General features: G+C 58.7%; 49 protein-coding genes, 8 tRNA genes and 1 pseudogene (2 of these 58 only partly in view). 27 read left to right on the forward strand and 31 right to left on the reverse strand.

The genetic code is table 11. The annotated features are described in order from the left end of the window. From ACTG2T_RS14745 to mscM, 10 genes and pseudogenes are all read right to left on the reverse strand, one after another. On the reverse strand, positions 1-173 hold the 5' portion of the coding sequence (locus tag ACTG2T_RS14745) for a M20 family metallopeptidase (protein WP_330125231.1). 952 nt of this gene lie to the left of the window's left edge; 173 of the gene's 1125 nt are visible here — the first part of the coding sequence; it begins with the start codon at positions 171-173; the stop codon falls past the left edge of the window. A 25-nt stretch (positions 174-198) separates the two neighbouring features. Beyond that, positions 199-666, reverse strand: coding sequence for a YjiG family protein (locus ACTG2T_RS14750; protein ID WP_005335063.1), 468 nt, complete (start codon positions 664-666; stop codon positions 199-201). After that, positions 663-1391, reverse strand: a complete 729-nt coding sequence (locus tag ACTG2T_RS14755) for a nucleoside recognition domain-containing protein (RefSeq protein WP_005335061.1) — start codon at positions 1389-1391, stop codon at positions 663-665. The genes ACTG2T_RS14750 and ACTG2T_RS14755 overlap by 4 nt, the downstream gene beginning before the upstream one ends. 253 nt (positions 1392-1644) lie before the next feature. Beyond that, positions 1645-2001 carry a fumarate reductase subunit FrdD gene (frdD, locus tag ACTG2T_RS14760; protein WP_040098079.1) on the reverse strand — a complete coding sequence of 119 codons (357 nt, stop codon included), beginning with the start codon at positions 1999-2001 and terminating at the stop codon, positions 1645-1647. Between the two features lie 10 nt (positions 2002-2011). Next, a complete protein-coding gene (locus tag ACTG2T_RS14765; protein ID WP_005335058.1) occupies positions 2012-2410 on the reverse strand; it encodes a hypothetical protein in 399 nt (132 codons plus the stop codon). Positions 2411-2426: 16 nt separating this feature from the next. Next, complete coding sequence (locus ACTG2T_RS14770; RefSeq protein WP_005335057.1) at positions 2427-3161, reverse strand: succinate dehydrogenase/fumarate reductase iron-sulfur subunit; 735 nt, start codon at positions 3159-3161, stop codon at positions 2427-2429. Then, complete coding sequence (gene frdA, locus ACTG2T_RS14775; RefSeq protein WP_047437968.1) at positions 3154-4938, reverse strand: fumarate reductase (quinol) flavoprotein subunit; 1785 nt, start codon at positions 4936-4938, stop codon at positions 3154-3156. The genes ACTG2T_RS14770 and frdA overlap by 8 nt, the downstream gene beginning before the upstream one ends. 509 nt (positions 4939-5447) lie before the next feature. Continuing rightward, positions 5448-7325 (reverse strand): methyl-accepting chemotaxis protein, encoded by a 1878-nt coding sequence (locus ACTG2T_RS14780; protein ID WP_021229777.1) that lies wholly within the window; start codon positions 7323-7325, stop codon positions 5448-5450. Positions 7326-7480: 155 nt separating this feature from the next. Continuing rightward, entirely contained in the window at positions 7481-8164 is a 684-nt protein-coding gene (locus tag ACTG2T_RS14785; protein ID WP_043822291.1) for a glycerophosphodiester phosphodiesterase, read from the reverse strand. A 24-nt stretch (positions 8165-8188) separates the two neighbouring features. Beyond that, positions 8189-11469, reverse strand: a pseudogene (mscM, locus tag ACTG2T_RS14790) (miniconductance mechanosensitive channel MscM). 155 nt (positions 11470-11624) lie between these two features. Here mscM and ACTG2T_RS14795 point away from each other — a divergent pair. Beyond that, on the forward strand, positions 11625-12962 hold the full coding sequence (locus tag ACTG2T_RS14795) for an MATE family efflux transporter (protein ID WP_042082825.1): 1338 nt from the start codon (positions 11625-11627) through the stop codon (positions 12960-12962). 88 nt (positions 12963-13050) lie between these two features. On the opposite strand, the gene ACTG2T_RS14800 is transcribed toward ACTG2T_RS14795, so the two are convergent. Next, positions 13051-13872, reverse strand: a complete 822-nt coding sequence (locus ACTG2T_RS14800) for a peptidoglycan DD-metalloendopeptidase family protein (protein WP_236396647.1) — start codon at positions 13870-13872, stop codon at positions 13051-13053. Positions 13873-14175: 303 nt separating this feature from the next. Here ACTG2T_RS14800 and ACTG2T_RS14805 point away from each other — a divergent pair, with 303 nt between their 5' ends. Further along, positions 14176-14955 (forward strand): BPSS1780 family membrane protein, encoded by a 780-nt coding sequence (locus ACTG2T_RS14805; RefSeq protein WP_101529519.1) that lies wholly within the window; start codon positions 14176-14178, stop codon positions 14953-14955. 66 nt (positions 14956-15021) lie between these two features. Here ACTG2T_RS14805 and ACTG2T_RS14810 read toward each other — a convergent pair whose 3' ends face one another. Next, positions 15022-15921, reverse strand: a complete 900-nt coding sequence (locus tag ACTG2T_RS14810) for a LysR family transcriptional regulator (RefSeq protein ID WP_005362277.1) — start codon at positions 15919-15921, stop codon at positions 15022-15024. Positions 15922-16047: 126 nt separating this feature from the next. On the opposite strand from ACTG2T_RS14810, the gene ACTG2T_RS14815 reads away from it, so the two are divergent. From ACTG2T_RS14815 to oxyR, 4 genes are all read left to right on the forward strand, one after another. Beyond that, positions 16048-16908 carry a Vmh family MBL fold metallo-hydrolase gene (locus ACTG2T_RS14815; protein ID WP_026035063.1) on the forward strand — a complete coding sequence of 287 codons (861 nt, stop codon included), beginning with the start codon at positions 16048-16050 and terminating at the stop codon, positions 16906-16908. Between the two features lie 75 nt (positions 16909-16983). After that, positions 16984-17628, forward strand: coding sequence for a DsbA family protein (locus tag ACTG2T_RS14820; protein WP_330125229.1), 645 nt, complete (start codon positions 16984-16986; stop codon positions 17626-17628). Between the two features lie 172 nt (positions 17629-17800). Then, complete coding sequence (locus ACTG2T_RS14825) at positions 17801-19441, forward strand: methyl-accepting chemotaxis protein (protein WP_019446348.1); 1641 nt, start codon at positions 17801-17803, stop codon at positions 19439-19441. Positions 19442-19597: 156 nt separating this feature from the next. Continuing rightward, the gene (gene oxyR / locus ACTG2T_RS14830) at positions 19598-20497 is read left to right on the forward strand and encodes a DNA-binding transcriptional regulator OxyR (protein WP_330125228.1); all 900 of its coding nucleotides are present in this window, start codon (positions 19598-19600) and stop codon (positions 20495-20497) included. A 49-nt stretch (positions 20498-20546) separates the two neighbouring features. Here oxyR and ACTG2T_RS14835 read toward each other — a convergent pair whose 3' ends face one another. After that, on the reverse strand, positions 20547-23018 hold the full coding sequence (locus ACTG2T_RS14835; RefSeq protein ID WP_279459554.1) for a penicillin-binding protein 1A: 2472 nt from the start codon (positions 23016-23018) through the stop codon (positions 20547-20549). 300 nt (positions 23019-23318) lie between these two features. Here ACTG2T_RS14835 and tapM point away from each other — a divergent pair, with 300 nt between their 5' ends. From tapM to ACTG2T_RS14930, 19 genes are all read left to right on the forward strand, one after another. After that, on the forward strand, positions 23319-24380 hold the full coding sequence (gene tapM, locus ACTG2T_RS14840; protein ID WP_042082638.1) for a PilM family type IVa pilus assembly protein TapM: 1062 nt from the start codon (positions 23319-23321) through the stop codon (positions 24378-24380). Then, positions 24368-24946, forward strand: a complete 579-nt coding sequence (tapN, locus tag ACTG2T_RS14845; RefSeq protein ID WP_005353997.1) for a PilN family type IV pilus biogenesis protein TapN — start codon at positions 24368-24370, stop codon at positions 24944-24946. The genes tapM and tapN overlap by 13 nt, the downstream gene beginning before the upstream one ends. After that, entirely contained in the window at positions 24943-25542 is a 600-nt protein-coding gene (gene tapO, locus ACTG2T_RS14850) for a PilO family type IV pilus biogenesis protein TapO (RefSeq protein ID WP_019446350.1), read from the forward strand. The genes tapN and tapO overlap by 4 nt, the downstream gene beginning before the upstream one ends. After that, complete coding sequence (locus ACTG2T_RS14855; RefSeq protein WP_330125227.1) at positions 25539-26072, forward strand: pilus assembly protein PilP; 534 nt, start codon at positions 25539-25541, stop codon at positions 26070-26072. Before tapO ends, ACTG2T_RS14855 begins: the two co-directional genes overlap by 4 nt. 16 nt (positions 26073-26088) lie before the next feature. Then, positions 26089-28314, forward strand: coding sequence for a type IV pilus secretin PilQ family protein (pilQ, locus tag ACTG2T_RS14860; protein ID WP_323918508.1), 2226 nt, complete (start codon positions 26089-26091; stop codon positions 28312-28314). Between the two features lie 191 nt (positions 28315-28505). Next, positions 28506-29024, forward strand: coding sequence for a shikimate kinase AroK (gene aroK / locus ACTG2T_RS14865; protein ID WP_005335014.1), 519 nt, complete (start codon positions 28506-28508; stop codon positions 29022-29024). A gap of 14 nt (positions 29025-29038) precedes the next feature. After that, entirely contained in the window at positions 29039-30121 is a 1083-nt protein-coding gene (gene aroB, locus ACTG2T_RS14870; protein ID WP_021229792.1) for a 3-dehydroquinate synthase, read from the forward strand. Continuing rightward, the gene (locus ACTG2T_RS14875; RefSeq protein ID WP_330125226.1) at positions 30111-31691 is read left to right on the forward strand and encodes an SPOR domain-containing protein; all 1581 of its coding nucleotides are present in this window, start codon (positions 30111-30113) and stop codon (positions 31689-31691) included. Before aroB ends, ACTG2T_RS14875 begins: the two co-directional genes overlap by 11 nt. Positions 31692-31761: 70 nt before the next feature. Further along, positions 31762-32634: a Dam family site-specific DNA-(adenine-N6)-methyltransferase gene (locus ACTG2T_RS14880; RefSeq protein WP_005335008.1), complete on the forward strand. Its 873-nt coding sequence runs from the start codon at positions 31762-31764 to the stop codon at positions 32632-32634. A gap of 189 nt (positions 32635-32823) precedes the next feature. Beyond that, positions 32824-33498 (forward strand): ribulose-phosphate 3-epimerase, encoded by a 675-nt coding sequence (gene rpe / locus ACTG2T_RS14885; protein WP_110302575.1) that lies wholly within the window; start codon positions 32824-32826, stop codon positions 33496-33498. Next, positions 33485-34153, forward strand: a complete 669-nt coding sequence (locus ACTG2T_RS14890; RefSeq protein ID WP_042082626.1) for a phosphoglycolate phosphatase — start codon at positions 33485-33487, stop codon at positions 34151-34153. Before rpe ends, ACTG2T_RS14890 begins: the two co-directional genes overlap by 14 nt. A gap of 42 nt (positions 34154-34195) precedes the next feature. Beyond that, a complete protein-coding gene (gene trpS, locus ACTG2T_RS14895) occupies positions 34196-35200 on the forward strand; it encodes a tryptophan--tRNA ligase (RefSeq protein WP_005334999.1) in 1005 nt (334 codons plus the stop codon). A 118-nt stretch (positions 35201-35318) separates the two neighbouring features. Next, positions 35319-35534 carry a hypothetical protein gene (locus tag ACTG2T_RS14900; RefSeq protein WP_005334997.1) on the forward strand — a complete coding sequence of 72 codons (216 nt, stop codon included), beginning with the start codon at positions 35319-35321 and terminating at the stop codon, positions 35532-35534. Between the two features lie 21 nt (positions 35535-35555). Further along, positions 35556-36137, forward strand: coding sequence for an aminodeoxychorismate synthase component II (locus ACTG2T_RS14905; RefSeq protein ID WP_330125225.1), 582 nt, complete (start codon positions 35556-35558; stop codon positions 36135-36137). 276 nt (positions 36138-36413) lie between these two features. Continuing rightward, positions 36414-37631: an aspartate aminotransferase family protein gene (locus ACTG2T_RS14910; RefSeq protein WP_041210025.1), complete on the forward strand. Its 1218-nt coding sequence runs from the start codon at positions 36414-36416 to the stop codon at positions 37629-37631. Between the two features lie 75 nt (positions 37632-37706). Beyond that, positions 37707-38726: an arginine N-succinyltransferase gene (gene astA, locus ACTG2T_RS14915; RefSeq protein ID WP_019446361.1), complete on the forward strand. Its 1020-nt coding sequence runs from the start codon at positions 37707-37709 to the stop codon at positions 38724-38726. Between the two features lie 72 nt (positions 38727-38798). Continuing rightward, on the forward strand, positions 38799-40268 hold the full coding sequence (gene astD / locus ACTG2T_RS14920) for a succinylglutamate-semialdehyde dehydrogenase (protein ID WP_330125224.1): 1470 nt from the start codon (positions 38799-38801) through the stop codon (positions 40266-40268). Positions 40269-40327: 59 nt separating this feature from the next. Beyond that, a complete protein-coding gene (locus ACTG2T_RS14925) occupies positions 40328-41125 on the forward strand; it encodes a DUF1338 domain-containing protein (protein ID WP_021229798.1) in 798 nt (265 codons plus the stop codon). A 234-nt stretch (positions 41126-41359) separates the two neighbouring features. Then, entirely contained in the window at positions 41360-41620 is a 261-nt protein-coding gene (locus ACTG2T_RS14930; RefSeq protein ID WP_058055652.1) for a hypothetical protein, read from the forward strand. Positions 41621-41705: 85 nt separating this feature from the next. On the opposite strand, the gene ACTG2T_RS14935 is transcribed toward ACTG2T_RS14930, so the two are convergent. Further along, positions 41706-42308: an HAD family hydrolase gene (locus ACTG2T_RS14935; RefSeq protein WP_139398798.1), complete on the reverse strand. Its 603-nt coding sequence runs from the start codon at positions 42306-42308 to the stop codon at positions 41706-41708. A gap of 173 nt (positions 42309-42481) precedes the next feature. Between ACTG2T_RS14935 and ACTG2T_RS14940 the strand changes: the two genes are divergently transcribed. Continuing rightward, positions 42482-43858 (forward strand): MDR family MFS transporter, encoded by a 1377-nt coding sequence (locus ACTG2T_RS14940; protein WP_330125223.1) that lies wholly within the window; start codon positions 42482-42484, stop codon positions 43856-43858. Between the two features lie 111 nt (positions 43859-43969). Here the strand turns inward: ACTG2T_RS14940 and nifJ are convergent, their stop codons facing one another. From nifJ to pnuC, 8 genes are all read right to left on the reverse strand, one after another. Then, complete coding sequence (gene nifJ, locus ACTG2T_RS14945; protein WP_330125222.1) at positions 43970-47515, reverse strand: pyruvate:ferredoxin (flavodoxin) oxidoreductase; 3546 nt, start codon at positions 47513-47515, stop codon at positions 43970-43972. Positions 47516-47743: 228 nt separating this feature from the next. Beyond that, a complete protein-coding gene (locus ACTG2T_RS14950; protein WP_330125221.1) occupies positions 47744-49384 on the reverse strand; it encodes an alpha-glucosidase in 1641 nt (546 codons plus the stop codon). Between the two features lie 200 nt (positions 49385-49584). Further along, positions 49585-49986: a DUF1622 domain-containing protein gene (locus ACTG2T_RS14955; protein WP_047437940.1), complete on the reverse strand. Its 402-nt coding sequence runs from the start codon at positions 49984-49986 to the stop codon at positions 49585-49587. A 61-nt stretch (positions 49987-50047) separates the two neighbouring features. After that, entirely contained in the window at positions 50048-50968 is a 921-nt protein-coding gene (locus ACTG2T_RS14960; RefSeq protein WP_330125220.1) for an alpha/beta hydrolase, read from the reverse strand. Between the two features lie 87 nt (positions 50969-51055). Then, positions 51056-51382, reverse strand: a complete 327-nt coding sequence (gene yqfB, locus ACTG2T_RS14965) for a N(4)-acetylcytidine aminohydrolase (protein WP_330125219.1) — start codon at positions 51380-51382, stop codon at positions 51056-51058. 43 nt (positions 51383-51425) lie between these two features. After that, positions 51426-52097: a Crp/Fnr family transcriptional regulator gene (locus ACTG2T_RS14970; RefSeq protein WP_330125218.1), complete on the reverse strand. Its 672-nt coding sequence runs from the start codon at positions 52095-52097 to the stop codon at positions 51426-51428. 105 nt (positions 52098-52202) lie between these two features. Then, positions 52203-52928 (reverse strand): nucleoside phosphorylase, encoded by a 726-nt coding sequence (locus tag ACTG2T_RS14975; RefSeq protein ID WP_330125217.1) that lies wholly within the window; start codon positions 52926-52928, stop codon positions 52203-52205. Between the two features lie 3 nt (positions 52929-52931). Beyond that, a complete protein-coding gene (gene pnuC / locus ACTG2T_RS14980; RefSeq protein WP_100645328.1) occupies positions 52932-53648 on the reverse strand; it encodes a nicotinamide riboside transporter PnuC in 717 nt (238 codons plus the stop codon). Between the two features lie 263 nt (positions 53649-53911). Between pnuC and ACTG2T_RS14985 the strand changes: the two genes are divergently transcribed. Then, a complete protein-coding gene (locus ACTG2T_RS14985) occupies positions 53912-55744 on the forward strand; it encodes an SLC13 family permease (RefSeq protein WP_330125216.1) in 1833 nt (610 codons plus the stop codon). 218 nt (positions 55745-55962) lie between these two features. Here ACTG2T_RS14985 and ACTG2T_RS14990 read toward each other — a convergent pair. The 9 genes from ACTG2T_RS14990 to ychF form a co-directional block, all read right to left on the reverse strand. Next, positions 55963-56046 (reverse strand) — tRNA-Leu (locus tag ACTG2T_RS14990). Between the two features lie 8 nt (positions 56047-56054). Continuing rightward, positions 56055-56131, reverse strand: a tRNA-Met gene (locus ACTG2T_RS14995). A gap of 39 nt (positions 56132-56170) precedes the next feature. Next, a tRNA-Gln gene (locus tag ACTG2T_RS15000) sits at positions 56171-56245 on the reverse strand. A gap of 10 nt (positions 56246-56255) precedes the next feature. Next, positions 56256-56332 (reverse strand) — tRNA-Met (locus ACTG2T_RS15005). Positions 56333-56371: 39 nt separating this feature from the next. Beyond that, positions 56372-56446: transfer RNA gene (locus ACTG2T_RS15010), tRNA-Gln, on the reverse strand. A gap of 41 nt (positions 56447-56487) precedes the next feature. Beyond that, a tRNA-Gln gene (locus tag ACTG2T_RS15015) sits at positions 56488-56562 on the reverse strand. Positions 56563-56608: 46 nt separating this feature from the next. Then, positions 56609-56683: transfer RNA gene (locus ACTG2T_RS15020), tRNA-Gln, on the reverse strand. Between the two features lie 8 nt (positions 56684-56691). Then, positions 56692-56768: transfer RNA gene (locus ACTG2T_RS15025), tRNA-Met, on the reverse strand. Between the two features lie 235 nt (positions 56769-57003). Further along, positions 57004-57357, reverse strand: the 3' end of a protein-coding gene (gene ychF / locus ACTG2T_RS15030) for a redox-regulated ATPase YchF (protein ID WP_005334961.1). It continues 738 nt past the right edge of the window; only the last 354 of its 1092 coding nucleotides appear in the window; its start codon lies beyond the right edge, outside the window; it ends in the stop codon at positions 57004-57006.

Below are 57357 nucleotides of genomic sequence, written 5' to 3' on the forward strand. Positions count from 1 at the left end.
CCGACCCCGGCGATGCCGCAGTCGACCCGTTTGATCTGCCAGCCGCCCATCACCTCATATTTGGCGGCCATCAGGTCGGCCACTGCCGCAATGCCCGGCTGGTACAGGGATCCGCAATCCAGATTGATCAGCGGGGCCAGTTCGGTCAGGTATTGATCCAGAGAAAAAGTCATTGCTTACTCCACTATCAGGTTCGGGTCAGAGAAGGATGTTCATCACCAGCATGGCGCCGAAGGCGTTGAGTACCGAGATGGCGACCATGATGGGGATGTAACGCCCTTCGGTGCCGATGCAGCCGAGGATGCGGCCCATGTACTGCACCTGGGAGCCCATCAGGTAGATGGCTGGCGCCAGAATGGCGATGTGAGTGCCGTTGAGGATCCCCTGATCGAACAGGGTGATGACCACACCGACTGCACCGCCCATCGACATCCAGGCGCCGATCAGCACGGCTGCCGCCTCACCGGGCAACCCGAAGATGGCCATGACGGGGGAGAAAATGGCGCCCATGGCATCCAGCGCGCCGGTGATCTGCAGCGCCTTGATGATGACGAAGGCCATCAGTACGTTGGGTACGGTGGAGGTGGTGGCGATGACCCAGCCCTTCTTGGCCCCTTCGACGAAGATATCGGTGACGATGGGTTTCTTGATGTTGGCCTGGCTCATTTGGCTTGCTCCTGAGTGTTGAGGGTCTGCTGGGTGTTGTTATCGGTCTGCTTGCCTTCGCTCATATTGAGGTAGACCCGGAACAGGTTGGCCCCGACAAATTTGAAGGCGAACATCACGATGACAGCCAGACCGATGGAGGAGCTGACCGCCGGGCTGCCATCCGCCAGCGTCAGGGTGAACAGCACGGCGCCGGAGGAGAAGAAGTTGACAATGGTGGCTCCAGCGGAGAACTGGAACATGGTGAACACGTCGGTTTCACGCTTGGTGATGAGCCCTTCATCCTTGAGCTGACGAGTCATGGCGGCACCGGCATCGGTACTCTGCAGGGAGGCGATCAGTGCCAGACCTGTATTGCCCGGGATCCCCATCAGCGGACGCAGCAGCGGGGTCAGCAACTTGCGGGCCGCTTCCAGCGCGCCGTAGTGTTCCAGCACGTTGATCATGCCAAGGGCAAACATCACGGTGGGGATCAGGGTCAGGGCGAACAGAAAGCCGTCTCGTGCCCCATTGCCCCCTTTGCCGCGCATGTCGGTCATGGCGGTCTTGATGCCGTCACCATTCTCGCTGACGCTCTGCACCATGGTGCCGAACGAGCCGTTCAGTGTGGTGAAATCGAATACCCCATACCACTCGCCGGATTGCAGCAGTCCGGAGAAGAAGACCACGGCGAAGGCCAGTGCCAGGTAACTGCCTATGCTCACCGAGCGTGTTTTGTCTGTCATTAGTTAGCTCCATATGAATAATTATTTAATCTGAATAATTATAATTGATATAGATGTCACTAAATTGATGGTGGTCAAAAGGGTTCACTGCAGATGGGGTATGTGTTGGGGTTATGTGACGGTGATCGTCATGTGATTGGACGATAATCTGGTTTTTATCGAATTGTTTGAGTGAATAAATCGCGGGGATAGAAGAGAGGGGCAATAAAAAACCGGGCGCGAGGCCCGGTTTGGTCAATCAGTCACGTGCTGATTACTGGAGTACCAGTACCATCAGCAGGCCAACGGTGATGGCAGATACCAGGAAGGCAAAGCCATAAAACACGTAGTGGTGCAGCTTGGTGGTGTGGATCCCCAGGTCATGCAGACCGTGGTAGATACGGTGCATGCCGTGCCAGATTGGCAGGGCGATGATCACCAGCAGGATGCAGGCACCCCACCAGGAGCTGGCGAAGGCGTGAACGCGATCGTAGCTCATGGTTTCCACGTCCATGATGCCCATGGGCACCAGCAGACCGGTGATGAGGACAATGACCGGCAGCAGCATGGCCACAACCATGCCACCCGCACCAAACAGACCCCAGTAAATTGGTTCGTCAGAACGTCTCATTGTTTTCTCCTCAGGCCACGATGATCAGGACAAGCAGGGACACCACCGCCAGCGCCACATACTGGGCGAGAACGATCGGCTTCTCCGGTACCAGGTCTTCACCACGGAAGATACGCATGGCTTTCGGCGCCAGGGCGAACCAGGTTTTGGCATGGAACAGGCACGCCGCCAGAGCGACGACATGGAACAGGATGGCGATCGGGCTTTGCAGGGATTCCAGCCAGCCGTTGAACGCTTCCTGACCCTGAACCAGGCGCATCAGGCCCCACATCAGCACAACGGCGTAGATGGAGACGAAGATACTGGTGCCTTCACGGATCATGTAACCGGTGTAGAAGGCGTTCTTCAGCCACCAGTCTTTCTTCATTTCGCGGACGTAAGGTTTACGTTTGCTATCAGTGTTGTTCATGGTCTCAATCCTGCTCTCAATCTGGCTTGAACATGGCGATCATGTAGTCCTTGGCGCTTTCGACCTTGCCAAGCTGGATGGCCGCCGCCGGATCGACGCCCTTCGGGCACACTTCGGAGCAGTAGCCCACGAAGGTACAGCCCCAGACGCCTTCGTCCTGGCTGATGATGCGCATACGCTCTTTGGCACCAGCATCACGGTTATCGACGTTGTAGCGATAGGCCAGAGCCAGTGCCGCCGGACCGGTGAACTTCTTGTTGATGCCGTACTGCGGGCAGGCCGCGTAGCAGAGACCACAGTTGATGCACTGGGAGAACTGCTTGTACTGCGCCATCTGGGCCGGAGTCTGGATGTACTCGCCATCACACAGGCTGCGCGGCTCGCTCGGGATGATGTACGGCTTGATGCTCTCCAGCTTCTCGATGAAGTCGGACATGTCGACTACCAGATCGCGCTCGATCGGGAAGTTGTTGAGCGGCTCGACGGTCATCTTGCCCGGCAGATAGTCGCGCAGGAACGCCTTGCAACCCAGCTTGGGCACACCGTTGACCATCATGCCGCAGGAGCCGCAGATCGCCATCCGGCAGGACCAGCGGAAGCTTAGGGTAGAGTCCAGGTGATCCTTGATGTACTGCAGGGCGTCCAGCAGAGACATCTCTCTCTGGTATGGCACCTGGAAGGTTTGCATCCAGGGCTCGTTATCCTGTTCCGGACGGTAGCGCAGGATCTCAATTTCAATCATCTCAGCCATTCTTCTTAGCCTCGTCTTGTTTCTCACCCTCGGAGCCGTACACGCGTTTTGCCGGCTGGGACTTAGTGATCTTCACATCGGAGTAATCGATGGAGGGCGTTTCGCCATTTTTGTAGAACGAGAGCGTGTGCTTGAGGAAGTTCACGTCATCGCGCTCTTCGTAACCATCCAGACGCTGGTGGGAACCGCGGGACTCTTTACGATTGATAGCGGAGTGCGCCATGGCTTCAGCCACGTCCAGCATGTAACCCAGTTCGATGGCGTACAGCAGATCGGTGTTGAAGACAGAGGACTTGTCGTTGATCTTGACCTTCTTGTAACGGGCTTTCAGCTCGTTGATCTTGTCGATGGTGCCCTGCATCAGCTCTTCGGTACGGTAGATACCGACACCGGCTTCCATGGACATGCCCAGCTCGTTGCGGATATCGGCCGGGTTTTCGGTACCGTCTATGTCCATCAGGGAGAGGTGCTGCTTGATGAGCGCCTCGGCCTTGGCGGCCAGCGCTTCGGTATTGCCATGCTTCTGAGTCTTGGCAAATTCACCTGCCTGCTCACCGGCCAGCTTGCCGAATACCACGATCTCGGACAGGGAGTTGGAACCCAGACGGTTGGCACCGTGCAGACCGACGGAGGCACATTCGCCCGCGGCGTAGAGGCCGGGCAGACGGGTGGCACACTTGTTGTCAGTCTCGATACCACCCATGGTGTAGTGGGCAGTCGGACGTACCGGGATAGGCTCTTTGGCCGGATCCACGTTGACGTAGGCTTTGGCCAGTTCGCAGATGAACGGCAGACGCTCTTTCAGGTACTTCTCGCCAAGGTGACGCAGGTCGAGGTGAACCACATCGCCCATCGGGCCCTGAATGACGCGGCCTTTCTGCTGCTCTTGCCAGAATGCCTGGGAAACGCGGTCGCGCGGACCCAGCTCCATGTATTTGCTCTTCGGCTGGCCGATCGGGGTTTCCGGGCCCAAGCCGTAGTCTTGCAGGTAGCGGTAGCCATCCTTGTTCAGCAGGACGCCACCCTCACCACGACAACCTTCGGTCATCAGGATGCCGGTGCCCGGCAGACCGGTCGGGTGATACTGGACGAACTCCATATCACGCAGCGGTACGCCGTGACGGTAGGCCAGTGCCATGCCGTCGCCGGTGACGATGCCACCGTTGGTGTTGTAGCGATAGACACGGCCAGCGCCGCCGGTTGCCACGATCACGGATTTGGCCTGGATGAAGCGGGTGATACCGTTCTGGATGTCGAAGGTCAGTACGCCCTGGACACGGCCGTCGTCCACGATCAGATCAAGGCAGAAATGCTCGTCGAAGCGCTTGATGCTCGGGTATTTGACGGAGGTCTGGAACAGGGTGTGCAGAATATGGAAACCGGACTTGTCTGCGGCGAACCAGGTACGCGGAACCTTCATGCCACCAAACGGACGCACGTTGGCTTTGCCATCCGGCTTGCGGCTCCAGGGGCAACCCCAGTGCTCCAGCTGGATCATCTCTTTGGTCGCGTTGTTGACGAAGTATTCCACTACGTCCTGCTCGCACAGCCAGTCACCACCGGAGACGGTGTCGTTGAAGTGGTTTTCGAGGGAGTCGTCATCACGGACGACACCGGCGGCGCCGCCTTCGGCAGCAACCGTGTGGCTGCGCATCGGGTAAACCTTGGAAATCAGGGCGATGTCCAGGTCTGGCTGTGATTCGGCTATAGCGATAGCGGCGCGTAAGCCGGTACCGCCAGCACCGATGATGGCCACATCGGTCTTGATAATATCCACATCTGCCTCCTTAGGGATAGATTTGCTGGGCACGATTTTGCTCTATGAAAAAAATTCAGGCTTGATGCAAGTCAAACTGCTAGGTTTTATTCCCTTTTTATTGGTTATTTTTCTATAAAACACCCAAATCCCTGGATGAAAATGTCGTTATTATCGTCATTTTTTGGTGTTACTGAGCAGTTGAACACCTAGCTACGAGCACTTTAACTTCTGGATTGTACGTAGTTTTCTTTCAATAAAATGCGAATCACCTCTCTTTTTAGGTACTCGCGAAAAAAATTTTAAGTTTTTTATTGTAATTTTTTAATGAGAATTATTGGCGTTTATCTATTCGGATAGAAATAGGTAATCCGAAATGCTGCGGTGACCACGGCGGTGATCTGATAATTTCAGACGAATTACAAGGATTTCAAGGTGGGGGATTTGGCGGGTAATGTGAGATTACTCACTGAAAATTAAGCGCTATTTAGAAAAATAAAAGGGGCCTGTACAGCCCCTTTTGCTCATGCTCAAATGCGGAACATGCCGACCTGATTGCTCAGTTCACCCGAAATATTTTTAAGTTGTTCAGAGAGATGGCGTGAGCTGTCTGCATCCACTGCCAGTTCGTCCGAGACATCTTTCACCGCCTGAATGTTGCGGCTTACCTCGTCGGTGACGGCCCGCTGCTCTTCAGCCGCGCTGGAGATCTGGGTCGCCATGTCGGAGATCTGGTTGATCGAGGTGGTGATCTGCTCCAGCGCGTGGGTGGCGTTGTTGGCGTCATCCACGCTGTTCTGGGCCAGCAGCTGGCCTTCGTGCATGGTGCTGACCGCTCCCTGGGTATTGCGTTGCAGGGTTTCGATCATATTGCGGATCTCGACGGTGGAGCTGTGGGTACGCTGTGACAGGACGCGCACCTCGTCGGCTACCACCGCAAAGCCGCGACCCTGTTCACCGGCACGTGCCGCTTCGATGGCTGCGTTGAGTGCCAGCAGGTTGGTCTGCTCGGCGATGCCCTGAATAGTGGAGAGGATGGTGTTGATCTCCTGAGCGTTTTTCTCCAGTTCCTGAATGATGTTGGAGGCCTGTTCCACCTGGGTGGCCAGATCGGTGATGGAGCGCTGGTTGCGGGCGATCACCTGTTTGCCATGCTCGCAGCTGCTGGAAGAGCTGCGGGCCGCTTCGGCGGTCTGCTCGGCGTTGCTGGCGACCTCGACCGCGGTGGCCGACATCTCGTGTACCGCAGTGGCGATCTGGGAGATCTCGTTTTGCTGGCGTGCCAGACCCTGATTGGCCTTCTCCGCCATGCTGTGGGAGGACTTGGCCTGCTGGTTGAGCTGGCCGGAAGAGTTGGAGATATCCTGCACCATCACATGGATCCGCTCGATGAAGGTGTTGACGTGTTTGGCAACCGCGCCTACTTCATCCTCACGTTCAATCTTGATCCGGCGGGTCAGATCGCCGTTGCCACGGGAGAGATCGGCAATCGCTTCGCCCAGGGTTTTCAGAGGGGCCAGCGAGCCGTTGATGGCGACATAGGAGAAGCCAGCCACGATCAGTATGGTGATAAGCCCCTGAATGAGGGAGGAGGTAACCATGCGGCGTACCGACTGGTAGGCGATCTCTTCATCCACCATCATGCCGTAATACCAGTTGGTATTGGGAATGGCATTAAAGTCATAGACCTCTTTCTTGCCGCTGATCACCAGCTCGTTGATCATGCCGTCATGGGCGACCTGATTGATATAGGCCGCAGTCAGTTCCGGTGCCAGAGCGGTGGCGGATTTCAGGCTCAGGGAGGCATCGGGGTGCGCGATGATGGTGCCATTGCTGTCCACCAGCATGGCGTAGGTGCCCTCGGTGGTGACCGCCAGAATGTCCGAGATCAGTGAGCTGATGGAGACGTCACCGGCGATGACCCCCTGGGTATTGCCACGCTGGAACGGCTCGGCAATGGTGACAATCAGCTGGCCGGTGGAGATGTCGGCATAGGGGGCTGTGATGACCAGCTTGCCTGCGGCGGCCGCGTCCTTGTACCAGGGGCGTTGACGGGGGTCATAACCGGCGGGCAGGTCGGTCGGTTTGCTCTGGATCATCTTGCCGTCTGCGGTACCGGCATAGACCAGGTCGAAGCCACCGGCATTCATGGACTGGGCCAGATGACTGATGGGCTCGTCTTCTTTGGCGAATGCTTCCTTGGTGGTGCTGACCATGCTGATCCGGGAGTCGACCCAGCGGGAGATCCCCTTGACGTTGGCCATGGAGCTTTCGTCGATGATGTTCCAGACCAGTCGCTGGGTCTCGCTGCGCAGTTGCGAGGTGTTGTACCAGACCTGCAGGCAGGTGATCACCAGAATGATGACCCCGATAGCCAGAACAAGCTTGTTTTTAATGGATAAGTTCATAGTTACATCCTTGTGAGCGTCAGTCTGAAGTGTGTGTGGAATCTAGTTATTGTTATGAGCCTCTGTTTATCGGCTGAAGTTGAACTCTTTGTATCCCGGTCAGCTATTTAAAGTTAGTGCCTAAATCAGTGGTTATCCATGCGCGTATCGCCCCCTCACTGTGTCAGAAAACGATCTGGTCGATTGGTGAAGACTCCATCGACCCCCATGCTAGAGAGCGTTTCATAATCTTCTGGATAATCAACGGTATAAACCAGAACTTTGAGCCCCCGGTGATGGGCATCATCGACCAGCGCGGCATCGATAAAATCAACATCGCAATTGATGGACCAGGCTCCCAGCTTGTCGGCAAACTGCGCCAGTTTGAGCGGCAGGTTAGCGGTCAGGGCACCGAGCCGGATATCGGGCCGCAAGGCGGCAAATCGGGCCAGCTCCGGGTGATGGAAGGAAGAAACCACCCACTGGCCGGGAGTAAAGCCCAGCTCGGCCTCTGCCCGTCGGGTCAGGGCTGCCACCGCATCGGCGGTATGAGTTCCCTTGAGCTCGATATGCAACTCGCAGCGTCCGGCGATGATCTCCATCACCTGCCACAGAGTCGGGATCACCTCTCCCTCACCGGCATCGAGCTGCTCCAGATAGGAGCGCGATTGCTCGGTCAGCACCCCCTTGCCATTGGTGCAGCGCTCCAGCCGCCGGTCGTGGAAGACCCATAACTCGCCATCGGCCGCCTGCACGTCGATCTCGATGGCTGATGCTCCCAGCTCCAGCGCTTTGGCCATCGCCTTGAGGGTGTTTTCCGGTGCTAGACCGCTGGCGCCACGATGGGCAATAATCTGCATGTTCTGCTCCTTCTACCTCGCGGATCAGCCGCGGCTCAGGTGAATGTCGATCTGTTGATGGGGCAGAGTAAGTCCCTGCTGCTGCATCTTCTCCAGCACCAGCGAGTGAACCTCGTGAGTGATGGGCATCCGGTGATCCATGTTGTTGACGTAGAGGCGGATTTCGTAGATCAGTGCCGAGTCGGTGAATTCGATCAGGAAGACCTCTGGCGTCGGCGTCTCCAATACCAGGGTCGATGCCTGGATGGACTCTTCCAGAATGCGCTGCACCAGTTTCGGATCCCGGGTCAGGCCGATCCGGATCCGCAGTTTGACCCGGGTGATGGCATCGGAGAGCGACCAGTTGATGAACTGCTCGGTGATGAAGGCCTTGTTGGGCACGATGATCTCCTTGCGATCCCAATCCACGATAGTCGTCGCCCGGGTTTTGATCTTGGTGACGGTGCCGGTGAGATCGCGGATGGTGACGGTGTCACCGAGCCGGATCGGCTTCTCAAACAGGATGATGAGGCCGGAGACAAAGTTGGCGAAGATCTCCTGCAGACCGAAACCCAGCCCCACCGAGAGGGCGGCGACCAGCCATTGGGTCTTCGACCAGTCGATGCCGAGCATGGAGAAGCCGGTGAGGGCGCCGATCAGGATCACCAGATACTTGCTGGTGGTCGTGAGGGCAAAGCCGGTACCCGGGGAGAGGCTGAGGTGTTGCAGCAGGGTCAGCTCCATCAGCCCCGGCAGGTTGCGGGCTGTCACCACGGTCAGAATGAAGACGAAGGCGGTCAGCATCAGATCCTGCAAGGTGATGGCCGAGAGCTGCTCGATGCCGCCAATCTTGCTGCTCACCTGCCACACCTCGATATTGCTGAGGAAGCTGAAGGCGGAGTTGAGATCCGACCATTGCACCACCACCAGCATAGTGAAGCCCAGCATCAGCAGGGTGCGCACCAGCCCCAGCGACTGTGCGCTGATGGTATCGAGATCCAGTTCAGTCTCTTCCACCACGTCCGGGGTCTCGGAGCTGAGCTCGTCATGCCCCTCTTCCCGGCCGCGCTGGGCCAGGATCTCGGCCCGCTTGCTCTTGGCGCGTTCGAAGGCGAGGCGGCGGCGCTGGATCAGCATCCAGCGTCTGGCCAGATAGTAGACCAGCAGGCAACCCAGCCCCATCAGCAGGCTAAGCTCCAGCTGGCGCAGCAGGGTGCGCGAGGTATAGAAGTAGCCAAAAAGAGCGCCAATCACCGCCAGCAGCGGCGCCAGCATCAGGCTGTTCCAGATGAAGTGGTGCAGCAGATGGGGCTTGGTCATGTCGGTCTGGCCCCAGGTGAGCGGCAATCGCTCCCGGTTGAGGCGGGCAAAGAAGAGCAGTAGCCAGAGTGCACCGATCATGAAGGCCATCCGGCCGAGGGAATCGTAGAAGGCGTGCTCCTGATAGCTGTTGGCCATCCCCTGCACAAAGAAACTCGGGATCAGCACCAGCAGCAGGGTGCGAAACTGCCCCCATACCTTTTGCACCTGTTCCCGGGGCCAGCGGAAGTGGTGAGTCAGGATCCCCCGCTCCAGCGTCAGATGGCGGGCCATCACCAGCGCCAGCAGCAGAAACCAGATCTCGCCAAGACCGCGCGCCACCGCCACCGCAAACGGGTATTGCCAGGCCCCTTCGAGCAGGCCGCGCACCATCAGTACCATGGCGGGCAAGGGGAGGGCGGCAAGCAGGGAGCGCAGCAGCAAGCGGCTGGTGAGGCTGAATTTGTCCTGGGTTACCTTGCCGATCCGTGGCGCAATATGGTCGCAATAGAGGCTCAGGTGACGGGCCAGTTTGAACCAGCTCCAGGCCAGCACCAGCAGCCCAATACCGGCTAGCGTGAGGCTCAGCGGGCTGTTCTCGGCGATGGCGTAGGGCAGTTGCAACCAGTTGTCCGGGTTGAAGGCCAGGGTCAGCGCGGCAGGAATGCCGAGCATGACCTGCGGGGTAAAGGGGCGCACATCCGGCATCCAGAACAGGTGGCTGGCGCTTATTTCGCGGATCTCGTCGATCTTGCTGTTCTGGCGGCTGTATAGCAGCTTGAGACGAGTCTGCTCCTGAATGAGGGTGTCTGAGGCGTCGTTGAGCCGGGTCAGCAGTTGGCGCCGGGCCTTGAGCAGGTTGTCGAGCACCGCTTGCTGTGGCCGATCGAGCGTCACCTCCTCTTCGGCCATCAGTTTGTCGCGCAACTGGCGGGTATCCTTGAGCCCATCCTGCTCGCTCTCGTACTGGTACTTGGCCATGCGGGCGCTGACGATGGCGGACTCCAGCTTGTCGAGGGGGAACTGGGGAGGCAGATCGGAGAGTTTGCTGCGCAGGTTCTCGCCGTAGGCATTACTGATCTGCAGCCACTCCAGCTGTTCGCGTACCGAGTTGACCAGCTCATTCAGTTCAAACAGATTCTTGTCGACGCTGCGCTGCTCATCCTGCACCCGCTCAATCTGATCCTCCAGCGTGCCGAGCTGGATGGAGAGCGCCTGATTCTGCTGTTGCTGCTCCAGCAGCAGCGGCATGTCGGTGGTGAGTTGTTTGCGCAGCCTTTCGCTCTCCTCCAGCGCCTGCTCGGTCTCTCCCGCCGCAGCTGGTTCTGCTGGGTCAGCAGGCTGGCTTGCCACTCATCCTCGTCGGCGATGGCCAGATTGAGCTCCTGCAGTTTCAGCTTGCCGAGATCGTTGCGCTGCTGGGCAGAGAGCTGCTCCAGCTCCAGCATCTGGATCCGGTCGGAGAGGCTCTGCTCTTTCATTCTGGTCAGCAGCAGCTGTGCCTCCTGCTGGCGATCCGATTCGCTGCTGAAGCTCAGTCGCTCCAGCTGGCTGCGGGTCAGTTGCAGCTGTTTGCGCAGATCATCCACCCGCAGGTGATACTCCTGACCGGTGCTCTCCAGCTGGTTGAGGCTATCCATCACCCCCTGCCGCTCCTTGCGCAGGTTGAGCTGGCGGTTGCTGCTCAGGCCTATGGCCTGGCGCAGCGCCTCCTCCTTGAGGCTCGCCAGCGGCGGGCGAGCGGCGGGCTGATAGTTGTGCAGGCTCTCCTTGAGCCGTGCCGACTCCTTGGGGTAATCGATAAGGATCTGCTGATAGGCTTTGCTCTGCTCTCGGTAACGCTCGGCCTCTCTGGCAAATTGCAGCGCCTGCTGGTAGCTCTCCCGCAGCTTCTGGTTTTCCGGGGTATCGCTCTTGGGCACGCTCTGCAACAGGGATTCGGCCTGGGCAATGGCATCGTCGGCGCGCACGGTTGGCGGCAACAAGAGAAGGGAGAGCAGCAAGAAGGTGAGCAGGCATTGCAACATGAGGCTCGTTTCCGTTCAGAAGAGGTGGCCCTAGCCTAAAACAGGGCAGGGAGGCGGGTAAAGCAGTCTATATTAATGATTCATAACACAAATAACAGGAAGTCGTGCTGCCGTTTCGCTATGATCCTAGCCGCTTTCTCTCCACCGAGTCGAATATGTCAGCTGTTGATCTGGGCACAGCCCCGCTATCTCGCCTTTTCTGGCGTTACGTAACCCCGACCGTGGCGGCCATGCTGATCACCGGCATCTATGTCACCATCGATGGCATCTTCGTTGGCCATGTGCTGGGTCAGGATGGCATGGCCGGTCTGATGCTGGCTTATCCCATCTGCGCCGTGCTCTATGCGGTGGGGGCGCTGATCGGCATGGGGGCCTCGTCGCTGGTCTCCTTCTATCTGGGGCAGGGCAACCCGGCCAAAGCCCGCCACATCGTCGGCAATGCGCTGGTGATGGTGTTGCTGGCCTCGGCACTGCTCAGTTTTATCGGGATCCGCTATGGCGAGCCCATGCTGGCCTGGATGGGGGCTGAGGGGGAGATCTTCACCGCCGGGCTCTCCTACCTGCAGGCCTACGCCTGGCTGGGCGTCTTTGCGGTGCTGTCGATGGCGTTCAGCTCGCTGCTGCGCAACGATGGCCGCCCTGGCTTTGTCACCCTCATCATGGTAGTCGGGGGGCTGCTCAACGTGCTGCTCGACTATCTGCTGATGGTGGTGTTTCCGTTCGGACTGGCCGGGGTGGCGACGGCCACTATGCTCTCCCAGGCAGTGACGGGCCTTGCCTGCCTGTGGCACTTCTTCACACCGCGTAGCCAGCTGCGGATAAGCTGGGACACCTTGCGCCCCGATCTGCGGCTGATGGGCGAAACGGTGCGCCTCGGGGTCTCCAGTTTTCTGATGTACCTCTATCTCTCTGTGGTGCTGGCGCTGCACAACAAGGCGTTGCTGGCGGTCGGCACTTCGCTGCATGTGGCGGCCTACGGGGTGATCAGTTACACCGAGGCCTTCTTCTATCTGGTGTTCGAGGGGATCGCCATGGGTATCCAGCCCATTGCCAGCTTCAACGCGGGCGCCGGTCACTGGCGGCGGGTGTTGCGGATCCGCAATCTGGCACTCGGAGTGACGTTGGGGATCGCCCTATCCGCGATGATCCCGCTCTATCTGTGGCCGGAGGCGGCGGTCTATCTGTTTGCCGGCGACAACGCCACCCTGCTGCCGGTGGCGAGCCTCGGGATCTGGCTCTACTTCTGGGGGCTGCCGATGGAGGGCTTGCTGCTGGTGGGGGCCACCTACTTCCAGGCCATCAATCGGGCCCGCATCGCTTCCCTGCTCACTGGCGGCAAGCTGGTGCTGATTGGCGGTTTTTTGTGGGGTTTCTCGACCCTGTGGGGTGTGCCCGGGGTCTGGCTTGCATTGCCAACGTGCAGCTCGCTGCTGGTGTTGGTGATGTGGCGGGCGATGCGTCGGGAGTCCGGCGCCCACGCACTGGCCGGATAGGTAATCAGGTTCGACGTGCAGATAACAGACAGGCAGCTATGGGCTGCCTGTCTTGTTAGAGGATGTTTTGTTAACGGGCTCTGCCTATTCAGGGCTTGAAGGCACCGATAAAGATGGCGGGATCGACCCGGGTGTCGTTGAGGCTGACGTTCCAGTGCATATGGGGGCCGGTGGCGCGACCGGTCGAACCGACTCGCCCGACGATGCCGCCACGCGGCAGGCTCTGGCCGAGCTTCACATCGATCTTCGACATGTGGCAGAACATGCTGATGAGCCCCTGACCGTGGTCGACAAAGACGGTATTGCCATTGAAGAAGTAGTTGCCGATCAGGATCACCTTGCCGGCGGCGGGGGATTTGATCGGGGTGCCGGCGCCCACGGCGAAGTCGAGGCCGGAGTGGGGGTTGCGCTCCTCGCCATTGAAGAAACGACGCAGGCCAAACGGGCTGGAGAGGGGGCCGTTGACCGGCTTGTCGAACATCAGGTTGCTCGGCTGGTTGGGGCTGAAGGTCTGGTAAGCCCGGGTCTGCTCCGCCAGCTCGCGGTTGATGCGGGTCATATCCTCGGCGAGCGGATTGACCTGACGGCTGTTCTTGAGCTTGATGTGCTGTTCGCGGTAGTGCTTGGGGGTCACGGTGAAGCCGAGAGTGCGGCCATCACCTGTGGTCAGTTGTTGGGCGCCGGGCTTGCTTTTCAGAGAGATGCCGACGATGGCGATCCACTGGTTGTCTTCGCGCACTACCAGCACGGGTTTGTCGTGATAGCGGGCCGTGGGGGCAGTGGGTGACGCGCCAAGAGGGATCACCGCAACGCCACCCGGCACCGGATGGTTGAGCAGGCGACTGATAAAACCCTCGGCCAGGGCCGACTGGCTGGCCAGTAACAACAACAGACAACAAACAACTCTCATGACGATACCACTCGATGTTAAAGCGCCCGGGATGGCGGGATGACAACCCCCCTGTCCGGCATTCGTCGATCACTAAAGGATGATCACGGCACGCTGGCCACGACAGGCGCGGCTGGGGAAGGGGACAGATTGTGCCTCGTTATGGTCGGGGCAGCCAGTGGCGGGGCGTGGCTGACGCCCCTTTTGTGCATCGCTGCGTCAGGTTTTATGTCGTGGTCGGGCTGCTTCGCCATTGAGTCGCCCCCGCCCTGGCTCTAGAATCTGCTTCCGGCACTGATGCCACCGACACTCCGAGGAGACGATATGAACGGATTACCCCCTTTGCGCACTACACCGGCCCGGTACACGACAGGTCGTGGCTGGCTCTGGGTTCGCAGCGGGTTCGATATCTTCAACAAGGGGATGGGGATCAGCGTGGCCATGGTGCTGGTCTGGTTTATGGTGGGCATGTTGCTGGAGCAACTGCCGGCGGGTGGCCTTATCTCCCAGCTGCTCTACATGGTGTGGGGCGCGGGTTGGGTAGCGGTCGCCGCTCGGGGTTATCGGGGGGAGCCGCTGCAGTTTGCCGATCTCTTCGCCGGTTTTCGCCACAAGTTGACCCCGCTGATGCTAGGCGGTCTGCTGGTGTTGCTGCTGTTTAGCCTGGTTGGCCTCGTCTGTCTCGGTCTGCTCTCCATGTGGGGGCTGCTCCCGCTGTTGACGCAGGATCCCGAGAGCATGGTGGTCTCAGCCAGCCAGTTGCAACAACTGCTGCTGGTATTGCTGGTGGGGATGCTGCTCATCATTCCCGTGCTGATGGGGGTCACCTTTGCTCCGGCGCTGATCTACCACCACGATATCGGCATCATCCAGGCGGTACGGCTGAGCTTCTTCGGCTGCTGGCGCAATATTTTTCCCTTCTTCTGGTGGGGGCTGCTCTCAGCCATGTTGTTGCTGTTTGGCGCTGTGCTGTTGCTGGTAGGTCTGCTGGTGGTGATCCCGGCGCTCAACTACTCCATCTATGTGGCTTATCGGGATATTTTCCTGGACGAGAGTGCGCAGCCGGAAGCGCCGCACTCAGAACCATTCGGATTTGAAGCCTGATCAAGGGATCAGAGTGAAGAAGGGGCCCGCAGCGGCCCCTTCGTTATGTTTGGGTGTGCGGAGTGCTTACTCCTGCCAGATGGGATCCGCCGCCATGCGGGCCAGCAGAAAATCGAGGAAGCTGCGCAGTAGCGGCGACATCTGCTTGCGGGTGGCATACACCCCGTATACCCCGAGGCGCTTGGGCTGCCAGTCGGTCAGCAGGGGCACCAGTTCTCCGCGCTCCAGATAGGGTTGTGCCGAGTAGCGGGGCTGCAGGCTGATCCCGGCGCCTTCCAGCGTTGCTTCCAGCAGCAGATTGGAGATATTGGCGCTCAGGTTACCGCTGACCGGTACTGACTCGGGACCGTCCGGTCCATTGAACTCCCACAGGCTCTTGCCAAAGTAGGTGTAGGTGAGGCAGTTGTGCAGCGCCAAATCCTGCACCTTGTGTGGCATCGGATGACGGGCCAGATAGGCCGGGCTGGCACAGACTACCGAGTGGCAGGTGCCGAGACGGCGCGCCACCAGATTGGGGTCGAGGTCGTTGGTGATGCGCACCGCCAGATCGATCCGCTCCTCCACCAGATTGACGGTTCTGTCGAGCAGCAGAATGTCGATGGCCGTCCCCGGGTATTGCGCCAGATAGTCGTTGGCAGCCCCGACCAGCAAGGCTTCCGACAGGGAGTAGCTGCTGGTGATCCGCAGTTGCCCCTTGGGGGCGTCATCCCCCTTCACGGCGATCTGCTCCATCTCCTCGCCGAGTGCCAGCATTGCGCGGGCCCGGTTCAGCGCCTCCTCTCCCGGCCCTGTCAGGCTCAGACGACGGGTGGTGCGGTGCAGCAGGCGGGCGCCCATCCAGCTCTCCAGCTCGGCCAGATAGCGCGACACCATGGCGCGCGACATATCCAGTTTCTCTCCGGCGCCGCTCAGGCTCCCTTGTTCGACTACGCTGACAAAGACCCGCAAGGCGGTCAGTCGATCCATGTACGGCTCTCTATATGTTCGATATGTGCAACAGTGATGCGCTTTTTATGCTGTATTTGCACCTTAAGTGATCCAATACACTGTGTCCATCAAATGAACCCCCGAATACTTAATGAGGAATAGATGATGAACAACACCCTGATCCGCAACCTGACTCTGGCGACCACCCTGTTGAGTGGCGCCGCACTGGCCGCCCCCCTGAGCGTGACCGTCTACAACCCTGGCGAGAAGGCGATCTTCCCGGTCTCCTCCTCACTGGTGACCGGTGACAAAGAGGCCATCCTGATCGATGCCCAGTTCGACGTGCAAAATGGTCAGGCGCTGGTCGACATGATCAAGAAGAGCGGCAAGAAGCTGACCACTGTCTATATCAGTGCTGGTGACCCCGACTTCTACTTCGGTCTGGAGCCGGTCATGGCGGCGTTCCCGGATGTCAAAGTGCTGGCCGACCAGCATGTGGTTGACCATATCAACAAGACCAAGGATGCCAAGCTGAGCTACTGGAGCCCGATCCTCGGCAAGGGGGCACCGAAGAGCCTGACCGTGCCGCAAGTGATGACCGCCAGCCACCTGACGCTGGATGGCGAGAAGATTGAAATCAAAGAGATGAATACCCCGAATGCCTACCTCTGGGCCCCTTCCATCAAGACTGCTTTTGGTGGTGTGCCGGTCTACCACGGGGTGCATGTCTGGATGGCCGACAGCCAGACCAAGGCGGCCCGCAGCAATTGGGTCAAGGCGCTGGACAACCTGCTGGCCCTGAAACCCGAGCGCGTGGTACCGGGCCACTTCCTGGGGACTGCTCCCAAAGGCACTGCTGCTGTGACCTTTACCCGTGACTATGTAGAGCGTTTCGAACAGGAGCTGGCCAAGGCGAAAAACTCCGGTGAGCTGATTGAGGCTCTGAAAAAGGCCTATCCGGCACTGCCGGTTGACGATGGTCTGGCCATCGGTGCCAAGGTCAATACCGGCGAGATGAAGTGGTAAGCCACTGAGCCTGCTCTCCCTGTGTTTTTTTACCGGGCCTAAGGGCCCGGTTTTTTATCCGAGATTGAAGTGAGAATGAAGATGAGCGAACAACAAACCACCCTCCATTATGTCTATGACCCGCTCTGTGGCTGGTGCTACGGTGCCGCCCCCCTGTTGCAGGCGGCAGCCACCATTGCTGGGCTCAAGATCGATCTGCATGCGGGCGGTCTCTGGCTGGGTAGTCGCCGTCAGCCGATGGGCGAGGCATTGCGTGATTATGTGCGCCCCCATGATCAGCGGATCGAAGCGCTGACCGGCCAGCATTTTGGCGAACGCTACTTTAACGAACTGCTGCTGCGGGAAGGCTGTCTGCTGGACTCCGAGCCGCCGATCCGTGCGGTTTTGGCCGTCACGGCGTTGGGGGGCGATGGGCTGGTCATGTTGCACCGGATCCAGCAATCCCACTATCGGGACGGGATCTGGATTGGTGAGCCGGCATTTCTCGCCACGCTGGCGGCAGAGCAGGGGATTGCAGCCGAGGCATTCCAGCAATCCTATCTGCAGGCGCCCTTGCTGCAACATCTGGCAGATAGCCAGGGCTGGATGAAACGGCTGGGCGGTCAGGGTTATCCCACCCTTGGGTTGATGCACAACGGTAAGGTGAGTACTGTGCGAGTGGCTGACTTTTTGGGCGATCCTGCCGGGTTGCGTCAGCATCTTCTTGAGTTGATGGAATAGTTATTAGAATGTGGACGGACAAGGTCTCTTTAGAAGTGGAGTGAACGGGCCGATATTCCTGTATGCAGAAGCGATATGAAAGCCTTCGATTTTCTGCTTGCAGACTATGCTCTATGTGACCATTCCCGGCGGATGTTGCGGGAGTGCAGACTCATTTCAAGGAAGCCCCCATATGTTCAAAAACATGTCTATCGGCCAGAAACTGAGTGCCGGATTTGCCATCCTGGCACTGCTGGTACTGGGCTTGGCCTGGTTTTCCATCAGCCAGTTGGCAAAGCTCTATGGTGATACCGAAACCATCACTGACAACCTGCTGCCGTCAACCCGCTATGCCAGCCAGATGCATGTTGCCATTCTGGATGCGCGCCGCTCAGAGCTGGCCCAGGTCATCGGTGGTCTGAACAAGGATGATCAAGAGGTAAGCGATCGCACCCTGACCTTCAATAAGGCCAGGCAGGAATTTGAGCAAGCAGCCCAAAAATACGGTGCTTTAGCTTTCACTACAGGTGAAGAGAAACAGGTTTATGAGCAGGTGGTTGCGGCGGGGGCCAAGTATTTTGCGGTGCATGACCAACTGTTGAGCGCCTTCGCTGCTGGCGATCTGGAGCGAGTCAGAAGTCTGCGCAAAAACGAAACCCGGGTCGCGCTGGAGGAGGTGGGAGCAAAATCCTTCCGCCTGCGGGAAATCAATAACGAGATTGCGGCCCAGATGACAAAAGATGTGGAGGCGCTCTACAGCAGTGCCAGAACCATGAGCGTCATTGTCAGTCTGGTGACGCTGGGTTTTGTTGTGGCAATTGCCTGGCTGCTGACCGGTCAGATCCGCAATCCGGTGATGGCGTTGCTGGAACAGACCCGGCGGGTCTCCTCTGGTGATCTCACCTCCCGCATCGATATGCAGCAGTTCAACAATGATGAACTGGGAACCCTTGCCAAAGGGTTTGGTGAAATGCAGACCAATCTGCGCACTCTGGTGAGTGAAGTGTCGGGCTCTGTGGTGCAACTGAGTTCCGCAGCGGAGGAGATCAGCTCTGTTGCCAGCCAGTCAGCCAACAATATGAATGCTCAGCAACATGAGCTGAACCAGCTGGCGACGGCGATGAACGAGATGCAAGCTACGGTGCAGGAGGTCTCGCGCAACACCAGCGATGCGGCCAGTGCCGCCACCTCGGCCAGTGAAACGGCCGAACTTGGTGCGCAAACGGTGAATGACTCCATTCAACGTATTGAACGGGTCGCAGGTGCCATCGAGAGTACCGCGGTGGTGATACGCCAACTGGGCGATGACAGCCGCAATATCGGCATGGTGCTGGAGGTGATCCGCGGCATTGCCGAACAGACCAACCTGCTGGCATTGAACGCCGCCATTGAAGCGGCACGTGCCGGTGAGCAGGGACGGGGGTTTGCGGTGGTGGCCGATGAGGTGCGTACTCTGGCCAAGCGCACTCAGGACTCCACCTCCCAGATCAATACCATCATTGCCGAGTTGCAGCAGCGTGCCGAACAGGCCGGAAGTACCATGCAACAGAGTCAGGAGCTGATGAACACCACGGTTGCTACCGCACGGGAAGCGGGCGAGTCCATCTCCCAGATCAGTGGCTCGGTCAGCAGCATCTCCCACATGAACATCCAGATTGCAACGGCCACCGAAGAGCAGGGGGCGGTGAGCGAGGAGCTCAACCGTAACGTGGTCAATATCAGCCACGCTTCCGAAGAGGTGGCCGCCGGTGCCACCCAGATGGCTCAGGCGTGCAATGAGCTGAACCATTTGGCTACCCAGTTGCAGGATATGGTGCGCCGTTTCAGGGTGTAATCCCTCGGCGAGCCAAACAGCCCGATTACCGCAAGGTGATCGGGCTTTTCTGTTTTGGAGGAACAGCCAGAGAGGTTCACCGTGAGCGGATGACTTGTCCAGCCGGACGATATTGTGCATGCTGATGGCCCATTTTCCAGGCAGGACTCTTGCTGTATGAATCTTCGCGATCTCGAATATCTGGTGGCGCTGGATGAGGAAAAACATTTTCGCAAAGCTGCTGAACGCTGCTTTGTCAGTCAACCCACCCTGAGCGGCCAGCTGCGCAAGCTGGAAGATGAACTCGGGGTCATTCTGATCGAACGTACCTCGCGCAAAGTGCTGTTTACGCCTGCTGGCGATGCCATGGCCCATCAGGCGCGTCGGGTGCTCAAGGAGGTGCACGAGCTCAAGAGCATCGGTCAGCACTTCTCCGAGCCGATGTCCGGGGAGATCCATATCGGTTTTATTCCGACCGTGGGCCCCTACCTGTTGCCCCGCATTATCCAGACCCTGCGTGAGCGTTTTCCCCAGCTGGAGTTCTACCTCTACGAGGAGCAGACCCAAACCCTGCTCAAACGGCTGGAAGAGGGGGAGCTGGATTGTGTCATTCTGGCCGAGATGCCGGGGATGGAGGGGTTTGGTTCAATCCAGCTCTACCACGAGCCGATGTGGTTGGCGGTGCCTTGCCATCACCCCGAAGCACAGGCCAGACAGGTACCGCTTGGCAATCTCAAGGGCAAGAAATTGCTGATGCTGGCTGATGGCCACTGTTTGCGGGATCAGGCGATGGGATTCTGTTTCGCCGGCGGGATAGGTGAGGATCAACGCTTCAAGGGGACCAGTCTCGAGACCCTGCGCAACATGGTGGCCGCCGGTAGCGGCATGACCCTGGTGCCAAAGTTGGCCGTACCTGCCGATCATGATGAGGGTGGGGTGAGCTATCGGCCCGTGGTTGACCCTGTGCCGGGGCGTACCATCTCGCTGCTCTATCGCCACTACTCGGTGCGTCGCCCCTGCTTCAATGAGTTAGCCGCCTCGATCGCCACACTGATGAGCAAGCAGTTGGCCCAATAAAAAAACCGGCAGCCAAGGCTGCCGGTTTTGCTTCTGCCGCAAGAGCAGCTTAGAAGATATCGTCGGTTGAGACAGGCCCTTCCACATCGGGGTTGTCACCACCGTAGACCTGATTGCCATCCGAGCTCGGTGCTGCGTAGCGGGTCGGCTCGGTCCCTTCCTTGAAGTATTCGTCGGTGCCGCCACTGGTTGCCAGCAGGCCGGTTTCGCTATCAATCTTCACCGTCATGATCCCTTCGGGAACCGGCATCTTGTGCTCCGGCAGCTTTTTGAGGGCGACTTTCATGAAGTCGATCCAGATAGGCTGCGCGGCACCACCACCAAATTCGGCACGGCCAAGACCACGCTGGTGGTTGTCAAAACCGATCCAGGAGGTGGCAACGATGTCCGGGGTGTAGCCGGAGAACCAGGCATCCCGCGATTCGTTGGTGGTACCGGTTTTGCCTGAGATATCGTGACGTTTCAGGTCGCGGGCTGCACGCCAGCCTGTACCACGCCAGCCGTTGCCACCCCAGATGGCTGTGCTCAGGGTGTCGGTGATCAGGAACGCACTCTGGGCACTGATGGTATGTGGGGCGATGATTGGCGCGAGAGGGGTCTGCGTGCCATCTTGTGCGGCTCCATCAACAGTTGGCTCCGGCAGTGTGCTCTGCTCGGGCGCGGCCTGCTGTTCGCAGGTGGTGCAAGCAATAGCAGGATTGGCCTGATAGAGGGTGTTCTCCAGACTGTCGGTCACTTTGTCGATGAAGTATGGGGTCACCAGGAAGCCACCGTTGGCGAGAACCGAGTAACCACGCACTACCTCGAGGGGGGTGAATTCGGCAGCGCCCAGCGCCAGCGACTCATGGGGAGAGATGAAGTCGCGGGGGAAGCCAAAGCGGGTCAGACCGTCGATATAGGTATCCAGACCGATGGCGCGCATCAGTCGAACCGACATCACGTTTTTGGACTTTGCCAGTCCCAGACGCAGCGGAGTGGGACCATCATAAACGGCCGGGGAGTTCTTGGGCTGCCACATGGGCCCTTTGGATGGATCCCACTGGTTGATCGGCGCATCGTTGATGAGCGATGCCAGGGTATAGCCATGCTCCAGCGCGGTCGCATAGAGGAAAGGCTTGATATTGGAACCAATCTGGCGACGCGCCTGATCGACCCGGTTGAATTTGGAGAGTTCGAAGCTGAAACCACCGACCAGCGCTTCCAGTGCCCCATTTTTCGGGTTCATGGCAACCAGCGCGGCGTTGACGTCCGGGATTTGGGCCAGTAGCAACTCTTCGCCCTCTTCCCGTACCCAGATCTGGGCGCCGACTTTCAGCACATCGCGCGCCGATTTCGGGGCATAGCTCTGACGGTCGTCGGTAATAAAGGAGCGGGCCCATTTAATGCCGTTCCAGCCGAGCTCTGCTTCCTTGCCATTTTTCAGTACCAGCGTGGCGCTGCGATCACCGAGCTTGGTCACGACCGCCGCCATCAGCGGATCGTAAGTGGGCTGTTTGCCAAGGTGAGCGACAATCTGCTCGTAATCCCAGGCTGGCTCGCCAGCCTTCCACAACTGAGCCGTCGGGCCGCGATAGCCATGGCGCATGTCATAGGCAAAAACGCCATCCAGCAGCGCCTGTCTGGCTGCCCGTTGACGTTCGGCAGAGACGGTAGTGTAGACGTGCAGGCCCATGGTGTAAGCATCTTCACCGAACTGCTCGACCATCTTCTGGCGCACCATTTCACCGAGATAAGGGGCGTGCAGGGTCACTTCGGCGCCGTGAAAACGGGCCTTGATCGGCATTTTGGACGCTTCGTCAAACTGGGCCTGGGTGATCTTGCCGGTTTCCAGCATCCGGCCCAGCACAACGTTGCGGCGCGCAAAGGCCCGCTCGGGGGAGCGGATGGGGTTGAGCATGGAGGGAGCTTTCGGCAGACCGGCAATGATGGCGATCTCGTCCAGTCCCAGATCCTTGACCTCTTTACCAAAGTAAACCTGTGCCGCAGCACCGATCCCGAAGGAGCGATAACCGAGGGGGATCTTGTTGAGGTAGAGTTCGAGGATCTCGTCTTTTGAGAGATTCTGCTCGATCCGCCAGGCCAGGAAGACCTCCTTGATCTTGCGGATGATGGTCTTCTCATTGCTCAGGAAGAAGTTGCGGGCAACCTGCTGGGTGATGGTACTGGCCCCCTGACGGGCATGGCCGGAAACAGCCCAGACGGATGCGGCTCGAATGATACCTATCGGGTCAATGCCCGGGTGCTCATAGAAACGTGCATCTTCGGTCGCCAGTACGGCATCGATCATGGGTTGCGGAATTTCGTCCAGACGCAGCGGAATGCGACGAATTTCGCCATATTGGGCGATCAACTCCCCATCCCGGCTGTAAACCCGCATCGGGGTTGCCAGCTTGACGTCACGCAGTGCGGTGACATCGGGCAGTTGGGGTTTGATATAGAAGTAGATACCGATGAGGCTGGCAACACCCAGCACAGCACCCAGCATCATGACAATAAACAGGCGAACGAGCCATTTCAGCATGGAAGAACTACCAATCGTCTTAAAATTAGCCAACGGGCGCAGAGTATAGCCCTTTTGCCATCGGGAATTCGAGGTTTTCCTGTGGCGAGCCACCCACCTCAAAAGGATGCGAGAGGTTAGCACTACAGGGAGCAATAACCAAGGAGGGCCACTTGCCATGAAGAAAGCGAGATGGGTCACTTTTCGGCATAAACTTTATGACATTGATAGTTAGAGCATTTAGGATGAGTGAAGCACTCCTCTGATCGGGTGTCCTACACTCTGTTCAGGAATAAAACCAAATAACGCATGGATGTGTATATGTTTGGGCTTTTTAACAAGGGATCCCTCCTCCCTCTGGTGGGCATTGATTTTGGCAGCCAGACCATCAAGGCCGTTACCCTCAGTGGCCGACCTGGCAAGCTTCATCTCGAATCTGTCGCCGATATTGCCACCCCGAAAGGGACGCTGGTTGACTATCAATTGCAGGATATCGAGCGCGTCAGCCAATCTCTCAAGACTCTCAAGCGCCTGATCCCAGCTCACAGCGACTATGCCGCCACTGCGGTGACCGGCTCCAACGTGATAACCAAGGTGATCCAGATTGATGCCCGCCTCAGCGACAAGGAGCTGGAGAGTCAGGTGCAGCTGGAGGCCGAGCAGATCATTCCCTTCCCCCTCGATGAAGTGAGTCTCGATTTTGAGGTGCTGAGCACCAACAATAGCGAAGATCGTCAAGATGTGCTGCTGAGCGCAGCCCGCACCGAGAGTGTCAACGGCCGGGTCAGCGCCCTTGCCGAAGCCGGTATTGCCGTCAAGGTGGTGGATGTGGGCGCCCATGCGCTGGGCCGTGCCGTGGTGGCCTGTCTGCCCGAATTGCAGGAGAGTGAACGGCCGATCGGGGTGATAGATATCGGTGCCAGTGCCATGACCTTTGCGGCGCTGGTCAAGGGAGAGGTGATCTACTCCCGCCTGCAAAACTTCGGCGGCGATCAGTACAGCCAGGCGCTCTCCTCCTTTTATGGCATGACGCTGGATGAGGCTGAGCAGGCTAAAACCAAAGGTACCTTGCCTGTTGACCATGAGCTGGATGTGTTGATGCCCCACATCAACTCGCTGCTGCAGCAAGTGCGGCGCAACATCCAGCTCTTTTGCAGTTCGTCCGGCTATCGCGACATCGCAAAACTGGTGCTGACGGGGGGAGGCAGTCTGCTACCCGGTTTGTTGGTGCAGGTAAAAGAAGAGGTCAATTGCGAGGTGTTGCACCCGGATCTGTTCGCTCTGTTTGGCAAACCGAAAGGGGAGGCCGAGCTGGTACATGGTGCTAAATATATGACGGCATTCGGGTTGGCTCTGAGGAGTTTCACACCATGTCAAATATAAACCTTCTCCCCTGGCGTGAAGCCCGGGCCCAGCGCCAAAAGAAACAGTTTGGGGCCTTGCTGGGGATTTTTGTGCTGGCCACGGTCGCGCTGGGATTTTTTGCCAACTGGCTGGTTGATCGCCAGATCGTCGCCCAGCAGCAGCGCAACCAGCGGCTGGTTCAGGAGATGACTATTCTCGATGCCCAGCTGGGGGAGATCCGTCTGCTCAAAGAGCGTCGCAAGGAGCTGATCGATCGGATGCAGCTCATCGAACAGTTGCAGATGCGCCGCAATGTGCCCGTCCGCCTCTTCAATCAGCTGCCTTCACTGGTGCCCAACGGGGTTTACCTGAACACCCTCTCAATGCAGAACAATATTATTGATGTAAATGGCAAGACCGAAGCCTATGGTCGGGTGGCCAGCATGATGCGGCGGATTGATGGTTCCGGCTGGCTGGGTCAGGCAAAGATAAGCACTATTTTTGCGGCTGATGTTGCGCCAGTGTCATTGAGCCAGTTTTCCATGATGTTCCTGATCGCCAACAATGCTGCGGCTGCAGGGAATGTGGCCAAGGAGCAACAATGAACCTTCAGCAACTCAACGAGTTGGATATCAATGACATAGCAAGCTGGCCAAAATGGGCAAAAGGGGTCTTCATCTTTTTCTGCTGCGTGTTGACCGGCGGCGCCATCTACTACTACGTGATTGCCAACTCACTGACCAGTTTGACCCAGGAAGCGGGGAAAGAGACCGAACTGAAAGCCCAGTTTGAAAGCAAGGCGATGCTGGCTGCCAACCTGGGGGCATACAAGGCGCAAATGGTTCAGCTTGAGCAACTGGTCGATACCCAGCTCAAGCAGTTGCCCAATACCCATGAGGTCGCCGGTCTGCTGGACGATATCAGCTTTATTGCTACCGACAACGGCTTGAAATTGAACCGGATCAACTGGGAACCCGAGGTAAAGCACGAGTTTTCAACCGAGCTACCAATGCGTATCGAAGTCGTGGGCACTTACCATGAAATTGGCAAGTTTACCGCTGACATGGCCGCTTTGCCCCGTATCGTCATCCTTGACTCCTTCACTCTGGGTCAGAGCAAGGATGAAGGGGAGCTGATTTCGATGTCGATGCTGGCCAAGACCTACAAGTACAACGGTAAAACAGTGGAGCCGAAACAATGAGACGCATCTGCTGGTTATTGCCTGCCCTCTTGCTGGCGGCGTGTGGTGGTCAGGAGGACATGGATAGCTATGTCGCCCAGACCAAAGCAAGGCCACCCATACCTATCGAGACCTTGCCCGAGCTGAAGCCTTTTGCCCCTATGAACTACCAGCAACGCGAGTTGCGCAGCCCCTTCATGGTTCCCCAGCCTGAGGCGACGGTCGGAAGCACAAGCACTACCAAGGCCCAGCCGGATTGTGCTCAGACCCTGATGGATCGTGAGAAAGAGGTGCTGGAAAATTATTCGCTGGCCAGTCTGTCGATGCATGGCTCTTTGGGTAAGGCGGGTCAGTTGTGGGCCTTGATCAGCACCCCGGATGGCAAATCGATGCGGGTCGGACTCAACCAGTATATGGGGCTTGATCAGGGCCGAGTCATCAAGATCACTGACACTGCCGTGGATTTGCTGGAAACCATTCCGGACGGGAAGGGGTGCTGGGTAACAAGAGAAACCCAGTTGGCGATGGCCAATGTGCAAGAAAAACAATAATCAGGGACGAACAGCAATGAGAACAACAATAGAGAGTGTATCCAAAGTAGCTTTGCTGTTTTGCGCCAGCGCCCTCAGTCAGGCGTGGGCAGTGGCAACCCTGCAGGAGATCAAGGTCAATCCGCTGCTGGCCGATCAATTGCTGGTGGAGCTCAGTTTCAGTGAGCCGGTCACGGGCTTTACCGATCGTCTCTCTTATCAGCCCAATCAGCTGTTGTTGCATGTTCCCGGTGCGGTAGGGGCGCTGAAAGTGAACCCGCTGCCGATCCAGCGCCTGGGGGTAGATAATATCAAGGTTGAGGGTAAGGGCGCAGGTCTGGATATCAAGATCGCACTCGATCAGCTTGCTCCCTATCAGGTGCAGCAACAGGGGAACAAATTACTGGTGTCATTGGGCGAGGGGGCCTCTTCCGGGCTCATCAATGGTGAGAGCGCCCTGATTGCACCCGCAACCTCGGCTACTCCTGTGCCAGCGCCCTCTTCGATGGCGGCCACACCCTCTCCCTCGGCGCTGCTCAATCCTCAGGTTGTCGCTCGGTCGATGCCTGTTGCGCCCGTGACAACGCCGGTAGCAACACAGCCTGCCAGCAAGCCGGTGCTCAACAACTATCAAAGCAGTGGGGGCGGCGCCTATTTCAACACGGTTACCGGCGTGGATTTTCGTCGTGGTAAAGATGGCCAGGGGGAGTTTCTGGTCACGCTGGATAACAGCTCGGCCGCCGTCGATGTGAGCAGCCGAGGCCAGACTGTACTGGCCAAGTTTCATGGCACTCGGGTGCCGGATGGTTTGCTTAATCTGATCAATGTGCAGGATTTTGCAACGCCGGTCTCTCAGGTTGAAGTCTCCCGGCAGGGGAGCGATACCCTGTTTGAACTGTCGATCAATGGTCAGTTTGATTACCGTTACGATCAGGCAGACAAGCTCTTCATTATCGAGGTGAAAAAGCGGACGACGGCCACGGCATCCAAGCAGTATCAGGGCAAGCCCATCTCATTGAACTTCCAGGATATTCCAGTCCGTACCGTGTTGCAGCTGATCGCAGATTTCAACAATCTTAACTTGGTAACTACTGATTCGGTGGCGGGCAATATTACCCTGCGTCTGGATGGGGTGCCGTGGGAGCAGGCGCTCGACATTATTTTGAAGGTGCGGGGTCTGGATAAGCGGTTGGATAACAACATTTTGCTGGTAGCGCCTGCAGAAGAGATCGCAACGCGCGAGAAGCAGCAACTTGAGAGCCGCAATCAGGTCGCAGATTTGGCGCAGCTCTATACCGAATATCTGCAGATAAACTATGCCAAGGCCTCGGAAGTGGCGGCCCTGCTATCTTCCGAAAGTACCAAGTTGCTGTCACCCCGTGGTGCAGTGAGCGTGGACGAGCGAACCAACGTGCTGGTGGTCAAGGATACCGCTGATGTCATCAGCAGCATCAAACGGATGCTCGATATTCTCGATATTCCGGTCAAGCAGGTGGTTATCGAGGCGCGGATGGTGACCATTGATGACGGCTTTGATGAAGCGCTCGGGGTGCGGTGGGGAGTGACCAAAAACGATGGTCATGGCAACAGTACGTCCGGTTCCATAGCGGGGAATGATGGCTCTGGTAACAACAATGGTGGCTCGACAATTACCAGACCGACAGCAGACGATCGGTTGAACGTCAACCTGCCGGTGACCAATGCGGCCGGTACTTTGGCCTTCCAGGTTGCCCGTTTGGCTGATGGCACCTTGCTGGATCTCGAGTTGTCGGCGCTGGAAAAAGAGAGCAAGGCCGAGATTATCGCCAGTCCGCGCGTGACCACTGCGAACCAGAAACCGGCGCTGATCGAGCAGGGTACCGAGATCCCCTATGTGGAGTCCTCTTCCAGTGGCGCTACCTCGGTTACCTTCAAGAAGGCGGTATTGAGCCTGAAGGTTACCCCGCAGATCACCCCTGACAATCGGGTGATTCTCGACCTGACCGTGACCCAAGATACCAAGGGTGAAACGGTACCGACCGGTACCGGTGATGCGGTTTCCATCAACGCCCAGTCCATCACCACTCAGGTGCTGGTGAACAATGGCGAGACCTTGGTGTTGGGCGGCATCTATCAGCAGACCATCAAGAGCGATGTGACCAAGGTGCCGTTGCTCGGTGACATTCCCGGATTGGGGGCCTTGTTCCGCAAGACCACCAGCGAGAACAAAAAGCGGGAGTTGCTGATTTTTGTGACGCCCAAGATAGTCACCGACGCCTTCTGAATGCTTTACATGTGATGGTAAAACACATATAACCTTACGCCCCAATGAGGCTGGGGCGTAAGGGCTGCGGTTGCCAGTCCCGATATCTATTGAGATAATCCCCCTCCTGATCCATCGCAAGATAAGGTTCATAGGTACCCCGATCCAGTATTCATCGGGGTCGTACAGTTTGTAATTACTAACGAAAAGACATGGCTGAGAAACGCAATATTTTCCTGATAGGTCCCATGGGTGCGGGCAAGAGCACCATAGGTAGACATCTGGCAGAACAACTGCATATGGAGTTTTTCGACTCAGATCATGAGATTGAGCGCCGCAGTGGTGCTGATATCGGCTGGGTGTTCGATGTTGAAGGCGAAGAAGGTTTCCGGATTCGCGAAGAGAAGGTGATCGGCGAATTGTCAGAGCAGCAGGGTATCGTGCTGGCGACGGGTGGCGGTGCCATCAAGAGTCGCGAAACCCGCAACAAGTTGTCTGCTCGCGGCATCGTGGTCTACCTCGAAACCACTATCGAAAAGCAGCTGGCGCGCACACAGCGAGACAAACGCCGCCCTCTGCTACAGACCGAAGAACCGGCACGCGAAGTGCTGGAACGTCTGGCACAAGAGCGCAATGCCCTGTATGAAGAGGTTGCCGACTTTGTTGTGCACACCGATGACCAGAGCGCAAAAATCGTTGCCAATCAAATTGTAAAGCTGATCGGTATGTAATCTAGAGGACGTCCATGGAACGGTTGAAGGTCGAACTGGGTGAACGCAGCTATCCCATCGAGATAGCTGCCGGGTTGTTGCAGCGCCCCGAGGCGCTGGTATCGACCATCAAGGGCAAGCGGGTGATGATAGTGACCAACACTGTTGTTGCTCCGCTTTATCTTGAACGGGTAACCGCTCTGCTGTCGGGTTTTCAGGTTGAACACTTGATCCTGCCTGACGGTGAGGCATATAAGAACCTGGCGACCTTTGAGCAGATCATGTCTGCTCTGCTTGAAACCAACCATGGGCGCGATACGACACTGATCGCTCTGGGGGGCGGCGTGATCGGGGATGTGGTGGGCTTTGCGGCAGCAAGCTATCAACGTGGCATTCCTTTTATCCAGATCCCGACCACTCTGCTCTCCCAGGTTGACTCCTCTGTCGGCGGTAAAACCGCGGTCAACCACCCCCTCGGCAAGAACATGATTGGGGCTTTTTATCAGCCCAAACAAGTTGTTATCGATACCGAATGTCTGAGTACCTTGCCCGCCCGCGAATTTGCCGCAGGGATGGCCGAGGTGATCAAGTACGGCATCATTTGGGATGCTGATTTCTTCAGCTGGCTGGAGCAGAACATGGTGCGTCTGCAACAGCTGGAACCTGCCGCGCTGGCCTACGCCATCAAACGCTGCTGCGAGATCAAAGCCGATGTGGTCGGTCAAGATGAGACCGAGCACGGCGTCCGTGCGCTGCTCAATCTGGGTCACACCTTTGGTCATGCCATCGAGGCCGAGCAGGGGTATGGCAACTGGCTGCATGGTGAAGCGGTATCCGCTGGCACCATGCTGGCAGCCTGGACTGCGCAGGCCCGTGGCGATATGAGTGAAGCGGACGTTGCGCGAGTGCGCGCTCTGCTGCTGGCCGCCAATTTGCCCATTCATGCGCCTGCCGAGATGGATTTCGCCGCCTTTATTCGCCATATGCGCCGTGACAAGAAGGTGCTGGAAGGCAAGCTGCGTCTGGTGTTGCCGGTTGGCATCGGCCATGCGCAGGTGGTGGGGGATGTGTCCGATGCCGAGTTGCTGGCGGTGATCGAGTCTGGTCGTGACGAATAAACTGCTAAAACTTCCTTCCCAGCGGCAGCTGGTTGACCGGCTGCTGCATCTGATTGAATTCAATCACCCTTTCATTTTTCTCTCCGGTAAACCCGGTTGTGGTCGCGGTACCCTGTGCGAATCCCTGCTCGGCGTGTTGCCGGAAAAAGTGCGGGTGGTAAGCCTGATTGGTACGCCTGCCATGAAGATGGTGGATGTACGCCAGCTGTTGCTGCCACAGGTGGTGGCGCGCCCGCTGTTCAATCCACAGGATGCGCTGGCGGAGAGCTTCTTTCGCATGCTGGAGGGGAGCAAGCCTGCCACCCTGCTGCTGCTGATAGAGCGGGCCGATCAGTTGCCAGCCGAATTGCTGGGAGAGTTGTGGGCGATCATCCGTCATAACGATACCCTGGCGGCGCCCCATCAGCTGGCCATTATCGTCTCGGGCAGTGACGTCTGGTGTCGTACCCAACGGCCGCAGCTCAAAGGGCGTGCCATGCCAGCCCTTGAGCTGGAAGTGCCGCCACTGAGCCCGCCCGAACAGCGCATCTTCTTGTATGAAAAAGCCAAAGAGCTCAAGATCCCGGCGACCCTCTTGCCCAAGCCGCAAGTGGAGGAGATCCTGAAAACGGCGAACGGACATCCGTCCACCATCATGCAGTTACTGGAGGATATCATGACCGACAGAAGGCCCAAGAAGCGTCAGGCGGAGTTGCCTGTCAAGAAGATTGCCACCGTTATCGCGCTGGTCGCTGGCGGCCTGTTGGCGTTGAGCTACCTGCTGCCTGCGCTGTTTGACAATGAAAGCAAACCGGCGCTGCAGGATCCGGCGCAGAACACGGCATTGCCGATCCCGGTAGCGGGAGGCGATCCCCTCACCGCTGGCGGTTCGAATACAGATTCCGCTGCACAAGGCACGCAAAACAGCGATGCAGCCAGCAATCCCAATGGGGTTGTGAAAGATTGGCAGCCGGAGGCGAAAGTGCTGCCCAAATCGGTGGAGAGCGAAACCGTGACCACCGAATCAACCAATTACGAAGGGCGTCGGGTGGTGATCTCTGACGAGGTCGTGCAAAAGCTGATGACCGAACCCAAGGTGAGCGGCGCTCTGCCTACTGACGTGGTGGACGAGCTGACCGGCAAGAACCCGAGTGGCACAGCCCCCAGTGGTGCAATCGCAACCACGGCGCCAGCCAGTACCTCCAAAGCACTGAATCCGGCGACAACCGCAACGCCTGCTTCTACCACCAAAACAGCCAGCAACGAGCCGGTTGCCGCGCCAGCACCCAAAGTGGCCCTGACACCGGTCGCCACCTTGAACAAGAAGCCGCGCAACCACTACAGTGTTCAGTTGATGGGGGCGAGCAATACCAAGGCGGTGGATCAATTTGTCGCCGAGCATGGTCTGGCGGGCAAGGTCTGGGTCTATCAGACCAAATTCCGTGGCAGCCCCTGGTATGTGGTGCTGCAAGGGGATTATGCCGGTCTGACCCAGGCCAAGAGTGCCATTCGCAAGCTTCCGCCAGCCTTGCTGAAAGGCCAGCCCTGGCCCAAGTCGTTTGCACAGGTACAAAAAGAGCTGAAGCAATAGCCTTGATACCGGATAAGGGGGTAGAATCGTCCCCCTTTTTGGGTCTTGCCTTCTTACACACCGGATTTCCATGAAAAAAACACGCGCTTTTTTAAAATGGGCCGGGGGAAAATACTCCCTGGTTGAAGAGATTGCCGAGCGCCTGCCGGCCGGGCGTGTGTTGCTGGAGCCCTTCGTCGGGGCCGGGTCAGTGTTTCTCAACACCGACTACGACGCGTATGTGCTCAACGACATCAATCCGGATCTGATCTGCCTGTACAACCACCTCAAGCTGACGCCGGACAGTTTCATTGCCGAGGCGCGCAAGCTGTTTGTGGCAGAGCACAACCACAAGGCGGCCTATTACCGGCTGCGTACCCAGTTCAATCAGACCGAGACCACCTTCGAGCGGGCACTCTTGTTCCTGTTCCTCAACCGTCACGGTTTCAACGGACTGTGCCGCTACAACAAGAAGGGCGGCTTCAACGTGCCGTTCGGTTCCTACAAGAAACCCTATTTCCCGGAAAAAGAGCTGTGGGCCTTTGCCGAAAAGGCGCAGAAGGCGACCTTTATCTGCGAGAGCTACGCCGATGCCATCAAGCGTGCCGAAGAGGATTGGGTTATCTATTGTGATCCACCCTACGCGCCGCTCTCCACTACGGCGAGCTTCACCACCTATGCCTCCGGTGGGTTTACCCTGGATGATCAGGCGATCCTGGCGCGATTGGCCCGCCACACCGCCGCTCACAAAGGGGTGCCGGTACTGATCAGCAACCACGATATCGAGCTGACTCGTGAGCTTTATCGCGGTGCTCGCCTCGACGAGATCCTGGTCAAGCGTACCATCAGTCGCAACGGCGGCACCCGTAACAAGGTTGCCGAATTGTTGGCGCTCTATCCGCCCGGAATCGAACCGGAGCAGGGCTACTATCCCAGCGACAGTGAACTGCTGCCACTGACGTAACAGACCATGCGGCGCCCAGGGGCGCCGTTTTTTATGGGCGAGTCCGCGCCCGTGCCGATGTCCTATAACCCGGGTTGCTGGGGGAGGGGAGGTGATTGCCCCATTTACCCCGCATTCGAGTCGTTTTCGCCCGCCTTTTACGTTAAAATTGCGCCGCTTTTTCTCCCTGGCTGCCAATGGATGATGCTGATGAAAGACTTTCTGATTGCCCCCTCGATCCTCTCTGCCGATTTTGCCCGTCTGGGTGAAGATGTAGCCAAGGTACTGGCTGCCGGTGCCGACGTGGTTCACTTCGACGTGATGGACAACCACTATGTCCCCAACCTGACCATTGGCCCCATGGTCTGTCAGGCGCTGCGTGACTACGGTATCGAGGCCCCCATCGACGTGCACCTGATGGTCAAGCCGGTGGATCGCATCATTCCTGATTTTGCCAAGGCGGGTGCTTCCCTCATCACCTTTCATCCGGAAGCGTCCGATCACGTTGATCGTTCTCTGGGCCTGATCAAGGAGATGGGCTGCCAGGCCGGTCTGGTGCTGAATCCTGCTACCTCGCTCTCCTGCCTCGAGTATGTGATGGACAAGCTGGACGTGATCCTGCTGATGTCGGTCAACCCGGGCTTCGGTGGCCAGAGTTTCATCCCCGGCACCCTCGACAAGCTGCGTCAGGTGCGTCGTCTGATCGACGAGAGCGGCCGCGATATCCGCCTCGAGATCGATGGCGGGGTGAAGGTCGACAACATTCGCGAGATCGCCGAAGCGGGCGCCGACATGTTTGTCGCCGGCTCTGCCATTTTCAGTCAGCCTGACTACAAGGCGGTGATCGACAAGATGCGTGCGGAGCTGGCTCATGTCACACGCTGAGCGCGCATTTGATTTGGTGCTGTTCGATCTGGACGGCACCCTGATCGACAGCGCCGCCCAACTGGCGCTGGCGGTCAATCTGACTCTGGCAGACCTCGGTCTGGCGCAGGCCGATGAAGCGGTGATCCGTACCTGGGTTGGCAACGGCGCCGACAAGCTGATCCAGCGTGCGCTCGCCTATCGTGAGGCCGATCCCGAGCTGTTTGCCAAGGCCAGACCGATCTTTTTCCAGCACTACAACGCTTGCCTGCTGCAAGGGCTGGCGATGTATGACGGGGTGGCGCAGAGTCTGCGTCGCTTGCAAAGCCTGGGCTACAAGCAGGCGATCGTGACCAACAAGCCGAGCGATTTCGTGGCACCCATCCTCGATGCCCTTGGCATCAGCGATTGTTTCGAACTCTGGCTTGGCGGCAACTGCGTGCCGGTCAAGAAGCCGAGCCCGGAGCCCTTGCTGCACGCCTGCCAGGAGTTGGGGGTTAGCCCCGCTCGCACCCTGATGGTGGGCGACTCCGAAAATGACGTGCTGGCGGCCAAGGCGGCTGGCATGAAGGTGGTGGGTCTTACATACGGCTACAACTATGGTCGTCCCATCGCCGACTCCCATCCAGACTGGGTATTCGAACAGTTTGCCCAGCTCGATGCACTTTTGGTCTAATAGCGCAGCTGGGCTGGCTGAATAACAAGGATTAACACTCTCATGACTAAACCAATCGTATTGAGCGGAGCGCAACCCTCCGGTCAACTGACCATCGGCAACTACATGGGGGCCCTGCGTCAGTGGGTCAACATGCAGGATGAGTTCGACTGCCTCTACTGCATCGTCGACCTGCATGCCATCACCACTCGTCAGGACCCGGCAGCCCTGCGCAAAGCTTGTCTGGACGCAGCCGCCCTCTATCTGGCGGTCGGTATCGATCCCAAGAAGAGCACCGTCTTCATCCAGTCTCACGTGCCGCAGCACGCTGAGCTGGGCTGGATCCTCAACTGCTATACCCAGATGGGTGAGTTGTCGCGCATGACCCAGTTCAAGGACAAGTCCGCCCGTTTCGAGAACAACGTCAACGTCGGCCTGTTCGGTTATCCGGTGCTGATGGCGGCCGACATCCTGCTCTATCAGGCCAATCAGGTGCCGGTCGGCAACGACCAGAAGCAGCATCTGGAGCTGACCCGCGACATCTGCACCCGTTTCAACAACCTCTATGGTGATGTATTCACCATGCCGGAGCCCTTCATTCCGACCGAAGGGGCGCGGGTGATGAGTCTTCAGGATCCGACCAAGAAGATGTCCAAGTCTGATGACAACGAGGCCAACTTCATCGGCCTGCTGGAAGATCCCAAGCAGATCGTCAAGAAGATCAAGCGTGCGGTGACCGATTCCGACGAGCCGGCGGTGGTGCGTTTCGACCCGGAAAACAAACCGGGTGTCTCCAACCTGCTGACCCTGATGTCCGGTGTGACCGGCCGCTCCATCCCCGAGCTGGAGCAGCACTTCGAAGGCAAGATGTACGGTCACCTCAAGACCGAAACCGCCGAAGCCGTGGTTGCGCTGCTGGAACCGATCCAGGCCCGTTTCCACGAGTTGCGTCAGGATGAGGCCCATCTGATCGCGATTCTGGCAGAAGGCGCACAAAAGGCGCGCGAAAGAGCTGAAAAAACCCTGACCAGCGTATATGATGTAGTCGGCTTCGTTCCTCGAGCCTGACATACTGGGAAGGTGTAGTAGAAGAGAGCTGGGTATTTGCCTGGCTTTCTTTATTTTCTGCCCGGCTATTTTGTTTAATTTCTTTATTTCAACCTGGGTAATATCCCCAAGAGAAAGCATGCCTGTTCAACCAACTATTTCTGCTGAAGAGCTGAGTGACAAAGGTCACTGGCTACGTAAATTTCGCAAGGCGAAAAACCTCAATACCCTGCAGTTGATGGTCTCCAATGCCATCGACAAGCACCATAAAACCCCTGCCGTTGCTGCCGCCATCTATCTGGCCGAGTGTCAGCGTGAACGGGAAATGGAACAGGGTCGTTATCTCGATCGTTAATTCTCTGCTGTTGGTTATCTCATGCTGTTGTTGATCGATAACTACGACTCTTTTACCTGGAACCTGGTGCAATATTTCGGCGCCCTGGGACAAGAGGTTGTGGTCAAGCGCAATGATGAACTGACGCTCGATGCCATAGCGCAGCTCTCCCCCCGTTTTCTGGTGATCTCTCCCGGTCCCTGTACGCCCAATGAGGCGGGGATCTCTCTCGATGCCATCAGCCACTTCGCTGGCAAGCTGCCCATTCTCGGCGTCTGTCTCGGTCATCAGTCGCTGGCGCAGGCCTTCGGCGCCCGCGTAGTGCGTGCCCGTCAGGTAATGCACGGCAAAACCTCGCTCATCCGCCATCGCAATGAGGGGGTGTTCAAGGGGCTCAACAACCCTCTGCGGGTGACCCGTTACCACTCGCTGGTGGTGGAGCGCGATACGCTGCCCGACTGCTTCGACATCACCGCCTGGAGCGAGCATGCCGATGGCTCGTTTGACGAGATCATGGGGCTGCGCCACAAGACGCTCAACATCGAGGGTGTACAGTTCCATCCGGAGAGTATTTTGAGTGAACAGGGCCATTTGCTACTGGCCAATTTTCTGACCCGTTCATAAAAAGTTGTGACCGCCTTCTCAATATCGAGAGAAGGCAAAAAAAATTTCTCTGACACTTTATTCACCCCCTCTCCTGCCCAAATTATCTCTTGCCAAGCCCCCCTGAGTCGTTATGCAATGCGGTTGCCTAAAATATCAGGGGCAGTCGAACATTGTTCCTTACAGGCCCTCTTGTTACAGACTTTTTACTTTATTTCTGTGATAATCCCGTCACGTTTACACGGATTTAACTTTTGGGCGGTGGATTATTCTGTCGCCGAATCGAAGGAGAGCTATATGTCAGAGTTGTTGGCAGTGACACGTGAAGTGTTTGATGAAGTGATGGTTCCCAACTATGCACCGGCCAAGATCATCCCGGTTCGTGGCGAAGGATCACGTGTCTGGGATCAGGATGGTCGCGAGTATGTCGACTTTGCCGGGGGCATCGCCGTAAACGGCCTTGGCCACTGCCATCCCAAGCTGGTCGAGGCCCTGAAAAGCCAGGGCGAGAAGCTGTGGCACCTCTCCAACGTGATGACCAACGAGCCGGCCCTGCGTCTGGCCAAGAAGCTGGTCGCCGCCACCTTTGCCGACAAGGTCTACTTCTGCAACTCCGGCGCCGAGGCCAACGAGGCCGCCCTCAAGCTGGCTCGTCGCTACGCCATTGAAAAGTTCGGTGAGCAGAAGACCCAGATCATCGCCTTCAATCAGGGCTTCCACGGTCGCACCTTCTTTACCGTCAGCGTCGGCGGTCAGGCTGCCTACTCCGATGGTTTCGGGCCCAAGCCCGGTGACATCACCCACGTCCCCTACAACGATCTGGCCGCGCTGGCTGATGTGATCTCCGACAACACCTGCGCCGTGGTGATGGAGCCGCTGCAGGGGGAGGGTGGCATCATTCGTCCCACCGACGAGTTTGCCAAAGGGGTGCGCGAGCTGTGCGACAAGCACAATGCCCTGCTCATCTATGACGAAGTACAGTCCGGTGTCGGTCGTACCGGCGAGCTCTACGCCTACATGGGGCTTGGCGTCACGCCGGACATCCTCACCAGCGCCAAGGCACTGGGTGGCGGTTTCCCCATCGGCGCCATGCTGACTACCAACGAAATAGCCTCTTACCTGAAAGTGGGCACTCACGGCTCTACTTACGGTGGCAACCCGCTGGCCTGTGCGGTGGCGGAAGCGGTGATCGATGTGATCAACACCCCGGAGGTGCTGGCGGGTATCAAGCAACGCGAGCAGCTGTTCCGTGATGGGCTTGAAGCCATCAATGCCAAGTACCACTGCTTCAGCGAAATCCGCGGCAAGGGGCTGCTGCTGGGCGCCGCTCTGAGCGAAGAGTACAAGGGGCGCTCGCGCGACTTCCTGCTGGCCTCCATCGATCAGGGGCTGATGGCGCTGGTTGCCGGCACCAACGTGGTTCGTTTTGCTCCTTCGCTGGTGATCCCGGAAGCGGACATCAAGGAGGGGTTGGCCCGCTTCGAGAAGGCGGTCGCCCAGGTGGTTAACGCCTGATCCAAATTGAGGTGGGGAGCCCTCCCGGCAGGAGCCGGGACCCCACCTGACGTCAATGAAAGGGAGTTGTCATTTATGTTGGTTATCCGTCCCATCGAGCAAAAAGATTTTGCCGGGCTCAAGACCTGCGCCATCGAGTCCGGCACCGGCATGACCTCGTTGCCCGTCAACGATGAGCTGCTGCAGCGCAAGATCGATGCTTCCACCCAGACTTTTTCCGACAAGCCGGCCGGCAAGGGGGACTGCCTCTACTTCTTCGTAGCCGAGGATCTCGAGACCGGCGAGATGGTAGGGACCTGCGCCATAGATGCGGCAGTCGGTCTCTCCCAGCCGTTTTACAACTACCACATCGGCAAGGTGGTGCACTCTTCGCCCAAACTCGGCATCTACAACGTGGTCGAGACGCTGACTCTCTCCAATGACTACACCGGCAATACCGAGCTTTGCACCCTGTTCCTGCGCGAATGTGCCCGCGAGGGGCTCAACGGCCGCCTGCTCTCCAAGCACCGTTTTCTCTTTATGGCCGAGCACCCGGAGCTGTTTGACGAAACCGTCTTTGCCGAGATGCGCGGCGTCTCCGATGGCAATGGCCACAGCCCCTTCTACGAGTGGCTGCAGACCCATTTCTTCTCGATGGATTTTCCCACCGTCGACTACCTTACCGGGATCGGCAAGAAGCGCTTTATCGCCGAGCTGATGCCCAAGTACCCCATCTACGTCAACTTGCTGAGCAAGGAGGCGCGCGCCGTCATCGGCCAGACCCACGAGAAGACCCGTCCGGCCATCAAGATGCTGCAGGACGAGGGATTCGTGAATCGCGGCTATGTCGATATCTTCGATGCGGGGCCGGCGGTCGAGTGCGAGTTGAAGAACATCCGCAGCGTGCGTCGCAGCCAGAAACTGCGGGTGCTGATCGGCGAGCCCATCGGCGGCCGCACCCACCTGCTCTGCAACAGCCGTTTCGAACAGTACCGTGCCTGCTACGGCAATATCCGGGTCGATCTCGACAAGCATGAGGCCATCATCCCGCCCAAGATGGCGGCAGCACTCAAGGTGCAGGATGGTGACATGGTGCGGGTAGTCGACCTCGACTGAGGCAGACAGGACCAGCAAACCGATTATCAAGCAGGCAGCCGAGGCTGCCTGTCAGCGACAGGGAGTGAATGGATGAGCCAGTTAGTGCAATTTATCGACGGTCAGTGGCTTGCCGGTGAAGGCAAGCCGTTCGAGTCACGGGATCCGGCCAAAAACGAGGTGATCTGGCAGGGCGCTGCCGCCAGTGCGGCTCAGGTCGATGCGGCCGTCAAGGCTGCCCGCGCCGCCTTCTACCACTGGTCTGATATGGATCTCGAGGATCGCCTGACCATAGTGCGTCGCTATGCCGACCTGCTGGGTGAGCACAAGGAGGCGTTGGCGCTGACTATCGCCCGCGAAACCGGCAAACCGTTGTGGGAGACCCGCACCGAAGTGGCCGCCATGCAGGGCAAGATAGCTATCTCCATCCGCGCCCATGACGAGCGCACCGGGACGGTGGAAAACCCCATGCCGGGCGCCAAGGCGTTTGTCCGTCACAAGCCCCACGGTGTGGTGGCGGTCTTTGGCCCCTACAACTTCCCGGGCCATCTTCCCAACGGTCATATCGTACCGGCGCTGATCGCGGGTAATGCCGTGGTGTTCAAACCCTCCGAACTGACCCCCATGGTGGCGGAAGCCATGCTCAAGGTGTGGCAGGAGGCGGGGCTGCCCAAAGGGGTCATCAATTTGGTGCAGGGCGAAGTCGAGACCGGCAAGGCGCTGGCGGGCAACCCCGATATCGATGGCCTCTTCTTTACCGGTTCCTCCCGTACCGGTCATTTCCTCCATCAGCAGTTTGCCGGTCAGCCGGGCAAAATTCTGGCCCTCGAGATGGGCGGCAACAACCCGCTGATCGTGAAAGACGTGAGCGACATCGACGGTGCCGTCCATGCCATCGTCCAGTCGGCATTTATCACCTCGGGTCAACGTTGCACCTGTTCCCGCCGTCTGTTTGTCGAGCGCGGCGAGCGGGGCGATGCCCTGGTCAAGCGACTGGTCGAGGTGGTGGGCAAGATCAAGGTCGGCCTCTATGATGCAGCCGAGCAGCCGTTCATGGGCTCGATGATAAGCGAACGTGCTGCACTGGGAATGGTCGAGGCGCAAGCCAACCTGCAGCGCCTCGGTGGCGAGAGCCTGCTTACCCTCAAGCACCTGGAAGCGGGTACCGGCTTTGTCTCCCCGGGCATTATCGACGTGACTGCAGTCAAGGCACTGCCGGACGAAGAGTACTTTGGCCCGCTGCTGCAACTCATTCGCTATGACGATTTCGATGCCGCCATCGATCAGGGCAATGCTACCCGTTATGGTCTCTCGGCCGGTCTGCTGGGGGACAAGGAGGCGGACTGGCACCACTTCTTCAAGCGGATCCGCGCCGGTATCGTCAACTGGAACAAGCCCATCACCGGCGCCTCCAGTGCCGCGCCGTTTGGTGGTATCGGTGCTTCTGGCAACCACAGGGCGAGCGCCTACTACGCCGCTGACTATTGTGCGTATCCGGTTGCCTCTGTCGAAGACAGCAAAGCCGCCATGCCGGATCAACTGTCGCCCGGCCTGCGCTTCTGATAACGACACGGGGCATCCAGCGGTGCCCCCATCTGTACCCGCAATCAAAGGAAAGAGAGATGCAAAAGGATATCGACACCCTGTTCAGCCATCTGTGGGACAACTACATCAAGGTGACGCCGAGCGCCCTCAAGGTGCACACCCTGCTGGGTGGCGGCGAGCCCATCGTCAACGATCACGTGGCGTTTCGTACCTACAACCTGCCCAAGCTGGGGCTGGAGAAGCTGGCCGCCCACTTTCTTGCGCTCGGTTACGAGCAGAAGGGCGAGTACGTCTTCAAGGCCAAGAAGCTCTATGCCAAGCACTTTGAGCATCAGGATCCGGACGCTCCCAAGGTGTTTATCAGTGAGCTGAAGGTGGAAGAGCTCTCCCCGGCTGCCCAAGCCATCATCCACAAGCTGGCCGATCAGGTGCCCGATCATCTGACCGATACCCCGGCATTTCTCTACACCGGTGCCCCCTGGCAGGTCTCCTATGCCGATTATCAGACTCTGCTGGCGGAGAGCGAGTACGCGGCATGGATGGCAGCATGGGGCTATCGTGCCAACCACTTCACGGTCAATATCAACAAGTTGAAGGATTTCGACACCATCCATCAGGTCAATGCTGCGCTCAAGGCGGCGGGTTTCGTGCTCAACAGTGTGGGTGGCGAGGTGAAGGGGGATCCGCAGGTGATGCTGGAGCAATCCTCCACCATGGCGGACAAAGCCGAGGTGCCGTTCAGCGATGGGGTGCGTACCATCCCGAGCTGCTTCTACGAGTTTGCCCTGCGCTATCCGCAGGCCGATGGTGTGCTCTATCCGGGCTTTGTCGAGGCTTCGGCGGACAAGATCTTCGAATCGACGAATGCCATGTAACGGGAGCCACCCTGTTTCAGTCGCAACGCCTCCTTTGTGGAGGCGTTTTGTTTGGCGCAGAGTGAGGGTATCGGGTGTTGTCTGACGCCGCGTGAAGAGGGGATTTGGATGGCGCCTAATAGGTGAAAATTTGTTGATAAAAATGTGAACGAGATCACTTGAGACGACACAGATTGACGCTGGTGGCGGAGCAAAAAGGAGTAGAATGGCGCTTTATTTTTGCGGGGCCAATCGATGCCTAACTATCACTTTTTCAAGCAAGGTCAGGCGCTTACCTATCTAGATGCCAATGCGCCCAGCTATAGCGATGAGCGTCGTCAACTGGTCGAACAGGGATTTGCCGCCATCGCCGCCCCCACCTTTGCAGATACCCCGGCCGAAGCTCTTGAGCTGCTTCGCACTCATCAGGCACTACAGGATGAGGCGCAGGCCAACGCCCTTTGTCTGACGGTCGCCGCTATTCCGGCGGTGATCGCAACTCTGTCCGGGCACTGACGCTGCCGCCAAGCTCACGTAAACAAAAAATGGTGCCACTGTCATGACACCATTTTATCGGTTTGACTGCTTGCCCCTGAGTCGTTTAGCGCTGGTGCAGGTCACCTTCGATAACCAGCACGGTATCCATCCCTGCCGCCTTGCCTGCCTCAAGCCCGATCCGGGTATCTTCAAACACCAGACAGTTGGCTGGATTGGCGCCGAGCAGTTCGGCCACCTGCAAGAAGGTGTCGGGATGCGGTTTGTGGTTGGTGACATCATCGGCACTGACCACCACCGAGATATAGGCATCGAGCCCAGAGTTTTTCAGGATGGAGTCCGCCTGACTGCGCGGTGAGCCGGTGCCAATCCCCATCTTCACCTTGCCGTGATAGTGCCTGACCAGCTCCCACATCTTGGGAAAGACGCTGACCTTGTCGATATGTTCCATATAGAGGGCAATCTTGCGACGGGTAAAGGCCTCGACATCCACCGTCAGCCCCTGCTGCTCGGCCAGCATGGCGATGATCTTGCGGGTGGGAATGCCGCCGTACTGATAGAGCTGATCCCGCTCGAAGGGGATGCCGAACTCGGCGCAGGTGAGCTCCCAGGCATCCAGATGGAGGGGCATGGAATCTACCAAAGTGCCATCCATATCGAAAATCAGGGCATCGTAGTGATCAAACCCGTACTGCTCACGCTCGCTCATGGGGGCTCCTTGAATCAAATAGGGCAGGCTAGCAGAAACGGTCGGCGTTTTGTGGGATCGGCCTCATGTTTGGGCAGATTGTGGCCGCCGTTTTTTCTATCTCTTGCTGATTTGTGAGACAATAATCCGTTCATTGCCGGATACTTTGGCATATCAGATCAGCGAGTCCGCTTATGACCTCGAAAATATCCCCCAAAACCATTTTCTCCAGTGTGGCGCTGGTGATCGCGCTCGGTTCACTGGAAAAGAGCATAGTCACCACCCCGCTGCCCATGATTGGCGCCGAGCTGCACGCTGGGGCCGCCCTCACCTGGGTGGTCACCGCCTACCTGCTGGCGGCCACCGCCGTGCTGCCCCTCTACGGCAAGCTGAGCGATCTCTTTGGCCGGGTGCGGATGCTCAATATCGGCATCGGCCTGTTTCTGGCGGGCTCGGTGGCCTGCGCCCTCTCCCAGGATCTGCAGACCCTGCTGGCAGCGCGGGTGCTGCAAGGGCTGGGGGGCGGCGGTCTGATTGCCCTCGCGTTTACCGTGATTGCCGACACCATTCCGCCGCGGGAGGTGGGCAAGTATCAGGGCTACATTTCGGCGGTCTATGCGGTCTCCAGCATCGCCGGCCCCTTGCTCGGCGGCTATTTCACCGAGCAACTCAGCTGGCGCTGGATCTTCTGGATCAATCTGCCGCTCGGGGCACTGGCGGTCTTTCTCATCAACCGCAACCTCAAGCAGCTCAACGTGCGTCGTCACAGTCGCTTCGACTGGAAGGGGGCTGGTCTGCTGATTACCGTCACCACGCTCACCCTGTTGCTGCTCTCGCCGGAGGCGGCGTTGCCCGCAGTCTGGCTTTCGGCGGCGCTGGGCGTTGCATTGCTGCTGCTCATTCTGATTGAGCGACGGGCTCACGATCCCATATTGCCTGCCCATCTGGCCCTGCTGCCCGGCTATCTGGTGAGCGTGCTGCTGGTGATGCTCTCCCAGCTGCTGATGTTTGCCGTGCTGGTATATCTGCCGTTGCAGATGCAGTGGCAGAAGGGGATGAGTGCCAGCGAGAGCGGTGCCATCATGGTCATCTTCATGATCTGCATCACCGCTGGCGCTTTTGTCGGTGGCAAGCTGATTGGCCGTACCGGTCACTACAAGAGCTTTGTCGCGGTGGGCTTTGGCCTCGCGGCAGTGGCGCTGTGGCAGATCCACTTCGATGCCTGGGTCAAGCTGGCCCTCGGGTTTGCCGGTATTGGTCTGGGTCTGGTGCTGCCCGCCCTCTCGGTGGTGGTGCAAAATGCCCTGCCACGGCAGGATCGCGGCATCGGCATGTCGCTGTTCAACTTCGGGCGGGAGCTTGGCGGTGCCGTCGGCGTGGCTATCTGCTCCATGCTGTTTCATTTCCGCCTGCCAGCCGGCAGCGGTGGCGATCTGAGCCGACTTGCCCCCGATCTGCTGGCCCCGGGCTTCAGCGCGACCTATATCGGCATGGCATTGATCGCCACGCTGGCGCTGCTTATCACATTGCTGGCGTTGAAGCGCCATGAGCTGGCCTCCATCAGCGCCTGATTTGGCCTGCGCCGACATTGGCTCACCATAGCTAGCATCAGGGCTCCCCGCGGGGAGCCCTGATTGTTATTTGGCGAATAGCGTGGCTGTTGCCATCAAGCCATGCACGGCTTACTCCTGCGCCGGACTCTCCTTGCCTGCCAGCTGGCTCAGCCAGGCGAACCGGCGGTTGGCCTCCTGCTCTGCCTCTTGATAGAGCTGGCTGGCCACCTCCGGCAGCTGGCGTTCCAGCCGCTGGAAGCGGGGCTCGTGGCGCAAGGTCTCGGCCAGCGAGGCATTGGGTGCCCGTGAGTCGAGCGCCAGCGGCAGTTTGCCCTCGTTAGCGCGGCGCGGGTCGAAGCGGTAGAGCGGCCAGAAGCCGGTGGCGGTCAGCTGTTTCATCTGCTCATGGCTCTCGGCCATGTCGTAGCCATGCTCCTCGCAGGGGCTGTAGGCGATGATGAGCGACGGCCCCGGATAGGCTTCCGCCTCCTGAATCGCCTTCACCGTCTGGTTCATCTGGGCGCCGAGGGAGATCTGCGCCACATAGACGTGGCCATACATCATCACGCTGGCCCCGAGATCCTTGCGTGCCTTGCGTTTGCCCTGCTCGCCAAACTTGGTAATGGCACCAAGCGGGGTTGCCTTCGACTGCTGGCCGCCGGTGTTGGAGTAGCACTGGGTGTCGAGCACCAGCACATTGATGTTCTCCCCCAGACTCAGCACATGGTCGAGCCCGCCAAAGCCGATGTCGTAGGCCCAGCCGTCACCACCGATGAGCCAGACCGACTTCTCCACCAGATAGTCCGCATCGCGAGCCAGCTCTTGGGCTGCCGGGATCTGGCTCTCCTGCAGCAGCGCTCGCAACTGCTGGATATGGGCCCGCTGTTCGGAAACCGGCAGGGTGGCATCGCCGAACGCCTCGCGCAGCGCTACCGGTATAGTGTCGCCCAGGCTCGCCAGCAGACGGCGCACCCGCTCCCTGTGCTGATCGACGGTAAGACGGAAGCCCAGTCCGAACTCGGCGTTGTCTTCAAACAGCGAGTTGGCCCAGGCTGGCCCGCGCCCGTCGGCGTTGGTGGTGTAGGGGGTGGTAGGCAGGTTGCCGCCATAAATGGACGAGCAGCCGGTGGCGTTGGCAATCAGCAGCCGATCGCCATAGAGCTGGGTCAGCAGCTTGATGTAGGGAGTCTCGCCACAGCCGGAGCAGGCGCCCGAGTATTCAAACAGCGGCGAGATGAGCTGGGAGGTGCGGATGTCGATGCGTTCCAGCTGCTCGGCGCTGCGCTCTGGCAGGTCGAGGAAGAAGTCGTAGTTGGCCTTCTGCTCGTCGAGGTGATCGAGGCGTGAAGCCATATTGATCGCCTTGCGATCCGGGTTGCTGCGATCCTTGGCCGGGCACACCTCGACGCAGAGATTGCAGCCGGTGCAATCCTCCGGCGCCACCTGCAGCACATACTGCTGGCCGCGCATGTCACGGGATTTCACATCCAGCGCATCCAGAGTGGCGGGAGCAGCGGCCAGTGCATCCGGTTCCACCACCTTGGCGCGAATGGCCGAGTGGGGACAGGCGGCGACGCAGTAGTTGCACTGGGTACAGAGCTCCGCCTCCCAGATGGGGATCTCCTTGGCGATGTTGCGCTTCTCCCAGCGGGTGGTGCCAACCGGCCAGGTGCCATCCGGCGGGAAGGCGGAGACCGGCAGGCTGTCACCCAGCCCCGCCAGCATGGCGGCGGTGACGGTCTGGACAAAATCGGGGGCCTTGGCCGAGATCACCGGCGGGCGGGGGCGGCAGGCGGGATCCAGCTCACCCAGAGGCACTCGGGTCAGAGCGGCGCAGGTTGCCTCCAGTGCCATCCAGTTGCGCTCAACCAGCGTCTGCCCCTTGCTGCCATAGCTGGTGGCGATGGCTTGTTTCAGCAGGCTGGTAGCCTCCTCGGGGGGAATGATGGCGCTGAGCTGGAAGAAGGCCATCTGCATCACGGTATTGATGCGATTGCCGAGCTGGCAGTCGCGGGCAATCTTGGCGGCATTGATGATGTAGAAGCGCGCCTCTTTCTCGCGCAGGGCATGCTGCACCTCGCTGGGGAGGCGCTGCCAGATATCCGCTTCGCTGTAGGGGGTGTTGAGCAGGAAGATGCCGCCTGCTTTCAAGCGCTCCGCCATCCGGTACTTGTCGACAAACTGCCACTGATGGCAGCCGATAAAGTCTGCCTCTTCCACCAGATAGGCCGATTGCAGCGGCCGCTCGCCCACTCGCAGGTGAGAGACGGTGAGGCCGCCCGCCTTCTTGGAGTCGTAGACGAAATAGCCCTGCGGATAGAGGTCGGTGTGGTTGCCGAGGATCTTGATGCTGTTCTTGGCCGCCGAGACGGTGCCATCGCTGCCAAGACCGTAAAAGAGCGCCTCCAGCTTGTGTTGCTGGCCGTGAATGAGGCTTTGTGAATCCAGCGCGGGCAGCGGTAGCGAGAGACCTGTGATGTCATCGAAGATGCCGACGGTAAAGCGCGGACGCGGGTTCTCTTGCGCCAGTTCGGCAAACACCGCCAGCGCGCAGGCGGGGCCAAACTCCTTGGAAGAGAGGCCGTATCGACCGCCGATGACCCGTGGCAGGCTTGCCCGCTCGCCCCGGCTGACCGCTTCGGCCAGCGCCGTCATCACGTCGAGATAGAGGGGCTCGGCCTGTGCGCCCGGCTCCTTGGTGCGATCCAGTACGGCGATGGAGCGGGCACTCTCGGGAATCGCGGCCAACAGGTGATCGGCCGAGAAGGGGCGGAACAGCCGCACTTTCACCAGACCTACCTTCTCCCCTTGGGCCAGCAGGCGCTCGATCACCTCTTCACAGGTGCCGATGGCTGAGCCCATCAGCACCACAATCCGCTCCGCCTGCGGGTGGCCGACATATTCAAACGGCCGGTAGTGGCGGCCGGTCTGCTTGCCAAAAGCTTGCATCGCCTCGCTCACATGGCCATAGGCAGCGTCATACCAGGGGTTGCTCGCTTCCCGGCACTGGAAGTAGGTGTCCGGGTTGGCGGCAGTGCCGCGAATGACCGGTTTGTCGGGGGTGAGCGCCCGGTCACGATGGGCACGGATGGCATCTGCGGGCAGCAGGGCACGCAGGGTGTCGTCAGCGAGCGGCGCTATCTTGGCGATCTCGTGAGAGGTACGAAAGCCGTCGAAGAAGTGGATAAAGGGGAGGCGGCTGTTGAGGCTCGCTATCTGGGAGATCAGGGCAAAGTCCTGCGCCTCCTGCACATTGCTGGCACAGAGCATGGCGCAGCCGGTCTGGCGTACCGCCATCACGTCAGAATGATCGCCAAAGATAGATAGCGCGTGGGTCGCCACGGTGCGCGCCGCCACATGCAGCACAAAGGGGATAAGCTGACCCGCCAGCTTGTAGAGGTTGGGGATCATCAGCAGCAACCCCTGCGATGAGGTAAACGAGGTCGCCAGCGCGCCGGTCTGCAGGGCGCCGTGGACGGCGGCGATGGCGCCCCCTTCCGACTGCATCTCGACAACCCGGGGCACATCCCCCCACAGGTTCTTGCCCCGCTCGCTCGACCAGGCCGACGACTGTTCAGCCATGGCCGAGCTGGGGGTTATGGGGTAGATGGCGATGACTTCGCTGGTGCGGTACGCCACCGAGGCGACTGCGTTATTCCCGTCTGTGGTGATCATCTGTTTTCCACTTTGCTATGCCAGTTTGAAGGCCGATAGTTGCATCGGCAATGGATAGGTCGCAGGCATAGTAAGAGGGGCAATAAGAGCGTATCAAACGGGATAAATAATCAATTAATAAGTCAGTAATAGTGGTTAATTTAATCCCGCTGCGTGGGTGCGTGATTTTCTGCTGACAGCCGACGGGAGGTGGCTGACGGGCCATTGGTATGGCCCGTCAACACGGGGTTAACCCTGCTCCACTTGCAGCCAGATGGCGCACTGATAAGGGGCGAAGAGTGGCAGTGGTTCGCCTGGGTAATTGGCCAGCAGCAACCGCATCTTGTCTGTCACCTTGTCGAAGTGGGGCATCGGCAAGGGGTTCGCAGTGAGATTGGCGAGCAGCAGCAGGGTGTGCCGCTCTCCGCTAGCCGGATCCTGCCAGTGGCGGCGATAGCTGATGCGCTCGGGATCATCCCCATCCAGCAGCTCGAAATTGCCGTGGCGGACGACCGGGTGGGCCTTGCGCAGGGCGATAAGCTGGCGATAGCAGTGAAACGGCGAGTCGGGGCGGGCCAACTGCTCGGCGGCATTAATCTCGATGTGATTGGCATTGAGGGCAATCCAGGGTGTGGTGGCGCTGAAACCGGCGTGGGGGCCGGCGTCCCACTGCATCGGGGTGCGGGCGTTGTCGCGGCCGATGGCATCGAGCCGCCGACTCAGCTCGGCAGGATCCAGCCCTGAGTGGCTGGCGCGGTAGTTGATGGCCTCCACATCGCGCAGCTCGCCCGGCTGCCAGTGACGGTTGGTCATGGCGAGCTCCTCCCCCTGATAGATGAAGGGAGTGCCCTGCATCATGTGCAGCACCATGGCCCACAGCCTGGCGCTGGTTTCCCGCCACTCTGGCCTGTCATCGCCAAAGCGGGAGACGGCGCGAGGCAAGTCGTGGTTATTCAGAAACAGGCTGTTCCAGCCACGCCCGTGTAGCCCTTGCTGGTGGCGGGTCATGGCTCGCTTGAAGGCGAGGGGATCAAAGCGGGATGACCACTTGTCACTGCCCAGCCCCAGATGCTCGAAGTTGAACACCATGCTGAACTCGCTGCCATCGTGGTTCGAATAGTTCTGCATATGGGCGAGATCGGCTCCCCAGGTCTCCCCCACCGTAATGATCCCCTTGCCGCCGAAGCTCGCGGCATTGAGCTCGCGGATATAGTCGTGCAGGTGCGGGCCGTTGCTCATGGCCAGTCGGTCCCACTCTTTGCTCACCATATCGATCACATCGAAGCGAAACCCCTCGATCCCTTTGCCCAGCCAGAAGTTGATCACCGCCGCCATTTCGGCCCGCACCGCCGGGTTGTCCCAGTCCAGATCGGCCTGACTCGCATCAAAGTTGTGCAGGTAGTAGCGATCAAGCGCTGGCACATACTGCCAGCCGCTGCCGCCAAAAATCGAGGTAATGGGGTGAGCATCGACAAAGGCTTGATCCCGGAATACGTAATAACCCTGATAACGGGGATCGCCAGCCAGTGCCTTCATAAACCACTCGTGCTCGGTGGAGGTGTGGTTGGCGACGATATCCATCATGATGCCGATGCCGTGAGCGGCCGCTTCGGCTATCAGCTGCTCCATCTCGGTCAGGGTGCCGAAGGCGGGGTCGATGGCACGGTAGTCCGCCACGTCATAGCCGTTGTCCCGTTTGGGGGAGCGATAGATGGGGGTGAGCCAGAGCATATCGACCCCGAGGGTGGCCAGATAGTCGAGGCGCTGACGGATGCCGTTGATATCGCCCATGCCGTCACCATCGCTGTCCTGAAAACTCATGGGGTAGATCTGGTAGATGACGCAGCTATCGAGGTCGATATCGGGCGTGTGGATGGGTTGCGGGTTCATCAGCGTGGCCGGTTGGGGGAGGATATTTTCTATCTTACGCAGATGAGCTGCTACTCGACAGGGCAGAGAAAACCTTGAAAAGGGTTCCATTGTTAGCTGATTGCCAAAAGTGCGGAAAGGGTCACAAAGGTGCCATCCCAAGCCACGGCTGTGGTCGGGATGACACGGCACTTAGCACTGATACTCTGCAGGAATACAGGCTATTGAGCAGCCTTGGCCTGTTCGCTGCGCTGCTCCTGCTGGCGTTCTGCCTTCTCTTGTTGGCGCTCCGCTTGTGCTTCCAGCTCCTTGCCGAGGAAGTAGTTCAGGAAGGTGCGGATCACCGCGATGATGGCAAGGCGGATCAGCTCCTCCTTGCTCGGCGCGACCGTGGTGGCCAGGATGTCGGCGGCCAGCTGGAACTCCAGCGCCAAGATGAGCCAACTGCCGAAACAGAGGCGAATGCGCGGAAAGCCAGGCTGGTGATCCCGCACTCTTGCCGCCAGCCAGAGGGTCTTGCCAAGGCCAATGACCACACAGGCGATGGAGATGATCTCCAGCAGCAGCTGGAACAGCTCGACCCCGTGCATCATCCCCTCTTTCAGACTCGCTATCTCAAACACTCGGGTCACCTCCCTGATTCAAAAGAGGACACTATTAACACATCGCTCGGCAAAGGCCAAATCAGAGTCTCCTAATAAGCAGTGAGAGCTGTTCAATGAGCTGACGCGCCGCGGGGCTGACTCCGGCCAGTTGGAAGAAGCCGTGTATAACACCCAGTTGCCGCTGACAGGTAGCCGTGACACCGGCTTGCAGCAGTTTGCGATAGAGGGCTTCCCCCTCATCGCGCAGCGGATCATATTCCGCCGTTACGATATGGGTCGGCGGCAATCCTGACAGGGCGGGATGGTGGAGCGGGCTGGCTTCGGGGTGAGTGAAGGGCTGCTCCCCCAGATAGGCGTGAAAACCGCTTAACAGCATGTCGCGGGTGATGAGGTAGTCATCCCCTAGCTGCCGATAGCTGTCACTGTCGCCAGCAGCATCGAGCATCGGATAGATGAGCAGTTGGGCTGCAGGCAAGGGGGCGCCTCGCTCCTTGAGTCGCAAGGTGGTGATCAGGGCGAGGTGCCCACCGGCACTGTCGCCCGCAAGGACAATCCGTGCCGGATCCCCATGCCATTTCTCCACATCGGCCATGATGGCGAGCGTAGCAGCCAGTGCGTCGTCGTGTGCTGCAGGATAGGTGTGTTCAGGGGCAAGGCGGGTATGTACCGCGAACACCAGTGCTTCGGCGCGATTACACAGCATGCGCATCTGGCGGTCGTGGGTGTCGAACTCGCCGCTGACAAAACAGCCGCCATGAAAGTAGATCAGGGCCGGACGGCTTGCGCTTGAGGTTGGCGCTGGCTGATAGAGGCGAACGGAATAATGGCAGTTTTGCCACTCTTCGACAGCGCCAACCTCCTCCCGTTCACCACCCAATATGGCAGAAGCAAGATAGCCTTCACGCCGCTCCTGCCAGCTCAGGTTGCTCGCCTTGGGGCGGCCTGCGGCAATGAATTCTGCCACCATGGCCGCAATGGCCAGTTCAAGTTGTGTATCCATAGCGCACCAATGACTGTATATAAAAACAGTTATTTTGCGCTTTTAGCCAAAGAGCGCAACCGGTGTTAGCTGAGGCAGATCACAAAATCAGGCTTCAATCAGCTGGAATTCAATCACATAGAGCGGCGGCAGATCGGGGTAGATGTCGCGGATCACCTGTTTGAGCTCGGGGAGGGTCATGTTCTCCTGACGGGCGTGCTCGTCGTTCAGTTCATCGAAGGCGACCGCCTTGACCGAGAGTACCTCTATGGTGCCAAAGGGCTGGTGCTCCGGGTTGGTGAACAGCGCCAGCCGCTGGCCGGGTTGCCAGTTGGCCTCGCTTTCGTCGCGGATGGTGATGGTCTTGCGGCCCGCCTGAATATCGGCAACGAAGCGGCTGAAGAAGGTGAATTCGGGATAGGGATGGGTAGACATGGCACTCTCCTGACAGGGTGAATCGAAATGAGGTGAATGGAAATCAAAGATCGAGATAGGCGCGCAGCCTGGCCAGATCGGCGATAACGGGGCCATTGCTGCCGTCGGCAACTATGCCCTGTTCGACCAGCTCCTTGAGGGCGCGGCGGTAGACCCGCTCGGTGGTGCCGAAGCGCGCCGCCTCATGGGCCCGCTTGCGTGACCCCAGCATGGGGGTGCGCTGGCGTTCTCGCCACAGCTCATAGGCGATGTTGTAGGCAATGGGGTGGAGCAGCCGGCTGGTGGTGATCTCCAGGGTATCGAGATAGTCGCTGGCAAGTGCGGCGGCGAAAAAGAGGGTCAACTCAGGTTCTGCCAGCAGCCGCTGGGCCAGCTTGTGGGCGCAGATGACCCGGGCGTCCAGCTCGGTCTCGGCCACCACGTTCCACTGCACCGGGGTGGCGCTGAAGAACTCCATCTCGCCGAAGATCTGGCTGTGACACTCAATCTCGCCAAGCTGGAAGCGACGGCCAGAGTGCACCGTACTGTTGAGGGATACCCGGCCACGTTCGACCAGATAGAGCTGCTCGCTCTGCTCTCCCTGCCGCATGATCGATTCGCCCGGCAGGTAACGGCGCAGAAACAGGGTGCAGGTGTCGAGCGCCGCGGCAAAGCGGGGTTCAAGCTGCTTGAGTTCGGCGTGAAAACGGCCGAGGGGGTAGGGCTGTTGCTGCATGACGTACCTGTCGCACCGGATGACGAGGGCCATGAGGCTAGCAAGAGTGCGGGCCGGATACCAGCCCGCCTCCTGTCGAATGTGCCGTGATTAACGGTTTGCGGGTTATTGCACCAGGGCGTGGAGGGCGGCGGCGATGGCGTTTCGCTCGCCGTTCATCATGGCCTGCTCGGCGTTGACGTACTCATTGACCCCATCCTGCACATCCTGCTCGAACAGCACCACGTTGCAGAGCACGGCGGCAACCCGCACCTTGCGCAGGCGCCCCACGGTCAGCAGGGAGGCGGTCTCCATGTCAGCACCCAGTACGCCACGGGCATGCCAGTAGCGGCACACCTCCTGCTCGTCATCCCGATAGAAGCTGTCGTGGGAGCGCACCAGCCCGTGCCAATGAGGCTGGCTGCCAGTGGCCACATGGTTGAGCAGGGCCGCTTGCAGCCAGATATCGGCGCAGGCAGGGTACTCGGCGGGCAGATAGGCCTGTGAGGCCCCCTCATTGCGCACAGCGCCTTCCACCACGATAAGGTCGCCAAGGCCGATGTCGTGCTGCAGGGCACCGGCGGAGCCGACCCGAATGAGCGAGTGGGCACCGGCTTGCACCAGCTCCTCCAGCGCTATGATGGCCGAGGCGCCGCCGATGCCGGTGCTGCAAACCGTGATGGGCAGCCCCTGATAGCGGCCGTTGATGAGGCGAAACTCCCGGTTTTGCCCCAGCACTTCACACTGTTCGAGCTGGCTGGCGATGCGATCGACCCGAGCCGGGTCGCCGCACAGCACCACCCGCTCGGCAATCTGGTCGGGGTGGCACTGGAGATGGGGTAACAGACTCATGGCTTACAGACCTTGTGGCTGGCGCTTGGCGGCAATCACCCAGAGGCGAGTGCCGTTGGCGGCGATAAACAGCAGGATCAGGTACTCCAGCGACATGGCGTAGACGCCCTGCGCCGCATAGACACCGATGCTGATGATGTTGATGACGACCCAGAGGATCCAGTTCTCCACGTATTTGCGGGTCATCAGGATCTGGGCGACGACCGAGAGCACCGTCATGCTGGCATCCCAGAACGGGAAGGCATCGGGGGATGGCTCGGGGGTAGCAAGGTTGGCACCAAACAGGTTGAGCAGGGAGACCGAGGTGCGTGCCAGGGTGGCGAAGACCGGGTCGATATAGCGGGTCAGCAGAGCGATGGCCAGCACGCTCACGGCGGCGGTCACCATCAGTTTGGATCTGCTGAGCCAGCGGATCTGCAGGGTATCCCCCTGATCGTTGGCCGGGCGGGTCCAGGCGTACCAGCCGTAGACGTTGGCGCAGAAGAAGAACAGCTGCAGCATCAACAGTCCGTAGAGCTGGATCTGGAAGAAGATGATGGCAAACAGGCTGACGTTGATCAGACCGAACAGGTAGTTGATGGTCTTCTCCTGACTGGCGAACCAGATACAGGCCAGCCCGAACAGGGTGCCGATGGCTTCAATCCATGACATGGCATAGCCGCCACCCAGCGGTATGGTCACTAGCGTGTTATTGATGCTGAACAGCTCGAATATGCTCATTTTCTGATCCTTGGGCATGAGGGTTAGTATGCGAGGGCGCCATTCTAAGGGGTGAGGGGGAGGAGGGGCAGGACTTTTGTCCGCCCCGTACTTGGCCCATATCAAAGAAATCGCCGCTGCTGCCCGGTTATTCCAGCAGTGATGGGTTATGGTGCCCCCGCTGGCCGGACTTTATTGATATGTAGCAAGATGATAGCGCCGTGGCTGTGGTCTGATAGAGTCCACTCTCCGGGAGGAGAATCACGTGATAAAAGGAGGTTGCATTGAATTCCGAGCTTGTCTGGGTGCTCTGTCTGCTGGCTGGCGCCATCTATCTCTTCATGACCAACAAGGTGCGCATGGACGTGGTCGCCCTGGGCGTGGTCATCTTGTTTGTGCTGAGCGGCACCCTCACCCTGTCGGAGGCGCTGGCGGGCTTTAGCGATCCCAACGTCATTCTGATTGCCGCCCTGTTCGTGGTCGGGGAGGGGCTGGTGCGCACCGGCATCGCCTATCAGGTGGGGGATGCGCTGGTGAAGGTGGCGGGCAGCAGCGAGACCAAGCTGTTGGTGTTGCTGATGGTAGCGGTGGCGAGTCTGGGGGCGGTGATGAGCAGCACCGGAGTGGTGGCCATCTTTATCCCGGTGGTGCTGAGCGTGGCGAACCGGATGGGGATCCCGGCCGGTCGCCTGATGATGCCCCTCGGTTTTGCCGGGCTGATCAGCGGCATGATGACGCTGGTGGCGACGCCCCCCAACATGGTGGTCAACAGCGAGCTGATGCGCCACGGCATACATGGTTTCGGGTTCTTCGATTTCACCCCCATGGGCGTGCTGATCCTGGGGCTGGGCATCCTCTACATGCTGCTGGTGCGCGGCTCCTTGATGGGTGAAGGGGAAGAGGGCAAGGGCAAGCCGACCGGGCGCCGCACCCTGCGCGATCTGATCCGAGACTACCGATTGGCCGGTCGGGCCCGTCGTCTGGCGCTGCGGCCGGACTCCCCGCTGATTGGCCATACCCTGGATGAGCTGCAACTGCGTGCCCGTTATGGTGCCCACGTCATCGGGGTGGAGCGCTGGCGCAAGTTTCGCCGGGTGATGGTGCCGGTGTCGGGGATCAGTGAGTTCCAGGCCAAGGATGTGCTGCTGATCGACATGTCAGACCCCGAGGTGGATGTGCGGGCGTTTTGCAGCGAGGCGCGGCTCGAACCCATGATCCTGCGCGGGGAGTACTTCTCCGATCAGGCGCGGGAGGTGGGGATGGCCGAGGTGTCGCTGATCCCCGAGTCCAAGCTGCTGGGTAAAAGCGTGCGTGAGGTGACCTTCCGCTCCAGCTATGGCCTGAGCGTGGTGGGGCTGCGCCGCGACGGTGAAGCGCTGGCAGGCAAGCTGGTGGACGAGCCGCTGCAGATGGGGGATACACTGCTGGTGGTAGGAAACTGGAGCCACATCAGACAGTTGCAGACCCATAGCCGCGACTTTCTGCTGATGGGGTTGCCCGCTGAAGTGGACGAGATGGCCCCCGCCCGCAGCCAGGCGATCCATGCCCTCTTCTGTCTTGGAGTGATGATCCTGCTGATGGTGACCGATCCGGTGCCCAACGTGATTGCCGCGCTGATCGCCTGTCTGCTGATGGGCAAGTTTCGCTGCATCGATATGGAGAGTGCCTACAAGTCGATCCACTGGCCGACCCTGATCCTCATCGTCGGCATGCTCCCCTTTGCGCTGGCGCTGCAAAAAACCGGCGGGGTGGATCTGATCGTCGGTGGTCTGATCAATGCGGTAGGGGAGATGGGGCCGCGGGTCATGCTGGCCAGCCTGTTTGCCCTCTGCGCGGTGATCGGGCTCTTTATCTCCAACACCGCGACTGCTGTGCTGATGGCACCCATTGCGCTGGGCACGGCGCAACAGATGGGGGTATCACCCTATCCGTTTGCCATGACCATTGCCATCGCCGCCTCGGCCGCTTTTATGACGCCGGTCTCGTCACCGGTGAATACCCTGGTACTGGGGCCGGGTAACTACAAGTTTGCCGATTTTATCCGTATCGGGGTGCCATTCACCCTGTTGGTGATGGCGGTGAGCGTGGTAGCGATCCCCTGGTTCTTCCCGTTCTGATAACCGGGATGATGAATGTGTGCACCAGCGGCCTGCGGGCCGCTTTTTTATGGCCGGGAGACAAGAGTGGCAAGGCGTGCTCGGAATCAGTGAAGAGTGACGTGAACGGGAATATACGTGGAGCTGGGTTAATAGAGGAGCGAGAGAAAAACTGGGGAGAGGCAAATTTCAGATACAAAAAAACCAGCGTGAACTGGTCTGTTTGGTACTGCTATTAATGGTGCGGAAGGAGAGACTCGAACTCTCACGCCTAGGGCGCCAGAACCTAAATCTGGTGCGTCTACCAATTTCGCCACTTCCGCAATATTAATGGTGGCTATGACGGGATTCGAACCTGTGACCCCCGCATTATGAGTGCGATGCTCTAACCAACTGAGCTACATAGCCGTTTGTTATCTACCACTGATGTGGAAGAGAACAGAAAAATGGCTGGGGTACTAGGATTCGAACCTAGGGATGGCGAGATCAAAACCCGCTGCCTTACCGCTTGGCGATACCCCAACAGAAATAATGGTGGCTATGACGGGATTCGAACCTGTGACCCCCGCATTATGAGTGCGATGCTCTAACCAACTGAGCTACATAGCCGTTTGTTATCTACCACTGATGTGGAAGAGAACAGAAAAATGGCTGGGGTACTAGGATTCGAACCTAGGGATGGCGAGATCAAAACCCGCTGCCTTACCGCTTGGCGATACCCCAACAGTGATGCCTGACAGAAACTATCAAACACCTTTCAAAAATGGCTGGGGTACTAGGATTCGAACCTAGGGATGGCGAGATCAAAACCCGCTGCCTTACCGCTTGGCGATACCCCAACAGCGCTCCTCAACAGTCATGAGACTGGCAAAGAACTTTTAAAAATGGCTGGGGTACTAGGATTCGAACCTAGGGATGGCGAGATCAAAACCCGCTGCCTTACCGCTTGGCGATACCCCAACTAGAGATGGTGGCTATGACGGGATTCGAACCTGTGACCCCCGCATTATGAGTGCGATGCTCTAACCAACTGAGCTACATAGCCAACCTTGCTTCCGGTGAGTCGTTACCTCGTCACCGTGCGGGCCGAATTATGCGTATCTGGCTCTGGGGCGTCAACCCTTTTTTTGCCAGAAAAACGCAATTTGAGTGCGTTTGACCAGTTATTGGTCTCTGTTGCGCAAAAGCCCAACAATCTGCTTTTTTTTAAGACATCGCCATGATTGCCCGGGCAATGGCAGATAAAAAAACAGGCCAGCAAATGCTGGCCTGTCATGGGATTAGACGTTGAACAGGAAGTTCATGATATCGCCATCTTTGACGATGTAATCTTTCCCTTCAGCGCGCATCTTGCCCGCTTCCTTGGCGCCTTGCTCACCCTTGTAGTTGATAAAGTCTTCAAAGGCGATGGTTTGGGCGCGAATAAAGCCTTTTTCAAAGTCAGTGTGGATCTTGCCTGCCGCTTGCGGGGCAGTGGCACCGACCGGAATAGTCCAGGCGCGTACCTCTTTCACTCCGGCGGTGAAGTAGGTCTGCAGGTTGAGCAGCTGGTAGCCGGAGCGGATAACGCGGTTCAGGCCCGGCTCTTCGATGCCAAGGTCAGCCATGAACTCGGCGCGATCTTCATCGTCCAG

The sequence above is a fragment of the Aeromonas sp. 75A genome (genome assembly GCF_051919425.1).
GTDB lineage: Bacteria > Pseudomonadota > Gammaproteobacteria > Enterobacterales > Aeromonadaceae > Aeromonas > Aeromonas veronii.

What these genes read in the sequence shown, in the direction of transcription:
- tapN (WP_005353997.1), top strand. Translation starts at nt 24,368, where the DNA reads ATGTCAAATATAAACCTTCTCCCCTGGCGTGAAGCCCGGGCCCAGCGC.
- ACTG2T_RS14975 (WP_330125217.1), bottom strand. Translation starts at nt 52,928, where the DNA reads ATGAGTCTGTTACCCCATCTCCAGTGCCACCCCGACCAGATTGCCGAG.
- ACTG2T_RS14890 (WP_042082626.1), top strand. Translation starts at nt 33,485, where the DNA reads ATGTCACACGCTGAGCGCGCATTTGATTTGGTGCTGTTCGATCTGGAC.
- ACTG2T_RS14805 (WP_101529519.1), top strand. Translation starts at nt 14,176, where the DNA reads ATGAACGGATTACCCCCTTTGCGCACTACACCGGCCCGGTACACGACA.
- aroK (WP_005335014.1), top strand. Translation starts at nt 28,506, where the DNA reads ATGGCTGAGAAACGCAATATTTTCCTGATAGGTCCCATGGGTGCGGGC.
- ACTG2T_RS14825 (WP_019446348.1), top strand. Translation starts at nt 17,801, where the DNA reads ATGTTCAAAAACATGTCTATCGGCCAGAAACTGAGTGCCGGATTTGCC.
- ACTG2T_RS14880 (WP_005335008.1), top strand. Translation starts at nt 31,762, where the DNA reads ATGAAAAAAACACGCGCTTTTTTAAAATGGGCCGGGGGAAAATACTCC.
- nifJ (WP_330125222.1), bottom strand. Translation starts at nt 47,515, where the DNA reads ATGATCACCACAGACGGGAATAACGCAGTCGCCTCGGTGGCGTACCGC.
- oxyR (WP_330125228.1), top strand. Translation starts at nt 19,598, where the DNA reads ATGAATCTTCGCGATCTCGAATATCTGGTGGCGCTGGATGAGGAAAAA.
- ACTG2T_RS14930 (WP_058055652.1), top strand. Translation starts at nt 41,360, where the DNA reads ATGCCTAACTATCACTTTTTCAAGCAAGGTCAGGCGCTTACCTATCTA.
- pnuC (WP_100645328.1), bottom strand. Translation starts at nt 53,648, where the DNA reads ATGAGCATATTCGAGCTGTTCAGCATCAATAACACGCTAGTGACCATA.
- ACTG2T_RS14785 (WP_043822291.1), bottom strand. Translation starts at nt 8,164, where the DNA reads ATGCAGATTATTGCCCATCGTGGCGCCAGCGGTCTAGCACCGGAAAAC.
- ACTG2T_RS14750 (WP_005335063.1), bottom strand. Translation starts at nt 666, where the DNA reads ATGAGCCAGGCCAACATCAAGAAACCCATCGTCACCGATATCTTCGTC.
- ACTG2T_RS14765 (WP_005335058.1), bottom strand. Translation starts at nt 2,410, where the DNA reads ATGAACAACACTGATAGCAAACGTAAACCTTACGTCCGCGAAATGAAG.
- ACTG2T_RS14795 (WP_042082825.1), top strand. Translation starts at nt 11,625, where the DNA reads ATGTCAGCTGTTGATCTGGGCACAGCCCCGCTATCTCGCCTTTTCTGG.
- ACTG2T_RS14800 (WP_236396647.1), bottom strand. Translation starts at nt 13,872, where the DNA reads ATGAGAGTTGTTTGTTGTCTGTTGTTGTTACTGGCCAGCCAGTCGGCC.
- rpe (WP_110302575.1), top strand. Translation starts at nt 32,824, where the DNA reads ATGAAAGACTTTCTGATTGCCCCCTCGATCCTCTCTGCCGATTTTGCC.
- astA (WP_019446361.1), top strand. Translation starts at nt 37,707, where the DNA reads ATGTTGGTTATCCGTCCCATCGAGCAAAAAGATTTTGCCGGGCTCAAG.
- ACTG2T_RS14910 (WP_041210025.1), top strand. Translation starts at nt 36,414, where the DNA reads ATGTCAGAGTTGTTGGCAGTGACACGTGAAGTGTTTGATGAAGTGATG.
- ACTG2T_RS14835 (WP_279459554.1), bottom strand. Translation starts at nt 23,018, where the DNA reads ATGCTGAAATGGCTCGTTCGCCTGTTTATTGTCATGATGCTGGGTGCT.
- astD (WP_330125224.1), top strand. Translation starts at nt 38,799, where the DNA reads ATGAGCCAGTTAGTGCAATTTATCGACGGTCAGTGGCTTGCCGGTGAA.
- ACTG2T_RS14815 (WP_026035063.1), top strand. Translation starts at nt 16,048, where the DNA reads ATGAACAACACCCTGATCCGCAACCTGACTCTGGCGACCACCCTGTTG.
- ACTG2T_RS14810 (WP_005362277.1), bottom strand. Translation starts at nt 15,921, where the DNA reads ATGGATCGACTGACCGCCTTGCGGGTCTTTGTCAGCGTAGTCGAACAA.
- ACTG2T_RS14935 (WP_139398798.1), bottom strand. Translation starts at nt 42,308, where the DNA reads ATGAGCGAGCGTGAGCAGTACGGGTTTGATCACTACGATGCCCTGATT.
- pilQ (WP_323918508.1), top strand. Translation starts at nt 26,089, where the DNA reads ATGAGAACAACAATAGAGAGTGTATCCAAAGTAGCTTTGCTGTTTTGC.
- ACTG2T_RS14940 (WP_330125223.1), top strand. Translation starts at nt 42,482, where the DNA reads ATGACCTCGAAAATATCCCCCAAAACCATTTTCTCCAGTGTGGCGCTG.
- ACTG2T_RS14950 (WP_330125221.1), bottom strand. Translation starts at nt 49,384, where the DNA reads ATGAACCCGCAACCCATCCACACGCCCGATATCGACCTCGATAGCTGC.
- tapM (WP_042082638.1), top strand. Translation starts at nt 23,319, where the DNA reads ATGTTTGGGCTTTTTAACAAGGGATCCCTCCTCCCTCTGGTGGGCATT.
- ACTG2T_RS14905 (WP_330125225.1), top strand. Translation starts at nt 35,556, where the DNA reads ATGCTGTTGTTGATCGATAACTACGACTCTTTTACCTGGAACCTGGTG.
- trpS (WP_005334999.1), top strand. Translation starts at nt 34,196, where the DNA reads ATGACTAAACCAATCGTATTGAGCGGAGCGCAACCCTCCGGTCAACTG.
- ACTG2T_RS14770 (WP_005335057.1), bottom strand. Translation starts at nt 3,161, where the DNA reads ATGGCTGAGATGATTGAAATTGAGATCCTGCGCTACCGTCCGGAACAG.
- ACTG2T_RS14780 (WP_021229777.1), bottom strand. Translation starts at nt 7,325, where the DNA reads ATGAACTTATCCATTAAAAACAAGCTTGTTCTGGCTATCGGGGTCATC.
- ACTG2T_RS14960 (WP_330125220.1), bottom strand. Translation starts at nt 50,968, where the DNA reads ATGGATACACAACTTGAACTGGCCATTGCGGCCATGGTGGCAGAATTC.
- ACTG2T_RS14900 (WP_005334997.1), top strand. Translation starts at nt 35,319, where the DNA reads ATGCCTGTTCAACCAACTATTTCTGCTGAAGAGCTGAGTGACAAAGGT.
- aroB (WP_021229792.1), top strand. Translation starts at nt 29,039, where the DNA reads ATGGAACGGTTGAAGGTCGAACTGGGTGAACGCAGCTATCCCATCGAG.
- tapO (WP_019446350.1), top strand. Translation starts at nt 24,943, where the DNA reads ATGAACCTTCAGCAACTCAACGAGTTGGATATCAATGACATAGCAAGC.
- yqfB (WP_330125219.1), bottom strand. Translation starts at nt 51,382, where the DNA reads ATGTCTACCCATCCCTATCCCGAATTCACCTTCTTCAGCCGCTTCGTT.
- ACTG2T_RS14855 (WP_330125227.1), top strand. Translation starts at nt 25,539, where the DNA reads ATGAGACGCATCTGCTGGTTATTGCCTGCCCTCTTGCTGGCGGCGTGT.
- ACTG2T_RS14755 (WP_005335061.1), bottom strand. Translation starts at nt 1,391, where the DNA reads ATGACAGACAAAACACGCTCGGTGAGCATAGGCAGTTACCTGGCACTG.
- ACTG2T_RS14970 (WP_330125218.1), bottom strand. Translation starts at nt 52,097, where the DNA reads ATGCAGCAACAGCCCTACCCCCTCGGCCGTTTTCACGCCGAACTCAAG.
- frdD (WP_040098079.1), bottom strand. Translation starts at nt 2,001, where the DNA reads ATGAGACGTTCTGACGAACCAATTTACTGGGGTCTGTTTGGTGCGGGT.
- ACTG2T_RS14925 (WP_021229798.1), top strand. Translation starts at nt 40,328, where the DNA reads ATGCAAAAGGATATCGACACCCTGTTCAGCCATCTGTGGGACAACTAC.
- ACTG2T_RS14820 (WP_330125229.1), top strand. Translation starts at nt 16,984, where the DNA reads ATGAAGATGAGCGAACAACAAACCACCCTCCATTATGTCTATGACCCG.